Raw genomic sequence first — 55,786 nt, 5'->3', positions numbered from 1 at the left:
AGCGCGGCCGCGTGACGGCCGGCACGTTCGGTCGCGCCGTCGGGCAGGCGGCCTTCGGCGGCGATCGCGTCCACCAGTTCGGCGGTGTAGTCCATCGCCTCGAGCAGCGCGTCGGCGATCGTCGGGTCGTAGGCCAGGCTGCCGTGGCGCACGCGGTCGAGCAGGTCCTCGCCGGCGTGCACCACCGTCTCCAGCGGCTTGAAGTCGAACAGCCCGCAGTTGCCCTTCAGCGTGTGCACCTGGCGGAACAGGTCGTTGAGCAGCTCGGCGTCGCCGGGGTTGCGCTCGACGTCGAGCAGGCGCTGGCCGATCTGCTCGAGGCATTCACGCGCCTCGACGATGAACTGGTCCAGAAGTTCGCTGGCGTTCAGGCTCATGCCCTCGCTCCCTGGGGTTGCACGTGCGCCGTGGCCGCACGCGTGGCTGCGGCCAGGTCGCCCAGCAGCAGGGCGACCGTCAGCACGAGCTCGGTCGGTTTGGCCGGTTTGACGAGGTAGCAGTTGGCGCCGGCGTCGTGGGCCGCGGTGGCGTCCTGCGCCTGGGCCTCGGTGCTGACCATCAGCACCGGCGCCTGCGGCACCTGGCCCAGGCGGCGCAGCTCGCGCACGAAGCTGTAGCCGTCCATCTTGGGCATGTTGATGTCGACGACGTAGAGGTCGAAAGGCGCGTCGGCGGGCTGCGCGATGACCTTCTCGAGGGCCTCGACACCGTTGACGGCCTCCTCGACCCGCCAGCCCGCGTCGCCCAGCATCTTGCGGTGGTACATGCGCACGGTGGCGGCGTCGTCGACGACCAGGATCTGCGGCTTCATGCGGAGTCTCCGGCGAGGGGTTTCTGGTAGACCATCGCGTCCTTGAAGCGGCGCACGCCGAACAGCGAGGTGATGCGGCTCATCGACTCCGAGTGCCCCAGGCAGACGAAGCCGCCGGGCGCGAGCGCGTCGTACATCGCCTCGGCGGCGACGCGGCGCGACAGGTCGTCGAAGTAGATGAGCAGGTTGCGGCAGAAGACGACGTCGATGTCGCGGAAGCGCCGCGTGTCCGCCGGCTCCGACAGGTTGACGCGGCTGAAGTCGACCGCGGCGACGAGGTCTTCCGAGATCGCCCACTCGTACTCGCCGTGGCGCTTGAAGTACTTGTCGAGGTAGGGACGAGGCAGCTGCGACACCGAGCGCGGCGAGTAGACGCCGCGCTGCGCCGCGGCCAGCACCTGGGTGTCGATGTCCGAGCTCAGGATCTCGACCTCGTAGTCGTCGATCTGCGCCCAGCGTTCGAGCAGGTAGATCGCGATCGAGTACGGCTCCTCGCCGGTCGACGACGGGATCGACCAGATGCGGATGCGGCTGCCCGGCTTCTTGCGCCTGACGACCTCGGCGAGCATGTCGTTGACCAGGCAGTCGAACTGGTAGGCCTCGCGGAAGAAGTAGGTCTCGTTGACCGTCATCGCGTTGACCAGGTGCTGCAGCTCGCTGCCGCCGGCCTCGAAGCGCAGGCCGATGAAGTAGCTGCGGAAGTCCTCCGCGCCGGTGGCCGCGATGCGCTCGACCAGCCGCTTGTCGACGAAGTAGCGCTTGTTCTCGTCGAAGTGGATGCCGGTCTTGCGATAGAAGAAGTCGCGGAACTTCAGGAAGTCCGCATCGGTGATCTGCACGCGCGACGCGGCGGCGGTTCTCATGCGGCCTCGATGCGCTCGATCGCCATCTGCGCGGCGAAACCGACGAAGGGATCGGCGGCGAAGCGGGCCGCCGCGGCGCGCAGCGCCGGCACGTGCTGCGGCGAGCCGGCCTCGGCCAGCGCGTCGATCGCCGCGGCCACGACGTTGACCTGCGGGTCCTCGGCGAGCACCTGGGCCAGCCAGTCGGGCACCCGGGGGTGACGCAGCTCGGCCAGCAGGTTGACGGCGAAGATGCGCACGTCCGGGTCGGCGTCGTGCAGCAGCGCCTCGACGCGCGGCGAGACGGCCTGCGGCATCTCGGCCAGGGCCTCGATCGCCCCGTTGCGCAGGCCGGCGTCCTCGGTGCGCAGCAGCGGCAGCAACACGTCCACCGAAGCGGCGTCCGCCAGGGCCGTGAGGCTGGTGAACAGCGCGTAGCGCACGCCGGCATCGTCCTCGTGGCTCAGCGCCTCGCCCAGTGCCGGCACCGCCTGCGGGTGCACGGCGAGGTCGCGCGCGGCCCAGCGCCGGCGTTCGGCGTCGGCGCTGCGAAGCTGCGACAGCAGGCCCGGCAGGTCGCGCGGGAACTCGCGTTCCACCACCTCGCGCAGCGGCGCGGGGGCGTCGGTCCTTCTCAATCCCATCGTCGTCCTTTCAGCCTCGGGCGCGAGCCCACAGCAGCAGCTGGCGGCCGATCTCGGGGGCCGGCAGCACCAGCGAGGCACCCCCCTGGGCGATCAGTTCGGCCGGCATGCCGAAGACCACCGCGGTTTCTTCCGACTCGGCGACCGTGCGTCCGCCCTGCTGCTTCAGCCGCGTCATCGCCCGTGCACCGTCGTCGCCCATGCCGGTGAGCTGCACGCCGACCAGGCGTTCGGCGGGCACCAGCTTCATCGCGCTGTCCACGAGCACGTCCACCGACGGGTGCCACGGATGCGCCGGGCTTTCCGGCCGCGGCTGCACCGCCAGCCGGCCCAGCCGTTCGCAGACCACCATGTCGGCGCCGCCGCGGCCGATGTAGACGTGGCCACGCTCGATCGGCATCGTGGCGCCGCATTCACGCACCTGCAGCCGGCACAGGCTGTCCATGCGCCGGGCGAAGGTGCCGGTGAAGTTCTCGGGCATGTGCTGGGCGACCAGCACCGGCCAGGGGAAGTCGGCCGGCAGCGTCGGCAGGATGTCCTCCAGCGTGCGCGGGCCGCCGGTGGAGACGCCGACGATGACCAGGCCGTCGGGCGCGGCGGCGGCCGGGGCCGGCAGCGCCGGCGCGGCGCGCGGCCGCACGGCGGTCGCCGGGCGCGGCGAGGGCGACGGCGTGCGCGCCGGGCGCAGCCGCGAACGTGCCGCCGTGCGCACCTTGTCCAGCAGCTGCACGCGGATGTCCTCCAGGCTCAGCGAGATCGTGCCGCCGGGCTTGGTGATGAAGTCCAGCGCGCCCAGTGCCAGCGCCTCGAAGGTCGCCTGCGCGCCCTTCTCGGTCAGCGAGGACACCATGACCACCGGCGTCGGCCGCGCCTGCATCATCAGCGACAGCGAGGTCAGCCCGTCCATCTCGGGCATGTTGATGTCCAGCGTGACGACGTCGGGCTGCCAGTCGAGCAGGCGCTGCAGGCCCTCGGCGCCGTTGGGCGCCGTCTGGACCTCGTGGCCGGCTTCGGACAGCACGCCGGTCAGCAGCCGGCGCATCAGCGCCGAGTCGTCGACGACCAGCACCCGGCTCATGTTCGCGCTCCGCGCATCGCCATGCTCAGGCCGCCTTCGGCAGCGGAGCGGGGTCGCTGTCGAGCATGCGGCCGACGGCGGCCGACTCGGCGCGGCCCAGCAGCTGCTCGGGGTCGATCAGCATCACCAGGCGCTTGTCGCCGTCGAGCCGCGCGACCTGCGTGATCAGCCGGCCCTGCTCGTCGCTGAGCCGGGGCGCCGGCGCGATCGCTTGGCGGCCGATGCGCAGCACCTCGGCAACGCTGTCGACGATGAAGCCGGTGCGCTGGGCGCCCAGCGTGTAGACCATGATGCGCTGGCGGTCGTTGCGCTCCAGCGTCGCCATGCCCAGGCGCGTGCGCTGGTCGATGACCGGCAGCACCGTGCCGCGCAGGTTGATGACGCCCTCGACGAAGGCCGGTGTCTTGGGCACGCGCGTCAGCGCCTCGGGCACGCGCACGATCTCCTGCACGCTCATGATCGGCACGCCGAACTCCTCGGCGCCGAGGCGGAAGATGACGACCTGCACGTCGTCGTCGCTGCGGCTGGTGGTCTCGTCCATCGTCGTCTCGCGTTCGCTGTGCTCGCCGCGGGCGAAGTCCGCGGCGTCCTGGATGGCCTGCAGCCCGAGCAGCCGGTCGGTGGCGATGATCGACACCAGCCGCTTGCCGTCGTCGAGGCGGCAGATGCGCTCGAACTCCTGCAGCGCGCTGTCGCGCGCCAGCACGCCGGGCATCGCGTCGGCCTGGGTGCGCGGCACCGACAGCACCTCCTTCACCGTGTCGGTCACGAGGCCGACCTGGCCGCCGCCGGGCAGGGCGACGACGACGATGCGGTGGTGCTCGTCGAGTTCCTGCGCCGCCAGGCCGAACAGGCTGCGCAGGCTGACCAGCGGCAGCAGCCGCTGGCGCAGCGAGATCAGGCCCAGCACGTGGTGCGGCGTGTTGGGCACCGCGGTGATGCCGGCCGGCACCTGCACGATCTCCTGCACGTCGGCGATGTCGATCGCGTATTCCTGGCCGCAGACGGTGAAGCTGACCAGCCGCAGCTCGTCGGTGACAGCGCCGCCGTCGGGGGCCTCGGCCACGTCGGCGCTGGCTTCCGTGCCGTTGGTCGAGCCGCGCGCGGCCGACGGGCCGAACTGCTCGTCGACCATGCGCTGGAAGTCCAGCACCAGCAGCAGCTCGCGCCCGCCGTCGGCGGCCGGGCGATTGATGACGCCGGTCAGGTAGTCGGTCTGGACCACGCTCTGGATGGCGCGCACCGGCTCGACCGCGCCGGGGTCGACGCTGATCACGCTGGCGACACGGTCGACGACGAAACCCAGCGGCGTGCCGAGCTGGATGACGAGCGCGCGGGTCGCGTCGTCGCTCTCGCGTTCGCGGGTGCCGAACATGCGCCTCAGGTTCAGGATCGGCAGCACGCGGCCGCGCAGGTTGGCCAGGCCGTCCAGCGCCGCCGGCGCCAGCGGCAGCCGGGCGACCTCGGGCACGCGGATGATTTCCTGCACCGGGGCCATCGGCACCGCGAACATCTCGTCGGCCACCGCGAAGGTGACGAACTGGTTGTCCTGCGCCGCGCCGCCCGCGCCGTCTTCTTGGGTCGGGGTCGTGCTCACGGGCACACCTCCTCTCGGGGTTGGGGGTGTGCGCTCAGTTGCTCTGCAGTTCGTCGGCCAGCGAGGCGATCTCCTCGATCGCGGCGCTCAGCTCCTCGGCGCCCTGGGCCTGCTGCTTGGCCGCGGCCGCGGCCTGCTCGGAGGCTTTCTCGGCCTGCGCCGCCGCCGCCGAGACCTGGTCGACACCGACCTTGATCTGCGCCAGCGCCGCCGCGATCTCCTGCGAGGTCGCCAGCGCGTCGATGTTGCCCTGCTCGACGACGGCGATCTCGCCCTCCATCGCCAGCAGGTTGCCGGTCACCGAACGCGCCTTCTCGACCTCGGCCTGCGCCGAGCTCATGATCTCGCCGAGGTCGCGGCCGACCAGGCCGATCTGGTCCTGGATGCCCTTGACCAGGTCCTTGATGCGGTCGGCGTTCTCGGCCGAGTCGTGCGCCAGGTTGCGGATGTCGGTGGCGACGACGACGAAGCCCTTGCCGTACTCGCCGGCGCGCGCGGCCTCGATGCTGCCGTTGACGGCCAGCATGTTGGTCTGGATGCTGACCTGGGTGATCGCGTCGACGATCTTGTCGATGCGCCGGCTGACGAGCTCCAGCTCCTTGATCTGCAGCGCGCTGCTGCGCGTGGATTCGACGCCGGTGGAGATGGCCGACACCAGGCTGTCGATGTGCGACTTGTTCTCGCCCATCAGGCTGCGGATCGCGGTCGCGCGGTCGCGCCCGGCGCTGGCGCGCTGCTCGGCGAGCTGCGCGCCCATTTCGATCTGGTTGACGGCGGCGGCCGACTGCGCGGCGGCAGCGGCCTGCTGCTGCGCGCCGCGGCGGATCTGGTCGAGCGCGGTCATGATCTGCGCCGCCGAGCGGTTGATCTCCTGCACGGCGCTGGACAGCTCCTCGGCCGAAGACGCCACTTCCTCGGCGCTCTTGGCGATGTCGGTGCTGTTCTTCAGGTCGTCGGCAAGGTCGGACAGCGCCTGCGCGGTCTGCTCGCACTCGGCCAGCGCCGCGCTCTGCTCCTCGACGGTTTTGGCGGCCTCTTCGCTGGCCGAACTCTGCTCGGCGGCGGCGGCGGCGATCTGCTCGCTGCCCTTCATCGCCTCCTGCGAGGCGATGTTGGCCTGCGCCGCGGCGCCGGCGATCTCGGTGGCCCCGGCGACGATCTGCGCCGCGTCCTGGCGGATCTGGTCGATCTGCCGCAGGATGATCTCGCCCTTGGCGGCTTCGCCCTGGATGGTGTCGGCGGCGTCGTTGATGCCGCCGGCGATGGTCTTCACCTCGCCCTGGATCTGGGCGACGAGGTCCTGGATCTGCTTGGCGCTCTTCTCGCTGGTCTCGGCCAGCGTGCGCACCTCGTCGGCGACGACGGCGAAGCCCTTGCCGTGCTGGCCGGCACGTGCGGCCTCGATCGCGGCGTTGAGCGCCAGCAGGTTGGTCTGGTCGGCGATGCGCGCCACGGCCTTGACGATGTCGCCGATGCTCGCCGCCTGGCGCTCGAGCTCGGCCACCATCCTGACGCTCTCGCCCTGGCGCTTGGCGGCGATGCCGACGTTGGTGATCGTGGCCTGCACCTCCAGCGCGATCTGGCCGGCGCGCTGCTGCATGCCTTCGGCCTTGGTCTTGGCCGCGTCGGCGGCGCCGAGCTGGCGCGTGATCGCGCCGGCGACCTGCGTCACCGCGGCCAGCGATTCCTGCGCCGCGCCGGAGGCCTCCTCGGCGCCGGCGGCGATCTGGTCGGCGGCGCGCTTGAGTTCCTCGGCCGCCGAGGCGGCCTCGTTGATGCCGGCCGACAGCTGGGTGGTGGCGCTGGCGACGCGCTCGGAAGCCTGCTGCTGCTTGGCCAGCGTGCGGGCACGCTTGCGGTTGGCCTCGGCTTCGCGCGTCATGTTGCGCGTCAGGCCCTTGGCCGCGACGGGGGCAGGGGTGCTGCGCGCGATGGCAGCGGCTTCACGGTTCTTCACCACCAGGGACATGGTCGGTCTCTCCGGGCGACGGCGCTTCGGCTCGTCGGGTTGGCCCGTTCGGGCATTCCTCCCGTGGGGGAGGTGATCGGTTGACGTCGCGATGTCTGCGGGAACCGCCGGCTTCGTGGCATCAGGGATATCAACAGTGCCTGCCTATATCGGCATCAACTGGTAGAAATGATATTCCTTGGCCGTGTTAAAGCCTGACTCAAGCCGCTGAGTCGTTCACTAATGCACTCAAATTGAGAAAATTATGGGTGTGATGTGGGCGGCGTGCACCTTGCCGGTGCGAGCCGTCCGATCACCCCCGCAGCACGTCCAGCGCGCGGTCCAGGCCGCCGGAGGTGATGGCGATCATCGCCTCGGCGGCGACGGCGGGCTTCGGGTGGTAGGCGATCGACAGGCCGGCGGCGGCCATCATCGGCAGGTCGTTGGCGCCGTCGCCGACGGCGATCACCTGCGAGGGCTCGATGCCCATCAGCTCGGCCACCTCGAGCAGCACGCGGCGCTTCTCGGCGCCGTCGACGATGTCGCCCCAGGGCCGCTGCAGCAGCGTGCCGGTGAGCTTGCCGTGCGCGATGCCCAGCGTGTTGGCGCGCGCGAAGTCCAGCTTCAGGCGCTGGCGCACACGTTCGCTGAAGAACGTGAAGCCGCCGGAGACCAGCATCGTCTTCAGCCCCGCGGCCTGGCAGGCGGCGACGAAGGCCTCGACGCCGGGGTTGAGCTGCAGCCGCTGCTCGGCGACCTGGTGCAGCGCCGTCTCGGGCACGCCGGCCAGCAGCGCCATGCGCCGGCGCAGGCTTTCCTTGTAGTCGGCGATCTCGCCGCGCATCGCCGCCTCGGTGATCGCCGCGACCTCGTCGTAGCGCCCGGCGGCGCGGGCAATCTCGTCGACGCACTCGATGTTGATCAGCGTCGAGTCCATGTCGAAGGCCACCAGCCGGTAGTCGCAGAGGCGCAGCGGCGGCTGGAAGCCGCGGATGTGCAGGCCGGGGGCGTGTTCGATGGCGTCCATGGGGATCTCGGGTTCTCAGGCGGGGCGCGGCTGGCCGAGCGCACGCAGCACGTCGCGCACGTACTGGGCGCGGTCCTGGGCGCCGGCGATCTCGCGGTCGATGCGCAGCTTGTCGTTGCCGGCGAGCTTGATCGCGCGGTTCTTCTGCACCAGCTCGATGATGCGCAGCGGCTCGATCGGCGGGTTGGGGCGGAAGACGATGTTCATCACCTTCGGCCCGGCGTCGATCTTCTGCACGCCGTAGGGCCGCGCCAGCACGCGCAGGCGGTGGGTGTCGAACAGCGTCTGGCCCTGCGCCGGCAGCTTGCCGAAGCGGTCGGTGATCTCCTCGAGCAAGGTGTCGATCTGCTCGGCCTTCTCGGCCGTGGCCAGGCGCTTGTAGAGGTTGAGCCGGGTCTGCACGTCGCCGCAGTAGGCGTCGGGCAGCAGCGCCGGGGCGTGCAGGTTGATCTCGGTGGTCGCCGACAGCGGCGACAGCAGGTCGGGCTCCTTGCCGGCCTTCAGCGAGCGCACGGCTTCCGATAGCATGTCGTTGTAGAGCTGGAAGCCGACTTCCATCATGTTGCCGCTCTGGTTCTCGCCCAGCACCTCGCCGGCGCCGCGGATCTCCAGGTCGTGCATCGCGAGGTAGAAGCCGCTGCCCAGCTCCTCCATCTGCTGGATCGCCTCCAGCCGCTGCGCCGCCTGCTTGGTCAGCGCCTCGACGTCGGGCACCAGCAGGTAGGCGTAGGCCTGGTGGTGGCTGCGGCCGACACGCCCGCGCAGCTGGTGCAGCTGCGCCAGGCCGAACTTGTCGGCGCGGCTGATGACGATGGTGTTGGCCGTCGGCACGTCGATGCCGGTCTCGATGATCGTCGAGCACAGCAGGATGTTGTGGCGCTGGGCGACGAAGTCGCGCATCACGTGTTCCAGCTCGCGCTCGGGCATCTGGCCGTGGGCGACGCCGATGCGCGCCTCGGGCAGCAGCTCTTCGAGCTTCTGGCGCCGGGCCTGGATCGACTCGACGTCGTTGTGCAGGAAGTAGACCTGGCCGCCGCGCTTCAACTCGCGCAGCACGGCCTCGCGGATCGTCGAGTTGTTCTCGCTGCGCACGAAGGTCTTGATCGCCAGCCGGCGCTGCGGCGCGGTGGCGATGACCGACAGGTCGCGCAGGCCTTCGAGCGCCATGCCCAAGGTGCGCGGGATCGGCGTCGCGGTCAGCGTCAGCACGTCGACCTCGGCGCGCATCGCCTTGATCGCCTCCTTGTGGCGCACGCCGAAGCGGTGCTCCTCGTCGATGATCAACAGGCCCAGGCGCTTGTACCTGACGTCCTGGCTGAGCAGCTTGTGCGTGCCGACGACGATGTCCACCGTGCCGTCGGCCAGGCCTTCGAGCGCCGCCTTCACTTCCTTGGCCGAGCGGAAGCGCGACAGCTCGGCGATCTTCACCGGCCACTTGCCGAAGCGGTCGACGAGCGTCTGGTAGTGCTGCTCGGCCAGCAGCGTCGTCGGCGCCAGCAGCGCCACCTGCTTGCCGCCGATCACCGAGACGAAGGCCGCACGCAGCGCGACCTCGGTCTTGCCGAAGCCGACGTCGCCGCAGACCAGGCGGTCCATCGGCCGCGGGCTGACGAGGTCCTGGATGACGGCGTGGATCGCCGCGCGCTGGTCGGGCGTCTCCTCGAAACCGAAGCTGGCGGCGAAGGCCTCGTAGTCGGCCGGGCTGTAGCGGTGGGCGTAGCCCTCGCGCGCGGCGCGGCGGGCGTAGAGGTTCAGCAGCTCGGCGGCGGTGTCGCGCACCTGCTCGGCGGCCTTGCGCCGCGCCTTGTCCCACTGGCCCGAGCCCAGCTTGTGCAGCGGCGCCTCGTCGGCGCTGACGCCGGTGTAGCGGCTGATCAGGTGCAACTGCGCCACCGGCACGTACAGCGTCGCCTTGTCGGCGTACTCCAGGTGCAGGAACTCGCTGGGGCCTTCGCCGGTGTCGATGTTGACCAGGCCGCGGTAGCGGCCGATGCCGTGGTTCATGTGCACCACGGGGTCGCCGAGCTTGAGCTCCGACAGGTCCTTGATCAGCGCGTCGACGTTGCTCGTCTGCTCCTGCTTGCGCCGGCGGCGGGCCTGCGGCGCGGTGGCGAAGAGCTCGGTCTCGGTGACGAACTGCACCGACACGCCGGCACCGTCGGCCTGGGGCTCGTGCCAGTGGAAGCCCTGGGCCAGCGGCGCGGCGACGATCGCGAAACGCTCCTCGCCGGCCAGGAACTCGGCCAGGTCGGCGACCGAGGGCAGGGCGATGCGGTGGTCGCGCAGCAGCTCCAGCAGGCTCTCGCGCCGGCCTTCGCTCTCGGCGGCCAGCAGCACGCGGTGCGGGGTCGTCTTGAGATGGCGTTCCAGCCCGGCCAGCGGCTCCTGGGCGCCACGGTCGACAGCCAGGTCGGGCAGCGGCCGCGCCCAGTCGACAGGCTCCTGGCCGCGCAGCGCCAGCGTGGCGTGCGGCTGGGTGCGGGCGAAGAACTCGTCGGGGCGCAGGAAGATCGCTTCGGGCGGCAGCAGCGGCCGCTCGGGGTCGTGCTGCAGGAAACGGTGGCGTTCGCGCGTGTCGGTCCAGAAGCGCTCCAGCGCCTGGTCGACCTCGCCGTGCAGCGCCACCGCCGCGGTCTCGCCGAGGTAGTCGAAGATGCTCGCGATCTCGTCGAAGAACAGCGGCAGGTAGTACTCGATGCCGCCGGTGGCGATGCCTTGCGCGATGTCCTTGTAGATGCGCGAGCGTGTCGGGTCGCCGTCCAGCTTCTCGCGCCAGCGGGCGCGGAACGCGGTGCGCGCCGCCTCGTCCATCGGGAACTCGCGCCCGGGCAACAGCCGGACCTCGGGCACCGGGTAGAGGCTCCTCTGGCTGTCGGGGTCGAAAGTGCGGATCGAGTCGACCTCGTCGCCGAACAGGTCGACGCGGTAGGGCACCGGCGAGCCCATCGGGTACAGGTCGATCAGGCCGCCGCGCACGGCGTACTCGCCGGGCGACACGACCTGGCTGACGTGCTGGTAGCCGGCCAGCGTCAGCTGCGACTTCAGCTTGGCCTCGTCCAGCCGCGCCTTCTGCTTGAAGTGGAACGTGTACCCCGCCATGAACGACGGCGGCGCCAGCCGCACCAGCGCGGTGGTGGCCGGCATCAGCACGACGTCGACCTCCCCCTGCTGCACCCGCCACAGCGTCGCCAGGCGCTCGGAGATCAGGTCCTGGTGCGGGCTGAAGGTGTCGTAGGGCAGCGTCTCCCAGTCGGGGAAGACGGCGACACGCAGGCCGGGCTCGAAGAACCTCAGCTCTTCGGCGAGGCGGGTGGTGTCGGCGGGGTCGGCCGTGACGACGGCCAGCAGGCGCTGCTCGGCCTGGCGTGCCGCGCCCAGCCGGGCGAGCAGCAGCGCGTCGGCCGAACCGACCGGGCGCGGCAGCGTGTAGCGCTTGCCCGGGGCGATGTTCGGGATCTGCATGGGAGGCGCGATTCTAGAATCGCCGCATGACTGTGCCGCCGACCCGCTGTTTTGCCCTGGTCCCGTGCGCCGGTGTCGGCCTGCGGGCCGGCGCCGGCGGCCCCAAACAATATGCGCCGCTGGCCGGCCGGCCGGTGGTCGCGCACACGCTGGCGGCGCTGGCCGCGGTGCCGCGGCTGGCGGGTACGCTGGTCGTGCTGTCGCCCGAGGACACGCAGTTCGAGGCCGCCGTGCCCGGCTGGCAGGGCTGGATCGCGCGCCGCGGCGGCGCCACGCGAGCCGAGAGCGTCGCCAACGGCCTGCCGGTGCTGCGTGAACTGGGCGCCCGCGACGACGACTGGGTGCTGGTGCACGACGCCGCCCGCTGCCTGCTGCGGCCCGAATGGGTCGACCGCCTCATCGACGCCTGCCTGGCCGACCCGGTCGGCGGGCTGCTGGCGCTGCCGCTGGCCGACACGCTGAAAGCCGAGGAGGCCGGGCGTGTCGCCGACACCGTGCCGCGTGCCGGCAAATGGGCCGCGCAGACGCCGCAGATGTTCCGTATCGGCCTGCTGGCGCGGGCGCTGGCCGAAGCCGGTGATCAGGTCACCGACGAATCCAGCGCCGTCGAGGCGCTGGGCCTGGCGCCGCGCCTCGTGGCCGGCGATCTCGAAAACCTCAAGGTGACCTGGCCGGCCGATTTCGCGCTCGCCGCGCGCCTGCTGCAGACCCGATGAACCCTCTTGACCTCCGCATCGGCGAGGGCTGGGACACCCACCAGCTCGTCGCCGGCCGCCCGCTGATCTTGGGCGGCATCACGATCCCGCACAGCCACGGCCTGCTCGGCCACAGCGACGCCGACGCGCTGCTGCACGCGATCACCGACGCGCTGTTCGGCGCCGCGGCGCTGGGCGACATCGGCCGCCACTTCCCCGACACCGCGGCCGAGTTCAAGGGCGCCGACTCGGGCGTGCTGCTGGCCGAGTGCGCGCGCCGCGTGCGCGCTGCCGGCTGGGAGATCGTCAACGTCGACTCGACCATCGTCGCCCAGGCGCCGAAGATGGCGCCGCACATCGCCGCGATGCGCACGCGCATCGCCGAACTGCTGGCCATCGGCGTCGAGCGCGTCAACGTCAAGGCCAAGACGGCCGAGAAGCTCGGGCCGGTCGGCGAGGGCCGGTCGATCGAGACGCGAGCCGCCTGCCTGCTGTACCGCGCCGGTTGAGGCGGCCGCGGCGTTACGGCGCCCGGCGCAGCCGCAGGTGCGCCATCAGCCCGCCGTCAGCGGCGTTGGCCAGCTCCAGGCTGCCGCCCATGCGCTGCATCGCCTTGTCGACGATCGCCAGCCCCAGGCCGGCGCCGGTGGCGGCGGTGCGTGCGGTGTCGCCGCGGAAGAACGGTGTCGTCAGCTGCGACAGCTTCTCGGGCGGCACGCCGGGGCCGTTGTCGCGCACCGTCAGCACGACCCACGGCCCGGTGCGCGCGTAGGAGACCGTGACCTCGGCGACGCCGGTGTCGGTGCCGCGGCCGTAGCGGCGTGCGTTCTCGAACAGGTTGGAGAAGACGCGGCCGAGTTCGGTCTCGTCGGCCAGCACCTTCAGGTCGATCGCGACGCGCGAGTGGATGCGGATCTGCGCCGGGTCGCGGAAACCGGCGGCCTCGCGGTCGATCAGCTGCGAGACGTGCACCGGGCGCATCTCGGTGTCGCCCGGGCGCGCGTAGTCCATGAACTTGTCGATGATCGCGTCGAGCTGGTCGATGTCCAGCGCCATGTTGCGCTTGGCCTCGTCGTCGGAGACGCTCATCTCCGTCTCCAGCCGCAGCCGCGCCAGCGGCGTGCGCAGGTCGTGGCTGATGCCGGCGAGCATCACCGCGCGGTCTTCCTCGACGCGCGCGAGTTCGCGTGCCATGCGGTTGAAGCCGCGGTTGACCTCGCGGATCTCGCTGGTCAGCGTGTTCTCGTCCAGGCGCGAGTCGAGGTCGCCTTCGCGGATGCGGCTGGCCGCGAACGACAGCTGCTTCAGCGGCCGGTTGATCAGCCGCGCGATTGCCACCGAGCCGAGCAGCGTCGCCAGCAGCGCGATGCCGATCCAGACGAACCAGGTGCTGCGGGTCAGCGGGCTGGTGTGGTTGTCGTCGATCTGCAGCCAGTAGGCGTCGCCGTCGATCGAGAACCCGACCCACATGCCCGAGGTGGCGTTGACGCTGCGCGCGACGATCGCATCCTCGCCGAGCGTCGCGCGCAGCTCGCGTGCGACGCGGCGCGTGAAGCGGTCGACCTCGAAACCTTCCCAGCGGTCGCCCGGCTCGCGCGGCGTGACGCGCACCGCGCCCTGCTGCCCGAGCGACTTCACCAGCGCGACGCGGTTGATGCCGTCGGCCTGCTGCAGCGCCGCGCGCGACAGGTTCACGAGACCGGCGATCTGCTGCGCGGACTCGACCGCACGCGGCTCGAACTCGAGCGCGCGCAGCGTCTGCACCCAGGCGAAGACCCCGCCGGCCAGCAGCAGGGCCAGCAGGCAGAAGGTGCGCCAGAAGAGGCTCAGGGCGATCGTCTTACGTGCCATCGGCCGCGATGATGCCGTTCAGGATGCGGCCGGGGGGCGGCGTGATGCGTGCGGCGCCGTCGCGGCGCGCGCGCCTGTCGCGCCGGCGCGTCAGCTTGCGCCGTCCGGCACGAAGACGTAGCCGACGCCCCAGACGGTCTGGATGTAGCGCGGCTGCGCCGGGTCGGGCTCGAGCATCTTGCGCAGGCGCGAGATCTGCACGTCCAGGCTGCGGTCGAAGGGCTCGAACTCGCGGCCGCGCGCCAGCTGCGCCAGCTTGTCGCGCGACAGCGGCTGGCGCGGGTGGCGCACCAGCGCCTTCAGCATCGAGAACTCGCCTGTGGTCAGTGCGATCTGCTCGCCGTTCTTGGACAGGCGGCGCAGCGACAGGTCGAACTCGAACGGCCCGAAGTTGACGACCTGCGGCTCCTTCGACGGCGCACCCGGCGCTTCCGGGGCCGGGCGGCGGCGCAGCACCGCGTGGATGCGCGCCAGCAGCTCGCGCGGGTTGAAGGGCTTGGGCAGGTAGTCGTCGGCGCCGACTTCCAGGCCGACGATGCGGTCGACGTCCTCGACCTTGGCGGTGAGCATGATGATCGGCGTGATGTCGTTGGCCGCACGCAGGCGGCGGCAGATCGACAGGCCGTCCTCGCCCGGCAGCATCAGGTCGAGCACGATCAGGTCGACCGTGTCGCGCGTCAGCACGCGGTTCAGCGCCTTGGCGTCCTCGGCCAGCAGGACCTCGAAACCTTCCTGCGACAGGTAGCGACGCAGCAGGTCGCGGATGCGGGCATCATCGTCGACGACCACGATGCGGTCGGGACGGGTATTGGCGGGGGTGTTCATCACCGACTCCAAACTTGTAACAGCGGCATTGTGCGGGCCGATTTCCGGGCGTCCCGGCGTTTGCTGACCTGTTGTTACAAGTCTTGCGGCGTGTCCGCGGTGCCATCGTGCCCTCCGCTGCGTTTTGCCCAGGAGAACACGTGTGCAACCCTTGCCTCTGAAAGGAAACGTTGACATGCCCTTCGTCCGAAAGGCCTTCGTGCTGGCCGCTTTCGCCGCGGTTGCCGCGGCCCAGGCGCAGACCTTGCCGCCGCCGCAGAACGTCGTCGGCCTGTCGGCCAGTGCCACCGCCGAGGTGCCGCGCGACATGCTGTCGGTGACGTTCTCGACCTCGCGCGAAGGCCCTGACGCGCAGACCGTGCAGTCGCAGCTGAAGCAGGCGCTGGACGCCGCGCTGGCCGAAGCCCGCAAGGTGGCCAAGCCGGGCCAGATCGAGCTGCACACCGGCGGCTTCTCGCTGTACCCGCGTTATTCGAACAAGGGCGTGGCCAACGGCTGGCAGGGCAGCGCCGAGCTGGTGGCCGAAGGCCGCGACGTCGCCGGCATCGCCCAGCTCACCGGCCGGGTGCAGACGATGACGATCTCGCGCGTGGGCTACTCGCTGTCGCGCGAGGCGCGCGAGAAGGCCGAGGCCGAGCTGTCGGCCGAGGCGATCTCGCGGTTCCGCGCCAAGGCCGACACGATCAGCCGCCAGTTCGGCTTCGGCGGCTGGGGCATCCGCGAGGTCTCGGTGTCGGCGAGCGAACCGCCGTCGGGCGTGTTCCCGATGGCGATGAAGGCGCGTGCCGCGATGGCCGACGAGGCGCTGCCGGTCGAAGCCGGCAAGGCCAGCGTCACGGTCAGCGTCTCGGGTAGCGTGCAGATGTCGGCCAAGTAGCCGACGGGGCCCGGCGGGCGGCGCCTACTGCGCCGTCCAGCCGCCGTCCATGTTCCAGGCCGCGCCGAGCACGTTGTCGCCGGCCGGCGAGCACAGGAACAGCGCCAGCGCCGCCAGCTGCTCGGGCGTCGTGAAGCGCAGCGACGGCTCCTTCTCGGCCAGCAACTGACGCTCGGCCTCGTCGTTGGACAGCCCGTGCGCGGCGGCGCGGGCATCGATCTGCTTCTGCACCAGAGGCGTCAGCACCCAGCCCGGGCAGATCGCGTTGACGGTGACGCCGCTGCGTGCGCATTCCAGCGCCGCGGCGCGCGTCAGGCCGACGATGCCGTGTTTGGCGGCGACGTAGGCGCTCTTGCCGGCCGAGGCCACGAGCCCGTGCACCGAGGCGACGTTGATGACGCGCCCCCAGCCGCGGTGTTTCATGCCGGGCAGCGCGACACGCATCGTGTGGAAGGCCGAGCTGAGATTGATCGCGATGATCGCGTCCCAGCGTTCGGCCGGGAAATCCTCGACCAGCGCGACGTGCTGGATGCCGGCGTTGTTGACGACGATGTCGGGGCCGCCGAACTGGCGTTCGCACTGGTGCACCAGGTCCTCGATCTCGTCGGGCCGGCGCATGTCGGCGCCGTGGTGGGCGACCTCGCCGGAACCGGCGGCGCGCACCGCCTGCAGCGCGGCATCGACGTCGCCGAAGCCGTTGAGCATCAGCTTCGCGCCCTGCTGCGCCAGCGCCACCGCGATGCCGAGGCCGATGCCGCTCGTCGAGCCCGTGACCAGCGCCGTCTTTCCCTGGAGCATGTGCCGTCCCCTTGCCGGTTGCTACGATCGGACGATTATCGGGACCGTCTCCCGCGCCTTCCATCCTCGTCGCCCCCCATGACCCCCCGCCTGAACCACGTGCCCTGCCTCGACGCGCGGGGCCTGCACCGCATGGCGTACTGGGAGTGGGGCGACCCGCAGGCGCGCCATGCGGTGGTCTGCGTGCACGGGCTGTCGCGCCAGGGGCGCGACTTCGACACGCTGGCGCAGGATCTGGCGCCGCAGCTGCGTGTGGTCTGCCCCGACATCGTCGGCCGCGGCCGCAGCGACCGGCTCGCCGACGCGGCCGGCTACACGGTGCCGCAGTACGTCGCCGACGTCGTCACGCTGCTGGCGCGGCTGGACGTCGACACGGTCGACTGGGTCGGCACCTCGATGGGCGGGCTGATCGGCCTGGGCGTGGCCAGCCTGGCGGGCTCGCCGGTGCGCCGGCTGGTGCTCAACGACGTCGGCCCGGCAATCGAGCCGGCGGCGCTGGAGCGCATCAAGGGCTACCTGGGCCAGCCGGTGCGCTGGGCGAGTGTCGAGGACGCCGCCGAGGCGATCCGCCAGGTGTCGCTGGGTTTCGGCCCGCACACGCCTGAACAATGGCTGGCGCTGACCCGGCCGCAGCTCGTCGCCGACGGCGACGGCTGGATCCCGCATTACGACCCGGCGATCGCCGTGCCGTTCCGGGCGATGACGCCCGAGATCGCCGCCGCCGGTGAAGCCGCGCTGTGGGCCGCCTGGGACAGCCTGCGCTGCCCGACGCTGCTGCTGCGCGGCGCCGAATCCGATCTGTTGTCGCGCGCCACCGCCGAGGCGATGACGCGCCGCGGGCCGCGGGCGCGGCTGCACGAGTTCGCCGGTGTCGGCCACGCGCCGATGCTGGTCCAGCCGGAGCAGCGCACCGTCGTCCGCGATTTCCTGTTGTCCTGATGAGAACCGCCGAATCTTCCGAAGCGGCCGTCGACGCGGCCGCGATCGTCGAACTGGCGGCGCGTGAAACCGGTGCCGCCGAAGACGGCACCGCCGCGCTCGAACGCGCCCGCGCCTTCGCCGAGCCACTGCTGGCCGGCCACCTGCTCGACACCGGCGAGCCCGCGCTGCTGCACGCCGACGGTGTCGCCGCGATCCTGCAGGCCATCGGCGCAGCGCCGTCGATGCGTGCCGCCGCCTATCTGGTCTACGCCGGCGACTACCTCCAGCATCCCGAGGAGATGGTCGCCAAGGCCTTCGGCCAGTCCTATGCCAGCCTGGTGACACACACCCGGCGGCTGGTGCAGATCCAGCGTGCGACGCGTGCCGCCTCGGTGCTGGAGGCGCAGCGCCAGCAGCAGGCCGAGCAGGTGCGCAAGATGCTGCTGGCCTTCTCGCACGACCTGCGTGTCGTGCTGCTGCGCCTGGCCTCGCGGCTGCAGACGCTGCGCTGGTATGCCGCCGAGCGGGTGCCGTGCCCGCAGGAGCTGGCCGAGGAGACGCAGCAGATCTTCGCGCCGCTGGCCAACCGCCTGGGCATCTGGCAGATCAAGTGGGAGCTGGAGGATCTGGCGTTCCGCTTCCTGCAGCCCGAGGAGTACAAGCGCATCGCGCGCCTGCTCGACGAGAAGCGAGTCGAACGCGAGCAGCGCATCGAAGGCGCGCGCCGCCGCATGCGCGAACGCCTGGCCGAGGCCGGCATCCGCGCCGAGGTCCACGGCCGTCCCAAGCACCTGCACAGCATCTGGAAGAAGATGCGCGGCAAGGGGCTGCCGATCGAGCGTGTCTTCGACCTGAGCGCGCTGCGGGTCATCGTCGACGACGTCGCCGGCTGCTACGCCGCGCTGTCGCGTGTGCACGAGTGTTTCCGCGCCGTCGACGGCGAGTACGACGACTACATCGCCCGGCCCAAGCCCAACGGCTACCAGTCGCTGCACACCGTCGTGCTCGACGACGACGGCCGCGCGCTGGAAGTGCAGATCCGCACCCGCGCGATGCACGAGCACGCCGAGCACGGCGTCGCCGCGCACTGGATGTACAAGGAGGCCGGCGTGCGCGGCTACGCCGGCGTCAGCGCCGCGGGCGACTTCAACGAGCGCCTGGCCGAGGCGCGCAAGGCCGTGCTGCGCGAGCTGCTGGCCTGGGAGCGCGACTTCGCGACGACGCAGGACGCCACCGCCTCGGCGGTGTTCGACGACCGCATCTACGTCTTCACGCCGCAGGTCAACGTCATCGACCTGCCGGTCGGCGGCACGCCGGTGGACTTCGCCTACGCGCTGCACACCGACCTGGGCCACCGCTGCCGCGGCGCGCGGGTCGACGGCGCCATGGTGCCGCTGAACACGGCGCTGGTCTCGGGGCAGACGATCGAGATCGTCGCCGCCAAGGAAGGCGGGCCGTCGATGGACTGGCTCAACCCCGAGCTGGGCTACCTGAAGAGCCCGCGCGCCAAGGCCAAGGTGCGCGCCTGGTTCAACGCCCAGGCGCAGGGGCTGACGATCGCGCGCGGCCGCGAGCTCGTCGAGAAGCTGCTGCAGCGCGAAGGCAAGACCGCGGTCAAGCTCGAGACGCTGGCCGAGCAGCTGGGCTTCAAGACCGCCGACGCGCTGTTCGAGGTCGTCGGCAAGGACGAGTTCTCGCTGCGCAACATCGAGCAGATCCTGCGTCCGGCCGCGCCGGCGGTGGCCGAGGAGGACGAGGGCATCGCGCTGCGCCGCCCGCGCCACGAGGGCGGCAAGGGCAAGGGCGGGGTGCTGGTCGTCGGTGTCGACTCGCTGCTGACGACGCTGGCGCGCTGCTGCCGGCCGGCGCCGCCCGACACCATCGGCGGCTTCGTCACGCGCGCCAAGGGCGTGGCCATCCACCGCCGCGACTGCAGCAACTTCCGCCACATGGCGCAGAAGGACCCGGGGCGTGTCATCGAGGTCGAGTGGGGGCGCGAACGCGACGGCGTCTACCCGCTGGACGTCATCATCGAGGCCAGCGACCGCCAGGGCCTGCTGCGCGACATCTCCGAGGTCTTCGCCAAGGAGAAGATGAACGTCATCGGCGTGCACACGCAAAGCGTCAAGGACGCGCGTGGCGGCACCGCGTGGATGACCTTCACCATCGAGGTCGCCGACACCGCACGGCTCGCGCAGGTGCTCAAGCATCTGGTCGGCATCGCCGGCGTGCGCCACGCGCGGCGTCGCTGAACGCCGGCAAGGCGGCCTGAATTTGGTCCGGTAAAGCACTCAGGTATTTGCAATAACGCGGATCTCGTATATAGTCATAGGCTCTTCAGGCGCGTAGCTCAGCTGGTTAGAGCACCACCTTGACATGGTGGGGGTCGTTGGTTCGAGTCCAATCGCGCCTACCAAACGGACAGCCCGGTAGATCGGTGATCTACCGGGCTCTTTCGCTTTTGGCGGCCTGAAGCGGCTGTCGGTTCGATGCGAGCCGGCCGTCCACTCGTGAAACGGGCCGGCATGGCCGGCCCGTCGTCAGCGTGCTGCGGCCGGGTTCAACGGAACTGGTAACGCGCCGAGACGTAGAAGAAACGCCCGCGCGGGTCGGTGTAGCTCGGGTCGTAGCCCGAAATGAAGTAGTAGGCCTGGTTCGAGAACGGCGGCGGCGTGTCGAACACGTTCTGCACGCCGGCGCGCAACGTGAACGCCTTCGAGAACTCGTAGGCCCCCGACAGGTCCCACAGCGAGTAGGCCTTGACCCGGTTCTCGGCGACGACGCTGCCGTTCTCGGTGTCGATCGCCGAGTTCTGGTCGTCGTAGCTCGAGTAGTAGGTGTTGCCGACGCTGGCGCTCCACGCGCCGCGCTCCCAGTCGAGGCTCAGCCGGTGGCGCCAGCGCTGCACGACGCTGTCGGTGACGAAACGCCCGAGGTTGCTGATGTAGCCCAGCTCGGGGCTCGGCTGCTGCTTGGATTCGAGCATCCAGGTGCCCGACAGCCGGGCGCCGAACACGCCGACGGCGGTCTTCAGCCCCTTCATCTCGACGACGACGTCCAGCCCCGAGGCCTTCTGCCGGCCGCGGTTCTCCTTGCGCAGCTCGATGTAGCAGATCTCGGGGTCGTCCGGGTCGTAGTCGCAGTCGGCCAGGCCCTCGTCCTCGTTGTAGCGGTGCACGAGGTGCTCGAACTTGTCGAGGTTGCCGAGGATCACGTCGTCGCCGATCTCGCTGATCACGTCGCGCTTCTGGATGTTCCAGTAGTCCAGGCTCACGCTCCACAGCGGATGCGGGGTGAACACCGTGCCGAGCGAGAACTGGCGCGAACGCTCGGGCTTGAGGTCGGGGTTGCTGTAGCGGCGCGTCTCCCAGTTCCAGGCGCACTCGCTGTAGTCGTTGCCGACGGTGGCGCAGTACACCGGGTCGGGCAGCGTCGAGGTGCTGCTGTACTGCGTCGGACGGTGCAGGTCGGTCATCGACGGTGCGCGGAAGCCCGTGCCGAACGAGCCGCGCAGCAGCAGGTCCGGCGAGGCGAGGTAGCGCAGCCCGACCTTGGGGTTGGCGGTGTTGCCGACGCCTTCGTAATGGTCGAAGCGCGCGGCGAGCTGCAGCTCCAGCTTCTTCGTCACCGGCAGCGCCAGCTCGCCGTAGACGGCCGCGACGCGGCGCTGGTCGCTCGTCGCCGTGCCGCCTTCGGGTGCGTCGTCGTTGTTGATGTTGTCGCTCATCAGCAGCGCCGACGGGTTGAAGCTCGTCTTCTCGCGCCGGATCTCGCCACCCAGCGCCAGGCTCGCCGCGCCGCCGGGCAGGCGGCCCAGCGTGCGGCTGGCGTTGAAGTCCAGCGAGTCCATCGTGCCGCGCGCGCGCCGCACGACGTCGTTGATCTGGATGCTGTCAATGTAGGCCAGCGCCTCGGCGGTGTTGGGCGCAAAGGGGTTGATGAGGCCGCTGTCCAGGCCGTCGATCAGCTTGTCGTAGAGCAGGTAGCCGTGGGTGTCGCGGTCGGCGACTTCGCTGACGCTGTGGTTAAGGCCCCACTCGTAGTCCCAGTCGCCGACGCTGCCGCTCATGCCGACGACGTAACGCTGGCTGGTGCTGGTCAGCTCGCTGGCGCGGCGGCCGGCGTCGGTCAGGCGCAGGCGCAGGCGGATGTCCGGGTCGATCGCCTCGAGCCCGGTGAAGCCGGCGAGTTCCGGGACCTGGCTGTAGTCGATGTAGTAGTTGTTCAGGCGCGGCGACGAGCCGACGTACCAGGTCTTCGCGCGCGCCAGCGCGACTTCGGCGAACAGGTCGTGGCCGCCGCCGAGTTCGGTGACCGCGCGGCCCAGGAAGCTCAGCTTCTCGGACTTCGGGTACAGCTCGGTGTCGCGCATGTAGTCGTAGGTGCAGCCCTGAGCCCCGCCGACGCCGCCGGGCAGATGCAGGTTGGCTGGCGGGTTGCACCCCGGGGCCGAGAAGTTGATGCGGTGGCTGTTGATCAGTTCGCCGCCGACCAGCAGGCCCTGGTCGCGCAGGTACTCGAACTGCTCGTCGCTCAGGTCGAGGTTGGCCGGGGACGTGTAGCCCGACAGCAGATGCGGCAGCCGCTCGGCGATCTTCAGGTCCTGGATGAAGCCGCGCTGCGAGGTGCTGAGCGCGTCGGTGCGCTGCACGTCGAAGACGCCGAAGACGTTGAAGCCGTTCTCGGCCAGCGTGCCGTAGCCGGCCGTCACCGACGCGGTGCGCTTGCCGGCGCCGCCTTCCTGGGTGTCGCCGACGTAGACGTTGACCTCCGCGCCGGTGTAGTCCTTGCGGGTGACGAAGTTGATGACGCCGGAGATCGCGTCGGTGCCGTAGATCGCCGAGGCGCCGTCGAGCAGCACCTCGACACGCTCGATCGCCGCGGCCGGGATGCTGTTGAGGTCGACGCCGGCGTCGTCACCCGGCGACGCGAAGTTGGCCATGCGCCGGCCGTTGAGCAGCACCAGCGTCGACGACGTGCCGATGCCGCGCAGGTTGGCCGAGTTGAAGCCCTTCTGGTCGTAGCCGCCGGTGTTGATGCTGCCGCCGTCGCTCAGGCCGCCGCTGTTGCCGCTGAGGTTGCGCAGCACCTCGGCGGCGGTGGTCACGCCGGACTTGACGATCTCCTCGCGCGAGATCACCTGCACCGGCAGCGCGCCTTCGTCCTCGGTGCGCTTGATGCGCGAGCCGGTGACCTCGATGCGTTCGACCGGCCGCGAGGCCGCCGTGGCCGAGTCCTGGGCCGTCGCGGCCCGTGGCGCGGCGCCGAGCGCCAGCAGGGCCGCACAGGCGGCGGCGATGGGGGTGATGCGGCGCATCGGGTCGCGGCTCATCGATGTTCCTCGTGGCTGGCGGGCGGACCCTCGGGTCCAAAACCCCAAATTTTGTGGTGCGAATTCACAAACGGGAAACACGGCCCGACGGATGACAGCGCGGCGCAACTTCCATCCCGTCTGCCTCAATCCGGGCTGCGGCGGCGCCGCCACAATGGGCCGGCCGCACCGGCGCCGCGCCGTGCCCGACCCACTGGAGCTCCGATGGACATTCCGCATCCGTACCTGATGTTCCTCGGCGACGTGCATGACCAGCTCGCCGCCAAGACCGCCCACGGCATCGTCGACTGGCGTCGCGAGTGGTGCCTGGGCCAGACCCGTTTGCCCGGCTGCCAGGCCGATCTCGGCCTGCCCGAGATGACGATCGCCGAAGGCGTGGCCGCCGGCGCGAAGACGCTGATCGTCGGCGTCGCCAACGCCGGCGGCGTGCTGCCGGCGCACTGGGTGGCGACGATCGTCCAGGCCATCGAGGCCGGGCTCGACGTCGCCAGCGGGCTGCACGTGCGCCTGGCGCAGATCCCCGAGATCCGCGAGGCCGCGGCGCACAACGGCGTGCAGCTCTTCGACGTGCGCCACAACGACCAGACCTTCGCCACCGGCAAGGGCACCAAGCGCCCCGGGCTGCGCCTGCTGACCGTCGGCACCGACTGCTCGTTGGGGCAAGAAGTACACCGCGCTGGCGCTGGAACGTGCGATGCGCGCGCGTGGCCTGGACGCCGACTTCCGCGCCACCGGCCAGACCGGCGTCTTCATCTCCGGCCACGGCGTGGCCATCGACGCCGTCGTCGCCGACTTCGTCTCCGGCGCCGTCGAGTGGCTGGCGCCGGCCGCCGCGCCCGGCCAATGGGACCTGATCGAAGGGCAGGGCTCGCTGTTCCACCCGTCGTTCGCCGGCGTCTCGCTGGGCCTGCTGCACGGCGCCCAGCCTGACGCCTTCGTCGTCTGCCACGAGCCGACGCGGCGCACGATGCGCGGCGTGAAACACCCGCTGCCGACGATCGCCGAGGTCATCGAGCTCACCGTGCGCTGCGGCCGGCTGACCAACCCGGCGATCCGCCCGGTCGGCATCGCGATCAACACCCGGGCGCTGGACGACGCCGCCGCGCGCGAACTGCTCGCCGCGCTGGCGAGCGAACACGGCCTGCCGGCCACCGACCCGGTGCGTTACGGTGTCGACGGGCTCGTCGACCGGCTGCTCGCCGAGTTCCCGGAGAGCGGCCGTGTCTGAGGCCCGGCTCGACGTCGCCGTCGAACGCTGGCCGATCGCCGGTGGCTTCACGATCTCGCGCGGCACCAAGACCGAGGCCGTCGTCGTCGTTGCCAGCGTCACGCAGGGCGGCATCACCGGCCGCGGCGAGTGCGTGCCGTATGCGCGTTATGGCGAGACGGTCGACGGCGTTGCCGAAAGCGTGCGCGCCCAGGCCGGCTGGCTGGCCGCGGGCGGCCGCCGTGCTGATCTCGCCGCCGCGATGCCGGCCGGCGCGGCGCGCAACGCGCTCGACGCCGCGCTGTGGGCGCTGGAGGCGCGCACGGCCGGCCGCCCGGTGTGGGCGCTGGCCGGACTGCCCGAGCCGCGGCCGACCGTCACCGCCTACACGCTGAGCCTGGGTGACCCGGGCGCGATGGCCGCCGCCGCGGCGCGTGCGGCCTCGCGGCCGCTGCTGAAGGTCAAGCTCGGCGGCGACGGCGACGAGGAGCGCATCCGCGCCGTGCGCGCCGCGGCACCGGGCGCGACGCTGGTCGTCGACGCCAACGAGGCCTGGACCGAAACGAACCTGGACCGCCATCTCGCCGCCTGCGCCCAGGCCGGCGTCGCGCTGATCGAGCAGCCGCTGCCGGCCGCGGCCGACGCCGTGCTCGAAGGTTTCGCCTCGCCGGTGCCGCTGTGCGCCGACGAGAGCTTCCACGGCCGCGAGACGCTGGACACCGTCGCGCGACGCTACGCCTTCGTCAATGTCAAGCTCGACAAGACCGGTGGCCTCACCGAGGCGATCGAGGTGGCGAAGGCGGCACGCGAACGTGGTCTCGGGCTGATGGTCGGCTGCATGCTGGGCAGCTCGCTGGCCATGGCGCCGGCCTTCCTGCTCGCGCCCTGGGCGCGTTTCGTCGACCTCGACGGCCCGCTGCTGCTGGCGCGCGACCGCGTGCCCGGCTTCGCCTTCGATGGCAGCGTCATGCAGCCGGCGCCGGCGGGGCTCTGGGACTGAGGTGACAGCGGCTTTGCGCCGCTAGGGAAAACTCCGGCGCGGCCGGCGGCGCGCCGCGCCACAGTCGCTGGCCGCGGCGCGCGGTGCCGTCATCGGGACGCAGGCGCGCCGTGCACGCGGGCCACGAGCCTGCGCCCGACTGGAGCCTTCCCATGCTGGTCCGCAAGATCCACCACGTCGCCTACCGCTGCCGCGACGCCCGCGAAACCGTCGACTGGTACGAGCGCCACCTCGGCATGCGCTTCATCCTCGCCATCGCCGAGGACAAGGTGCCGTCGACCCAGGCGCCCGACCCCTACATGCACGTCTTCCTCGACGCCGGCGGCGGCAACGTGCTCGCCTTCTTCGAGCTGCCGACGCAGCCGGCGATGGACCGCGACCGCAACACGCCGGCCTGGGTGCAGCACCTGGCGCTGCAGGTCGACTCGGTCGACACGCTGCTGGCCACGAAAGCCCGGCTCGAAGCCGCCGGCATCGAGGTCGTCGGCCCGACCGACCACACGATCTTCCGCAGCATCTATTTCTTCGACCCCAACGGCCACCGGCTGGAACTGGCCGCCGACTGCGCGACGCCCGAGATGATGTCGCGGCTGGACGACGTCAAGCGCGAGATGCTCGACGAGTGGAGCCGTACCAAGAAGGCGCCCAAACACGCCGCCTGGATGCACGACGGCAGCCTGACGAAGGAGGGCGCATGAGGCCGGGCGTCGACGAGACCCACGACCCGGCGCTCGCGAGCTGGGTGGAGTCGGCCAACGCCGACGGCAGCGACTTCCCGCTGCAGAACCTGCCGTTCGCCGTCTTCCGCCGCGCCGGCAGCCGCCAGGCCTGGCGCGGCGGCGTCGCCATCGGCGACCAGGTGCTGGACCTGGCGGCGCTGCAGGCGGCGGGTGTCGCCGACGGCCGCGCCGCCGAGGCGCTGGCGCTGGCCGCCGGCGAGACGCTGAACCCGCTGATGGCCGCCGGCCGCGGCCACTGGCAGGCGCTGCGGCAGGGGCTGTCGCGCCTGCTGCGCGCCGGCGCCGTGGAACGCACACGCCTCGAGCCCGCGCTGGTGCCGCAGGCCGCGGCCGAGTTCACGCTGCCGGCGCGCATCGGCGACTACACCGACTTCTACACCTCGGTCCACCACGCCACGAACGTCGGCAAGCTCTTCCGCCCCGACCACCCGCTGCTGCCCAACTACAAGTGGGTGCCGATCGGCTACCACGGCCGCACGTCGAGCATCGTCGTCTCCGGCACCGGCATCCGCCGGCCCTGGGGGCAGCAGATGCGCCCCGACGCCGAGCAGCCCGAGCTGGCGCCGACGCGCCGGCTGGACTTCGAGCTCGAGCTCGGCCTGTTCGTCGGCCCCGGCAATGCACTTGGCGAGCCGGTGCCGGTCGGCGCCGCCGAGGACCAGGTCTTCGGCGTCTGCCTGCTCGACGACTGGTCGGCGCGCGACCTGCAGGCCTGGGAGTACCAGCCGCTGGGCCCGTTCCTGGCGAAGAACTTCGCGACGACGATCTCGCCCTGGGTCGTGACGCTGGAGGCGCTGGCGCCGTTCCGGGTCGGCGCCGCCCGCCGGCCGGCCGGCGACCCGCGGCCCTTGCCCTACCTGGACTCGCCGGCCGCGGCCGAGGTCGGCGCCGTCGACCTGCAGCTGTCGGTCGAGCTGCAGACCGCGGCGATGCGCGCGCGCGGCGAAGCCGGCGCGACGATCAGCCGCACCAGCTGGCGCCACGCCTACTGGACGATGGCCCAGCTCGTCGCCCACCACAGCATCAACGGCTGCAACCTGCGCCCCGGCGACCTGCTGGGCACCGGCACGCTGTCCGGCCCGACGCCGGCCGAGGCCGGCGCGCTGATCGAGCTGTCGGTCGGCGGCAAACGTCCGGTGGGCCTGCCCGGCGGCGAGCAGCGCGCCTTCCTCGAAGACGGCGACACGGTCGTGCTGCGCGGCTGGTGCGAGGCGCCCGGCCAGCGCCGCATCGGCCTCGGCGAGTGCCGCGGCACGGTGCTGCCGGCGCTGCGCTGACGGCTCGGCGGCGGTGGCCGGGTCCGGGCGCGGCGGCCTTCCTGCCCGACAATCCCGCCATGTCCCCGACGTCTGCCGCCGAGCGCGCCGCCGAGCTGCGCCGCATCCTCTCGCACCACGCCCACCGCTACTACGTGCTCGACGCGCCGGAGATCCCCGACGCCGAGTACGACCGCCTGTTCCAGGAACTGCAGGCGATCGAATCCGAACATCCCGATCTGCTGACGCCCGACTCGCCGACGCAGCGCATCATCGGCCAGGTGCTGCCCGGGCTGGTGCCGGTGCGCCATGCGGTGGCTATGCTGTCGATCCGCACCGAGACCGACACCACGGCCGCCGGTGCCGAGGCGTTCGACGCGCGTGTGCGCCGCGAGCTGGAACTGGGTGATGACGCGCCGCCGGTCGAATACGCCGCCGAGCTGAAGTTCGACGGCCTGGCGATCAACCTGCGCTACGTAGCCGGCCTGCTGGTGCAGGCCGCGACCCGCGGCGACGGCGAGACCGGCGAGGACGTCACGCACAACATCCGCACCATCGGCCAGATCCCGCTGCGCCTGTTCGGCACCGCGCCGCCGGTACTGGAGGTGCGCGGCGAGGTCTACATGCGGCGCGACGACTTCGAGCGCCTGAACGAACGCCAGCGCGAGAAGGGTGCCAAGACCTTCATCAACCCGCGCAACACCGCCGCCGGCGCGGTGCGCCAGCTCGACAGCCGCTCGCTGGCCGACAAGCGCCTGAGCTTCTACGCCTACGGTCTGGGCGAGGTGCAGGGCTGGGAGCAACCACCCACGCACGGCGGCACGCTGGACGCACTGGCCGCCTTCGGCCTGCCGGTCAACGGCGAGCGCGCCGTGGTGCAGGGCGCCGACGGCCTCGTCGCCTTCCACCGGCGCGTCGCGGCGGCGCGCGACGCGCTGCCCTTCGACATCGACGGCGTCGTCTACAAGGTCAACGACATCGCGCTGCAGAAGCGCCTGGGTTTCGTCACCCGCGAGCCGCGCTGGGCGGTGGCGCACAAGTACCCGGCGCAGGAGGAGGTGACGCGGCTCAACGCCATCGAGATCCAGGTCGGCCGCACCGGCAAGCTGACGCCGGTGGCCAAGCTGGAGCCGGTGTTCGTCGGCGGCACGACGGTCAGCAACGCGACGCTGCACAACCTGTTCGAGCTGCGCCGCAAGGGCGTGCGCGTCGGCGACGACGTCATCGTGCGCCGCGCCGGCGACGTGATTCCCGAAGTCGTCGGCCGCGTGCCGGGCGAACGTGCCGGCTACGTGCCCAACTTCCGCATGCCGCGCCAGTGCCCGGTCTGCGGCAGCGCCGTCGCCCGCGAGCGCGGCGGCATCGACCACCGCTGCAGCGGCGGCCTGTTCTGCGCCGCGCAGCGCAAGCAGGCGCTGCTGCACTTCGCCGGCCGGCGTGCGATGGACATCGAAGGCCTGGGCGACAAGCTCGTCGACCAGCTCGTCGACGGCGGCCTGATCCGCACGCTGCCCGAGCTGTACACGCTGGGCGTGGCCAAGCTCTCGGCGCTGGAGCGCATGGCCGAGAAGAGCGCCGCCAACCTCGTCGCCGCGCTGGACAGGAGCAAGCAGACGACGCTGGCGCGTTTCCTCTACGCGCTGGGCATCCGCCAGGTCGGCGAAGCGACCGCCAAGGACCTGGCACGCCACTTCGGCCGCCTGGACCGCGTGATGGACGCCAGCGTCGAGCAGCTGCTGGAGGTGCGCGACGTCGGCCCGATCGTCGCGCAGAGCATCCGCACCTTCTTCGAGCAGCCGCACAACCGCGAGGTCGTCGAGCAGCTGCGCGCCGCCGGCATCCGCTGGGACGAGCACGAGGGCGCGGCCATCGCCAACGCCGCGGCGCTGCCGCTGGCCGGCAAGACGCTGGTGCTGACCGGCACGCTGCCGACGCTGTCGCGCGAGCAGGCCAAGGAGATGATCGAGGCCGCGGGCGGCAAGGTCGCCGGCTCGGTATCGAAGAAGACGCACTACGTCGTCGCCGGCGAGGAAGCCGGCAGCAAGCTGGACAAGGCGCGCGAGCTGGGCATCGCGGTGCTGGACGAGGACGGGCTCAGGCGGCTGCTGCAGCCCACCGACGGCGCCGCGGCGGGCAGCTGAGGCTGGGGGGCTGGGGTCAGGTCTCTGAGGCTGGGGTCAGGTCTCGCAAGACCTGACCCCGTTCCGCCCGATCCGCCCGGGCTGCGGTCAGCTGAGGTTGGGGTCAGGTCTCGTGAGACCTGACCCCGATCCCCCTGACCCCGATCCCCCCCGATCCCCCGCGCCGGATAATGGTCGGCCTGCCACTGCCCCGTCCGCCGATGCCGGTCCGCGAAATCCTGAAGATGGGCGACGCCCGCCTGCTGCGCGTCGCCCAGCCGGTCGAGGCCTTCGACACGCCGGAGCTCGACGCGCTGGTGGCCGACATGATCGACACCATGGCCGCTGCCCAGGGCGCCGGCCTGGCCGCGCCGCAGGTCGGCGTCGACCTCCAGCTCGTCGTCTTCGGCTTCGAGCGCAACGAGCGCTACCCCGAGGCGCCGGCGGTGCCGATGACGGTGCTCTGCAACCCGGTCATCACGCCGCTGTCCGACGAGACCGTCGATGGCTGGGAAGGCTGCCTGTCGGTGCCGGGGCTGCGCGGCGTCGTGCCGCGGTTCGCGCGCATCCGCTACACCGGCTTCGACGCCCAGGGCCGGCCGATCGAACGCGAGGCCGAGGGCTTCCACGCCCGTGTCGTGCAGCACGAGTGCGACCACCTGATCGGCCGGCTGTACCCGACCCGCATGAACGACCTGACGAAACTCGGCTTCACCAGCGTGCTCTTCCCGGAGCTCGACCCGGCGGCCGACGACTGAAGGCCGGCCTGCGGCAGAAACACCGGTTTACATGGGTGCCGGTCGGCGTCACCCCCGCGCTGCGCGTTGGAGACACATGAACCGTGCTGAACGCCTCGTCCGCCGGCTGGCTGCCGGCCTCGTCACCGTCGCGGCGCTGGCCGTGCCGGCGCTGGGTTTCGCGCAGGACGACCCGCCCGGGCGCGTCGGCCGGGTCGCCGCCACCGACGGCCGCGTCTGGCTCTACGACGACGCCCAGGGCGCCTGGGTCGACGTCTCCACCAATCGCCCGCTGACCCGCGGCGACCGCATCTCCACCGACGGCGATGCCCGCGCCACGCTGCGCATCGGCTCGACGACGGTGCGCCTGGGCGGCAGCACCGAGCTGGAGGTGCAGCGCCTGGACGACCAGCGGGTCTCGCTGCGGCTGCACAGCGGCGCGGCGGCGCTGCGCGTGCGCTCCAGCGAGGTCGCCGACGAGACCGAACTCGTCACCGACGAGGCCACGCTGCACCCGCGCCGTGCCGGCTACTACCGCGCCGACCGCGTCGACGACGTCAGCTGGGCCACGGTCTGGCGCGGCGAGCTGAGGGTCGACCCGGCCGGCGCCGCGGCCTTCACCGTCGACGACGGCCGCCGCGTCGAACTCTGGAACGAACGTGGCCGGGCCCAGCGCCGCTGGGACGAGCCGCCCGACGACGAATTCGCCGACTGGGCCCGCCGCGAGGACCGCGCCGACGAACGCAGTGCCGCCTATCGCTACGTCTCGCCCGAGATGACCGGTGCCGAGGATCTGGACCGCTACGGCCGCTGGGACCGTCACCCCGAGTACGGCAACGTCTGGGTCCCGTCGGCGGTGCCGGCCGGCTGGGCGCCGTACCGCTACGGCCACTGGGCCTGGGTCGCGCCCTGGGGCTGGACCTGGGTCGACGACGCGCCCTGGGGCTTCGCGCCTTTCCACTACGGCCGCTGGATGTACTGGGGCAACCGCTGGGCCTGGTATCCGGGCGCCTATGTCGCACGCCCGGTCTACGCGCCGGCGCTGGTGGCCTGGGTCGGCGGCTCCAACTTCAGCCTCTCGATCAACCTCGGCGGGCCGCCGGTCGGCTGGGTGCCGCTGGCGCCGCGCGAGGTCTTCGTGCCGTACTACCGCGTCACGCCGGTCTACGTCGACCGCGTGAACCACCACCCGCACCTGCCGCGCCGCGTGCCGACCGGGCCGATCATGTACACCAACCAGGGTGTGCCCGGCGGTGTCACCGTCGTCTCGCGCGACGTGCTGGTGCGCCGCCAGCCGGTGGCCCGGGCGGTGGTCGACGTGCCTGTGGGCCGCCAGCCGCTGCGCACCGACACCCCGGCGGCGCTGCCGCAGGCGCCGGCCAGCGACGCCGTGCGCCGGCCGCCGCCGCCTTCGCCGCGCTGGAGCAGCGGTGACGACGGCCGCCGCGGCACGCTGCCGCCGGTGCGTCGCGACCCGCCACGCGAGCAGCGCGACGAGCGTGTGCCGTCGCCCTGGCCGGACACCGACCGCGGGGCGACCCGCCCGGGCTCCGGCTTCACCAGAACGCCGGTACCGCCGGCCGAGCGCGCCGACGAGCGCCGCGACGACCGGCGGGACGACCGCCGCGACGAGCGGCAGAACGATCGCACGACGACGCGTCCGCTGCCGGCGACGAACTTCGGCAGCCCGGAGCCCACGATGCCGCGGCGCGAGCCCACCGAGCGCACGGACCCGCCGGCCTCGACCGAGCGCCGCGGCACGACCTGGACCACGCGGCCGGCCGAGGAGCGTGCTCCGCGGCCGCCGCAGACCGTCGAGCGCCGTGCGCCCGACCAGGGCGTCGAACGCCCGGGCCGCGAGTTCACGCGCATGCCGGTCGAGCCGCGCGGCCGAGAGGCGGTGCAGGAGCGCCCACCGGAGCGCCCGCAGATGCAACCGCAGATGCAGCCGCAGATGCAGCCGCAGATGCAGCCGCAGATGCAGCCGCGCCAGCCCGAACGCCGTGACGACCGGGCCGAGGACCGGCGCGGCGGCGAGCGCCGCGGCGGCCCGCGCCAGGACGATCGCTGAATCGGCCCCGGCGCCGGGCTCAGGCGCGCGGGCAGCGTCCTGGTGGCCCGCGTTGGGGCGCCCAGGCGCCGCGGTGGATCAGCGCAGCAGCGGCTTGAGCACCGGCCAGACGTTGTCGAGCATCGTCGGCTGGGCCTGCGCGGTGGGGTGGATGCGGTCGGGCTGGAACAGCGTCTCGGCCTCGGGCACGTCGGCCACGCCGCGCAGCAGGAAGGGCACGAGCGCTGCGCCGGTCTCGCGCGCGACCTTGGCGAACGAGGCGGCGAAGTCCTCGGCGTAGCGGCGGCCGTAGTTCGGCGGCACCTCCATGCCGACGACGACGACCTTGGCGCCGGCCTCGCGCGCGCTGCGCGCCATCGCCGCCAGGTTGTCGCGTGTGTTGGCGATCGGCAGGCCGCGCAGCGCGTCGTTGCCGCCGAGCTCCAGGATCACCAGGTCCGGCTGGTGCTGCTTGAGCAGCGCCGGCAGCCGCGTGCGGCCGCCGGAGGTCGTCTCGCCGCTGATGCTGGCGTTGACGACTTTCCAGCCCGGCGCCTGGACGCCCAGACGCTTGTCGAGCAGCGACACCCAGCCGCTGCCGCGCGCCAGGCCGTACTCGGCCGACAGGCTGTCGCCGAGCACGAGCAGGGTGCGCGTGCCGGCTGCCGCTGCCGGGCCCGCGACCGCCGGGGAGACGGCGAGCGCGCTAGCATGCGCCAGCCACTGCCGGCGGGTCCACCGCATCCGAATGTCCGATCCGATCATCTCCGTCCAACGCATCTCGAAGCAGGTCGCCGATTCGACCGGCACGCTGACGATTCTCCACGACATCGATTTCGCGCTTTTCCCGAAGGAGACGGTGGCCATCGTCGGCGCCTCGGGTTCGGGCAAGAGCACGCTGCTGGCGATCCTGGCCGGGCTGGACACGCCGACCGCGGGCACGGTGACGCTGGCCGGCACCGACCTGTTCGCGCTCGACGAGGACGCACGTGCGGCGCTGCGCGCGCGCCAGGTCGGCTTCGTGTTCCAGAACTTCCAGCTGCTGGGCCACCTGACGGCGCTGGAGAACGTGATGCTGCCGCTGGAGCTGATGGGCCGACGCGACGCGCGTGCCGCGGCCACCGAGATGCTGCAGCGCGTGGGTCTTGCCGAACGCCTGGGCCACTACCCGAAGCTGCTGTCCGGCGGCGAGCAGCAGCGGGTCGCGCTGGCACGTGCCTTCGTCGTGCGTCCGGCGGTGCTGCTGGCCGACGAGCCCACCGGCAGCCTGGACTTCGCCACCGGCGCCAAGGTGTTGGAGCTGATGTTCGAGCTCAACCGCGAGGCCGGCACGACGCTGGTGCTCGTCACCCACGACCTGCAGATCGCCGCGCGCTGCGAACGCCAGCTGCGCATCGAGGCGGGGCGGGTGGCCGAGGCCACGACGGCCTGATCAAGCCGCAGCGTCGCCGCGCGGCGCGCTCGCTCCGATCAGTCGACTTCCGGCCGCGTCACGAGGCAAGGTCTTGAGGCTTCAGCGCTAGTCGATGGTCTGGCGGTAGCGCAGCATCGCCACGCCGCCGGCGGCCAGCGCGAAGGCGGCGATCGCCGCCGCCTCGGGCCACAGGTCGGTGAAGCCGCTGCCCTTGAGCATCACGGCGCGCACGATGCGCAGGAAGTGGGTCAGCGGCAGCACCTCGCCGATCGTCTGCGCCCAGCCCGGCATGCCGCGGAACGGGAACATGAAGCCCGACAGCAGGATGTTCGGCAGGAAATAGAACATCGTCATCTGCATGCTCTGCATCTGCGAGCGCGCGATCGTGCTGAAGGTGAAGCCCACCGACAGCGTCGCGACGATGAACAGCAGCACCATCGCCGACAGCAGCACGAAGCTGCCGGCCATCGGCACGTGGAACAGCACGCGCGCCGCGGCGAAGACCAGCAGCACCTGGCCGTAGCCGATGATCACGTAGGGCAGGATCTTGCCGGCCATCATCTCCACCGGACGCACCGGGGTGGCCAGCAGGTTCTCCAGCGTGCCGCGCTCGCGTTCGCGCGTCATCGCCATCGAGGTCATCATCACCAGCGTCATCGTCAGGATGACGCCCATCAGCCCCGGCACGACGTTGAACGCGGTGATGCCCTCGGGGTTGTAGCGCTTGTGCACACGCAGCTCGAACGGCGCCGCGCCGCCGGCCAGCGGCACCAGCGGGCCGGTCAGCTCGCTGCGCAATGCCAGCGACGGCAGCGCCGCCAGCGCGGCGACGGCCTGGCCGGTGGCCGCCGGGTCGCTGGCGTCGGCCAGCACGACGAGCGGCGGCGTCTCGCCGCGCAGCAGCCGGCGCGTGAAGTCGCCCGGGAAGACCAGTGCGAACTGGACCTCGCCGCGCGCGATCAGCGCCTCGGCGCCGGCTTCGCTCGGCGTGGCGACGATCTCGAAGTAGCCGGTGTTGCGCACCGCGGCGACGACGCTGCGCACGACCGGCGACTCGTCCAGCGCGACGACGGCCGTCGGCAGGTGCTTGGGGTCGCCGTTGATCGCGTAGCCGAACAGCACCAACTGCATCAGCGGCACGCCGATCAGCATCGCGAAGGTCAGCCGGTCGCGGCGCAGCTGGATCAGTTCCTTGCGCAGCACCGCGAGGATGCGGCCCCAGCTAAGCGAGAGGATCCTGGGCATGCTGGGTCAGCGAGATGAAGACGTCTTCGAGCCCGGTGGCGATCGGCTCGACGGTCCAGCGGCCGGGTGCGGCGCTGTCCAGCCAGGCGGCGAAGTCCTCGCCAGCGCGCGCGCTGACGTGCACCGCGCTGCCGAAGGGCACGGCCATCCAGCGTTCGTCGTGCGCCAGCAGCGCCACCGCGTCGGCCAGGTGTTCGCCGCGCAGCGTCCAGGTGCGCAGCCCCGCCGCGGCCACCACCTCGGCGGCGGTGCCGGCGGCCAGCAGCCGGCCGTAGCTGATGTAGGCCAGCCGGTGGCAGCGTTCGGCCTCGTCCATGTAGTGCGTCGACACCAGCACCGTCAGGCCTTCGGCGGCCAGGGTGTGGATCTGCTGCCAGAAGTCGCGCCGCGCCTTGGGGTCGACGCCGGCGGTCGGCTCGTCCAGCAGCAGCAGCTCGGGCTGGTGCAGCATGCAGGCGGCCAGCGCCAGGCGCTGCTTCCAGCCGCCCGACAGCGCGCCGGCGAGATGGGTGCGCCGGCCGGCCAGCCCGAGGCGCTCCAGCGCGCCGTCGACCGCCTGGCGGCGCTCCGGCATGCCGTAGACACGGGCGACGAAGTCCAGGTTCTCCTCGATCGACAGGTCTTCGTAGAGGCCGAAACGCTGCGTCATGTAGCCGACGCGGCGCTTGATGCGGCGCGCGTCGCGGCGCAGGTCCAGGCCCAGGCAGCGGCCTTCGCCGGCGTCGGGCTCGAGCAGGCCGCAGAGCATGCGGATCGTCGTCGTCTTGCCGCTGCCGTTGGGGCCGAGGAAGCCGCAGATCTCGCCGCGCCGCACCTGGATCGAGATCGTGTCGACGACGGTGCGCGTGCCGAAGCGTTTGCTCAGGCCACTCACGTCGATCGCGAACTCGGTGTTCATCGTGCGGCGTCCGGCAGCGAGACCTGCACCGGCTGGCCGGGCTTCAGCGCCGAGACACCATCGGGCCAGGCTTCGGCGCGGAAGACGAGCTTGCTGCGCGACTCGTTGCTGTAGATGACCGGCGGCGTGTATTCCGCTTCCGGCGAGACATGGCCGATGCGCGCCGTGAGGCCGGCGGGGCAGCCGTCGCAGGCCACCGCGACGCTGGCGCCGACCTTGGCGCGTGGCAGCAGCGCCTCGGGCACGAAGAACCGCAGCTTGACGGCGCCCGGCGGCAGCAGCACGACCACCGGCGAGCCCGCCGGCACCCACTCGCCGGGGCGGTACAGCGTGTCGTAGACCTGGGCGGCGACCGGGGCGCTGCGCGACTTCTGGTCCTCGTGCCAGCGCGCCAGCGCAGCGTCGGCACCAGCGCCGCGCGCGCTGGCGGCGGCCGCCGCCACGGCGTCGGCGCGTGCCGCTTCGTCGGCCAGGCGGCGCTCTGCTTCGAGCTCGTGCACGCGCGCGGCGTCGGCGTCGCGTGCGGCGACGAGTTCGTCCATGCGTGCCGCGGAGACGAAGCCCTGGTCCACGAGCGCACGCTGGCGCTTCAGCGCCGATTCGCTGGCCACCAGCGCGGCACGCGCCTGGGCGAGCTGGGCGTCGAGCGCGGCACGCTCCAACGGGCGTTTGCCTTTGCGCAGGTCCTCGGCCTGCGACTCGGCGGCCGCGCGCCGTGCGTCGGCGGCCTGGCGCGACAGCGCCTCGGCGTCGGCGTCCAGCGCGAACAGCGGCTGCCCGGCCTGCACCGCGTCGCCGCGGCGCACGTGCAGCGTGCGCAGCGTGCCGCCGGCCGAGGCGGCGACGTAGACCAGCTCGGCCTCGGCATAACCGGCCAAGGGCGCGTCACGCTCGGCACCGCAGCCGGCGAGCGACAGGACGGCGGCCCGCACGGCGGCGTGGCGGGGCAGGGCGTTCATCTCAGCGCTCCGGGTCGGGGGCCAGGCCACGCAGCGCCCAGTCCAGGCGCTCGGCGATGCGTTCGGGGGCCACGGCCAGCGGCGTCAGGCGCTCGACGAAAGCGGCCGGGGCGATCTCGCGTGCGCCCATCAGCCGCGTCACCAGCACCGGCAGCGCCAGCGAGGCGAGCAGGAACATCAGCTGGTGCAGCGGCTCGGCACGGCGCAGCCGGCCGGCGGCCTGCGCCTGGACGATCAGGCCCAGCAGCACCGCCGGATGGCGCTGCTCGATCGTCGCGACGAAACGCCGCACCGCGGGTTCGCCGGCCGCGGCGTCGGCCAGCAGCAGGGCGAGGAAGTCGCGGTGGCGCGCGACCCAGGCGACGAACTCCAGCAACGCCTCGCGCAGCGCCGGCAGCGGGTCGCCGGGGCGCCGCGCCAGGTCCTGCAGCTGGCCGAACATCGGCGCGTACCAGCGTTCGATCAACTCGGTGACGAAGGCGTCGCGCGTGCCGAAGTGATGCACGAAGCTGCCGAGGTTGGCGCCGGCCTCGGCCGCGACGGCGCGCACCGTCAGCGCCTTCAGCCCGCGCTCGCGCGCCAGCGCCAGTCCGGCCTGCAGCAGGCGTTCGCGGGCGCCGGGGTCGGCAGCGGGGCGGGAATTCATGCGGCGCGTTATACGCTTGTACAAGTCAAGCGGCAATCGGACGCCCGGAAACGAAAACGGCGGCCCGCAGGCCGCCGTCCGTTCAGGCGTCGCCGCCCGGCGTCACTTGATCGGCTTGAAGCGCACGCGCTTCGGCCGCGCGCCTTCCTCGCCCAGGCGCTTCTTCTTGTCCTCTTCGTACTCGTGGTAGTTGCCGGCGTAGAAGAACCACTGCGACTCGCCTTCGCAGGCCAGGATGTGCGTCGCGATGCGGTCCAGGAACCAGCGGTCGTGGCTGATGACCATCGCGCTGCCGGCGAACTCGAGCAGCGCCTCTTCCAGCGCACGCAGCGTTTCGACGTCCAGGTCGTTCGACGGTTCGTCGAGCATCAGCACGTTGCCGCCCTGGGCCAGCGTCTTGGCCAGGTGCAGGCGGCCGCGTTCGCCGCCGGACAGGTTGCCGACGAGCTTCTGCTGGTCGTTGCCCTTGAAGTTGAAGCGGCCCAGGTAGGCGCGGCTGGGCATCACGAACTGGCCGACGACGATGTTGTCCAGGCCGCCGGAGACGTCTTCCCACACGGTCTTGTCGCCGGCCAGGCTTTCGCGGCTCTGGTCGACGAAGGTCACCTTGGCGGTCTTGCCGATCACGACCTCGCCGCTGTCCGGCTTCTCCAGGCCCTGGATCATGCGGAACAGCGTCGACTTGCCGGCGCCGTTGGGGCCGATGATGCCGACGATGGCGCCCGGCGGGACCTTGAAGCTGAGGTTGTCGATCAGGCAGCGCTCACCGAAGCTCTTGGTGACGTTCTTGAACTCGATGACCTCGTTGCCCAGGCGCTCGGCGACCGGGATGAAGATCTCGTTGGTCTCGTTGCGGCGCTGGTAGTCGACGTCCGACAGCTCCTCGAAGCGGGCCAGACGCGCCTTGCTCTTGGCCTGGCGGCCCTTGGCGTTGGAGCGCACCCACTTGAGCTCCTCCTTCATCGCCTTGATGCGCGCGTCTTCCTTCTTCTGCTCGACTTCCAGGCGGCGTTCCTTCTGGTCCAGCCACTCGGAGTAGTTGCCCTTGTACGGGATGCCCATGCCGCGGTCGAGTTCGAGGATCCACTCGGCGGCGTTGTCCAGGAAGTAGCGATCGTGGGTGATCGCGACGACGGTGCCCGAGAAGCGCTGCAGGAACTGCTCCAGCCAGTCCACCGACTCGGCGTCCAGGTGGTTGGTGGGTTCGTCGAGCAGCAGCATGTCGGGCTTGGACAGCAGCAGCCGGCACAGCGCCACGCGGCGCTTCTCGCCGCCGGACAGCAGGCCGATCTGCGCGTCCCAGGGCGGCAGGCGCAGCGCGTCGGCGGCCAGTTCGAGCTGCAGGTCGGTGTTCTCGCTGCCGGCCGCGGCGATGATCGCCTCGAGCTCGGCCTGCTCGGCGGCCAGCTTGTCGAAGTCGGCGTCGGGCTCGGCGTACTCGGCGTAGACCTCGTCCAGGCGCTTCTTCGCGGCGAGCACGCCGCCGATGCCTTGTTCGACGGCTTCGCGCACGGTCTGGTCGGGGTTCAGCTCGGGTTCCTGCGGCAGGTATCCGATCTTCAGGCCGGGCATCGGGACGGCATCGCCCTCGATGTCCTTGTCCAGCCCGGCCATGATCTTCAGCAGCGTCGACTTGCCGCTGCCGTTGACGCCGAGCACGCCGATCTTCGCGCCAGGGAAGAAGGACAGCGAGATGTCCTTCAGGATCTGCCGCTTCGGCGGCACGATCTTGCCGACGCGGTTCATCGTGAATACGTACTGGGCCATGGAGTCCTGTTCGGTTCTTTCGGTATGGGTGGAGCACGGCCGCGTGGCGCGGCCAAACCGCTATTGTCGCCTTTCCGCGTGTCCTCACCCGCGCCGTTTCCCCGCCGCGGGTGGCGTCGGCCGAGGCCATGGTTTTGCCCGGTGGGGTTTCACCCAGCAGGTTTGATCTGCATCAGATAGAATTTTCGGCACCGATGCAGAGCCCAGTCGCTGCATCGTCGTCGAGCCCGACGCCGCCTCGCGGCCCCATGATCCGACGCCTGCGACTGGCGCCCCCGAGCGGGCGACAGGCCGACCGAATACCAAGTCCATGAATTTTTCCGATCTCGGCCTTGCCGAGCCGCTGCTGCGCGCCGTTCGCGAACAGGGCTACGACGTGCCGACCCCGATCCAGGCACAGGCGATCCCGGCGGTGCTGCAAGGCGGCGACCTGCTCGCCGGCGCGCAGACCGGCACCGGCAAGACCGCCGGTTTCACGCTGCCGATGCTGCAGCGTCTGTCCGCTTCCAAGCCGGTGCGCGACTCCCGCGGCCGCATCGCCGTGCGCGCGCTGGTGCTGACGCCGACACGTGAACTCGCCGCCCAGGTCGAGGAAAGCGTGCGTGCCTACGGCAAGTACCTGCCGCTGACCAGCATGGTGATGTTCGGCGGCGTCGGCATGCAGCCGCAGATCGACCGCCTCCGCAAAGGCGTCGACATCCTCGTCGCGACGCCCGGCCGGCTGCTGGACCACCACGGCCAGGGCACGCTGGACCTGTCGCAGGTGCAGATCCTGGTGCTCGACGAAGCCGACCGCATGCTCGACATGGGCTTCATCCACGACATCAAGAAGGTGCTCGCGGTGCTGCCCCAGAAGAAGCAGAGCCTGCTCTTCTCGGCGACCTTCAGCGACGAGATCAAGGCCCTGGCCGACCGCCTGCTGAACCAGCCGGCGCTGATCGAGGTCGCGCGGCGCAACGCCACCGCCGACACCATCGCGCAGAAGGTGCACCCGGTCGGGCGCGAGAAGAAGAAGGAGCTGCTGGCGCACCTGATCCGCCAGGGCGACTGGCACCAGGTGCTGGTCTTCACGCGCATGAAGCACGGCGCCAACCGCCTGGCCGAGTACCTGAACGAGCAGGGCATCACGGCGATGGCGATCCACGGCAACAAGAGCCAGGGCGCGCGCACCAAGGCGCTGGCCGAGTTCAAGGCCGGCACGCTGCAGGTGCTGGTGGCCACCGACATCGCCGCGCGCGGCATCGACATCGACCAGCTGCCGCACGTCGTCAACTACGAGCTGCCGAACGTGCCGGAAGACTACGTTCACCGCATCGGCCGCACCGGCCGTGCCGGCGCCAGCGGCGAGGCGGTCTCGCTGGTCTGCCTGGACGAGGAGATCTTCCTGCGCGACATCCAGCGCCTGATCAAGCGCGAGATCCCGGTGCAGGTGATCCCCGGCTTCGAGCCCCCGGCCGGCGAGCGCGCCGAGCCGATCGTGCTCGGCCGCATGACCATCGGCGTCGGCGGCACGCGCCGCAACGCCGGTGGTGGCATGCCCTCGCGCGGCGGCCGGCCGCAAGGCGCGTCGGGCGGTGGCAACGGGGGTGGTGGCCAGCGCCCGGCCGGCGCCGGGGGGCGCGGTGGTGCGTCGTCGCCGCGCGGCGGGTCCTCGCACGGCCACGGCGGCGGCCGCGCCTCGCAAGGCCCGCGCGGGCCGCGTCGCTGAGCGGCGGCCTCCCGAGACACCAATGAAAAAGGCCCCGCGAGGGGCCTTTTGCCTGTCTGCCGCCGGTTGCCCGGCGGCACCGTGTCACTCGCCGCCGAACTTGTAGTCGGTGCGGGCCTTCTTGCGCAGCTCTTCCTGGTACTGCTGCAGGCGGGCCTGCTCGATGCGCTGCTTGATCTGGTCCTTCACGTCGTCGAAGGCCGGGAACTGCGCCTCGCGCGTGTCGTCGAGGCGGATGATGTGCCAGCCGAACTGGCTCTTCACCGGCGTCTGCGTCATCTCGCCCTTCTTCAGCGCGGCCATGGCCTGGCTGAACTCGGGCACGTAGGCGTCGGGCTTGGCGAAGTCCAGGTCGCCGCCGTTCTCGCCGGAGCCCGGGTCCTTGGAGTGCTTCTTCGCCAGTTCCTCGAAGCTGCCACCGGACTTGATCTGGGCGATCAGCTTCTTGGCCTCGTCCTCGGTCTCCACCAGGATGTGGCGGGCACGGTACTCGGTGCCCGAGGCCGCGGCCTTGAACTTGTCGTACTCGGCCTGGGCGTCGGCGTCGGTCACCGGGTGCGTCTTGCGGTAGCTGTCGAACAGCTCGCGGATCAGGATGCTCTGGCGGGCGAGTTCCATCTGCGCCTTGTAGTCGGCCGAGGTGGCGATGCCCTTCTTCTCGGCTTCCTGGACGAAGATCTCGCGCAGCACGACCTGGTCACGGGCCTGCTGCTGCAGTTCCGGGCCGATCTGCTGGCCGGCACGCGCTGCCTGCTGCAGCAGCGTCTCGACACGGCTCTTGGGCACCGGCTTGCCGTTGACGACGGCGATGTTCTGCGCCTGTGCGGCCAGCGGCATCAGCAGTGCGGCGGCCGCGGTGGCGAGCGCCGTGCGCACGGCGAAGGTCTTCGAGCTCATGGATGGCACTTTCGGATGGGTCGCGGATCGCCCGAAGCGGCGGCGCGACGATGGAGTTGTTCGAGGGGTGTCAGTCCTGGCGGGGCGGCTGCGCGTCGATCGCGAGGGCATGCACACCCCGTTGGCCCAGAGGGCCGAGGGCATCATACACAAGGCGATGGCGCGCCAAGGGGGCCAGCCCGGCGAAGCGCGCGCTGCGGATGCGCACCTGGAAATGGCCGCCTTCGCGCGCGCCGGCGTGGCCGGCGTGGCGGGCGCTGTCGTCGACGACTTCGAGCTCGGTCGGCTCCAGAGCGGCGCGCAGCGCGGCTTCGATGTCGGCGGCGCGGCTCATTGTTTGCCCTCGTTCGGCGCCGCCGGCTCTTCGAGATAACGGCCGAGGTACAGGCCCTGGGCGATCGTGAAGGCGAACATCAGGCCGATGCCGCCGAAGAGCTTGAAGTTGACCCAGGCGTCGGTGCTGAAGCTGTAGGCCACCCAGATGTTGAGCAGGCCCATCGCGGCGAAGAACGCGACCCAGGCGAAGTTCAGCCGGTGCCAGACACGTTCGGGCAGCACCATCTGCTCGCCCAGCAGCAGCTTCAGCAGGTTCTTGCCGGCCAGCAGCGGCGCCAGCCACAGCGCGGTGCCCATCGTCCAGTACAGCACGCTGGGCTTCCACTTGATGAAGGTCTCGTTGTGGAACCAGATCGTCAGGCCGCCGAAGACGACGACCAGCACCAGGCTGATCCACAGCATCGCGTCGATGCGCTTGCCGCGCAGCTTGAGCACCAGCACCTGGGCCAGCGTCGCGAGGATCACGACGACGGTCGCCAGCAGCACCGGCGCCTCCTTCGGGCCGACGACGCCGCCGGAGACGAGCGCGCCGAAGTTGGCGGTGGCGAAGTCCGCCGCCCATTCCGGGCGGCCCTCGGCGAGCTTGAAGCAGGCGAAGAAAAGGACGATCGGCAGGAAGTCCAGCAACAGCTTCATGCGAGGCGACGGGAGCGGTTCATGGGGCGATTGTGCCGGCTGCGTCGGGTGGGTTGCGGCGAAGCCGTGACGGCGGCGGGCCGATACGGGCTGGGGTTCACGCGGCCTCGGGCTTGAAGTCGATGGCCGCCGAGTTGATGCAGTAGCGCTGGCCGGTCGGCGCCGGGCCGTCCTCGAAGACATGGCCCAGATGGGTGCCGCAGCGGCGGCAGCGCACCTCGACCCGCACCATGCCGTGGCTGGTGTCGCGCACCTCCTCGATGACGTCGGCCTCCAGCGGCTGCCAGTAGCTCGGCCAGCCGCAGCCGGCGTCGAACTTGGTCTCGCTGGAGAACAGCGGCGCGCCGCAGCCGATGCAGTCGTAGCGGCCGCGGCCGGTGTGATCCCAGTACTTGCCGGTGAAGGGGCGCTCGGTGGCGGCGTGGCGCGCGACCTGGTACTGCATCGGGTCGAGCTGGGCGCGCCATTCGGCGTCGCTCTTGCGGACCTCGTAGCGCGGGTCGTCGTGCGGATGGGCGGCAGGTGTCTTGTCGAACAGGCTCATGACGAACAGGAGATCTCCAGCTGGCGCGCCCAGTCGGGCGGGAAACCGGCGAGCGCCTCGTGTTCGGGCTGCTCGTCGAACGGATGCTGCAGCACGGCCAGCAGCCGCGAGACCTCGCCGAAGTCGCCGGCTTCGGCCTGGCGGATCGCGGTCTCGGCGAGGTGGTTGCGCAGCACGTACTTGGGGTTGCGGCGCTCCATCCGCAAGCGGCGCTCGGCGTCGAGGCTGGCTTCGGCACGCAGGCGTTCGGCATAACGCAGCGCCCAGGCGTCGAAGGCCTCCCGATCGAGGAACAGGTCGCGCAACGCGTCGTGGTTCACACCCGGCGTGCTGTCGAAACGCGCCAGGCGGCGGAAGGTGATCGTGTAGTCGGCGCCGTCGGCGGCCATGCGGCGCAGCAGGTCGTCGACCAGCGCGCCGTCTTCGGGGCGTTCGTCACGCAGGCCGAGCTTGGCGCGCATCGCCGTCTGCAGCGCGGCCAGGAACTCGCTCTTGTAAGGCTCCAGCGCGGCCACCGCGGCGTCGGGGTCGACTATCAGCGGCAGCAGCGCCTGGGCCAGCGCGTGCAGGTTCCAGAACGCGACGTTGGGCTGGCGCGCGTAGGCGTAGCGGCCCTGGTGGTCGGAGTGGTTGCAGACGTGGCCGGGGTCGAAGGCGTCGAGGAAGCCGAACGGCCCGTAGTCGATCGTCAGGCCCAGCAGCGACATGTTGTCGGTGTTCATCACGCCGTGGCAGAAGCCGACCGCCTGCCACTGCGCCACCAGCCGCGCCGTGCGCCGCGCGACTTCTTCCAGCAGCGCGGCGTAGCGGTTGGCGGCCTCGGCCTGGGCCGGGAAATAGCGTTCGATCGCGTCGTCGGCCAGCCGGCGCAGCGCCGCGTTGTCGGCCGCGGTGTGGGCGAAGTGCTCGAAGTGGCCGAAACGCAGGAAGCTGGGCGCGACACGCGTGACGACGGCGGCGGTCTCGACGCGCTCGCGCCGCACCGGCAGCGGCGAGCCGACCAGCGCCAGCGCGCGCGTCGTCGGAATGCCCAGCGCGTGCATCGCCTCGGAGCCCAGGTACTCGCGGATCGACGAGCGCAGCACGGCGCGGCCGTCGCCCATGCGCGAGTAGGGCGTGAGGCCGCTGCCCTTCAACTGCAGCTCCAGCGGCCCGAGCGGCGTGTCGGCCTCGCCCAGCAGCAGCGCGCGGCCGTCGCCCAGCTGCCCGGCCCAGACGCCGAACTGGTGCCCCGAATAGACGGTGGCCAGCGTGCCGCCGGCCGGCTGGGTATTGCCGGCCAGCAGCGCCAGCGCCTCGTCGTGCTGCAGCCAGTCCCACCAGCCGAGCTCCCGCGCGAAGACCTCGTTGCGCGCCACCCAGTGCGCCTCGGGCACCGGCTGCGGCGGCTGGGCGACGGCCAGCGGCGCGCCGGCGCGGCGCACGAAGCCGTCGTCGCGCCAGCGTGGGCCGTCGGGGAAGATCCGGTCGGGAGCGTTCATCGGGACCATTGTCGGAAGCGGGCGCGCGCCACGCCGGCGCAGGGGCTTCAGCGGCGCGGGCCGTTATCGTCACGCCTTCGTGATGGACGCCTCGCACTTCCTCGTCTCGCTGCTCAACGGGCTGTCCGTCGGGCTGCTGCTGTTCCTGCTGGCCTCGGGGCTGACGCTGATCTTCAGCCTGATGGGCGTGCTGAACTTCGCCCACGCCAGCTTCTACATGCTGGGCGCCTACGTCGGCGCCACCGTCGCCGCCGGCGCCGGCTTCTGGGTCGCGCTGCTGGTGGCGCCGCTGGTCGTCGGGCTGGCCGGCGCGGCCTTCGAGCGCTGGGTGCTGCGGCGCGTGCACGCGCAAGGCCACGTCGCCGAGCTGCTCGTCACCTTCGGGCTGGCCTACGTCATCGTCGAGGCGGTGCAGCTCGTCTGGGGCCGTCAGCCGCTGGCCTTCGAGCCGCCGGCAGCGCTGGCCGGGCCGCTGTTCACGCTGGTGCAGGCGCCGGCCGGGCTGGCGCTGGCCTGGGGCGCGGCGCCCGAAGCCTGCCGTGGCGACGCGGCGCTGGTCTGCACCCAGTTCCCGGCGCTGCGTGCCTTCGCGATGGCGCTGGCGCTGCTGCTGCTGGCCGTGCTGGCGCTGGCGCTGCGCACGACGCGGCTGGGCCTGGTGATCCGCGCCGCGCTGACGCACCCCCAGATGGCCCAGGCGCTGGGCCACGACGTGCCGCGGGTGTTCATGCTGGTCTTCGGCGCCGGCACCGCGCTGGCGGCGCTGGCCGGCGTCGTCGGCGGCGCGATGCGTGTCACCGAGCCGTCAATGGCGCAGGCCGTCGGGCCGGTCGTCTTCGCGCTGATCGTCATCGGCGGGCTGGGTTCGCTGGCCGGGGCCTTCGTCGCCTCGCTGCTGCTGGGCGTGCTGGACTCGTTCGCGGTGGCCAGCGACCGTTCGCTGGCCGACCTGGCCGCCGCGCTGCACTGGACGCCGGCGCCCGAGACCGCGGCGCTGGCGCTGTGGAGCGTCAAGCTGTCGCAGGTGGCGGCGATCCTGCCGTACCTGCTGCTCGTGCTGGTGCTGGTGCTGCGCCCGCGCGGACTGTTCGGCACGCGCGAAGGATGACGGGGCGCCGGGTCCGGGCCGCGCTCGTCTGGGGCGCCTACGCGCTGGTGCTGGCCGGCGCGCCGTGGCTGTTCGACAGCAGCCTGGCGCTGACGCTGCTGTCGCAGATCGGCATCGCCATCGTCGCCTGCCTGGCCTTCAACCTGCTGCTGGGGCAGGGCGGCATGCTGAGCTTCGGCCATGCGGTCTATTCGGGCCTGGGCGCCTACGCGGCGATCCACACGCTGCGCTGGATGGCCGCCGGCGAACTGGCGCTGCCGGTCAGCCTGGTGCCGCTGGTCGGCGGCCTGGGCGGGCTGGCCGGCGCGGCGACGCTGGGCTGGCTGACGACACGCACCGCCGGCACGCCGTTCGCGATGATCACGCTGGGCCTGGGCGAGCTGGTCGCCGCGGTGGCGCTGATGTTCCCGACGGTCTTCGGCGGCGAAGGCGGGCTGAGCGCCGACCGCGTGATCGGCGAGCCCGTCTGGGGCATCAGCTTCGGCCCGGCCTGGCAGGTTTACGCGCTGATCGCCGTCTACTGCTTTGTCTGCACCGCGGCGATGTACGGCTTCACGCGCACGCCGCTGGGGCGCATGCTGAACGCCGTGCGCGACAACCCGCTGCGCGCCGAGTTCGTCGGCTACAGCGCACGCCGCGTGCGCTACCGGGCCTTCCTCGTCTCGGGCTTCTTCATGGGCGTGGCCGGCGGGCTGGCGGCACTGCATTTCGAGATCGTCAGCGCCGAGGTGCTGGGCTCGCTGCGTTCGGGCGCCTACCTGCTGTTCACGGTGCTGGGCGGCAGCGGCTATTTCGCCGGGCCCATCATCGGCGCGGTGCTGATGGTGCTGTCCGGCGTGCTGCTGTCGGCGCTGACGCGCGCCTGGCTGCTGTACCTGGGGCTGGCCTTCATCGCCGTCGTGATGCTGGCGCCCGGCGGGCTGGCCGGTGCGCTGGCGGGCCTGACGCGCGCCGCCGCCGCGGGTGTCCTGCGCCGCCTGTGGGCCGGGCTGGCGGCCTTGATCGTGCTGGCCGTCGCGGCGCTGGCCGGTCTGGCGGTCATCGTCGAGCTGCTGTACCGGCGCCAGCTCGACGCCGCGTCGGGCCCGGCGCTGAACTTCATCGGCCTGCCGCTGAGCGCCGAGTCGGCCGACGCCTGGGTCGGCGCGGCGCTGCTGCTGGCCACCGCGGCGGCCTTGTTCGAACTGGCGCGGCGGCAGTTGGCGCCGCAGTGGGCGCAGGAGGAAGCGCGATGACGCCGGCCTTGGAATTGCGCGACGTGCAGCGGCGTTTCGGCCGCACCGAGGTCGTGCGCGGCGCCAGCCTGGCCGTGAAGCCGGGCGAGCGCGTCGCGCTGATCGGCCCCAACGGCGCCGGAAAGAGCACGCTGTTCAACCTGATCAGCGGCCAGCTCGCGCCCGACGCCGGCGAGATCCTGCTGAACGGCCAGGCGATCCACGGCCTGCCGCCGTACGAGATCGTGCGCCGCGGGCTGGCGCGCAGCTTCCAGACCAGCCAGCTGTTCACGCGCCTGTCGACGGCGGAGAACCTGCGCTGCGCGCTGCTGCACAGCGAGGGTGCCGGCTACGCCTTCTGGCGCCCGGCACGGCGCCGCGGCCTCGACGAACGCGCCGACGCGCTGCTGGCGATGCTGCGCCTGGAACACCGCCGCGACGTGCCGGCGGCGCAGCTCGCCTACGCCGAGCAGCGTGCGCTGGAGATCGGCCTGACGATCGCCGGCGGCGCCGGCGTCGTGCTGCTCGACGAGCCGACCGCCGGCATGAGCCGCGAGGAGACGGCCTGGTTCGTCGCGCTGATCCGCCGCGCGACCGAAGGCCGCACGCTGCTCGTCGTCGAACACGACATGAGCGTCGTCTTCGAACTCGCCGACCGCATCGCGGTGCTGGTCGACGGCGAGGTCGTCGCCTTCGACACGCCGGCGGCGGTGCGCGCCGACGCTCGCGTGCAGCAGGCCTATCTGGGCGCGCTGCCGGCGGCCGGGGAGGGCGGCGCATGCTGACGGTGCGCGGCCTCGAAGCCGGCTACGGCGCGCGCCCGGTGCTGCACGGCGTCGAGTTCGACGTCGCGCCCGGCGAAATCGTCGCGCTGCTGGGCCGCAACGGCTCGGGCCGGTCGACGACGGCCAAGGCGCTGATGGGCCTGCTGCCGGCACGTGGTTCGGTGCGCTGGAACGGTGTCGAACTGCTGGGACGGCCGGCGCACCAGATCGCCCGTGCCGGCCTGGGCTACGTGCCCGAGAGCCGCGACGTCTTCCCGACGCTCAGCGTCGCCGAGAACCTGCGCCTGGGCGAACGCCCACGCCCGGGCACCCGGCGCTGGACGACGGCCGAGCTGCTGGCCCGCTTCCCGCGCCTGGCCGAGCGCGCCCAGGCGCCGGCCGGCGTGCTGTCCGGCGGCGAGCAGCAGATGCTGACGCTGGCGCGCACGCTGGTCGGCGACCCCGCTCTGCTGATCGTCGACGAGCCCACCGAAGGCCTGGCGCCGCAGGTCGTCACCCAGGTGGCGGAGCTGCTGGCCGAAGCGCGCCGGCGCGGCGTCGGCGTGCTGCTGGTCGAGCAGAAGCTGGCGATCGCGCTGCAGCTCGCCGACCGCTGCCTGGTGATGGGCCGCGGCCGCATCGTCTTCGCCGGCACGCCAGGCGCGCTGGCGGCCGACGCCGGCGTGCGGCGGGAGTGGCTGGAGGTCTGAGGGCGGCGTCCTGCGTCCCGCGCCAGCCCTCGCGCGTGAAATCGCGGTCGGGCCTTCGGCTGGCGTGCGACGCCTTCCGGCGTCGCACGTCCCGCCTCAGTGATAGTCGCTTTCGCGCTGATGGCGAACGGCACCGACGTGCACACGCCGCTCGGCCCGGATCTCGAAATAGACGACGAAGCCGCTGGCGCCGAAGGGCACGATCAGCTCGCGCGCAAACGGACTGCTGGCCGCCTTGCGGCAGCTGAACGGGCTGACGGCGAGGAAGCGGCAAGCCTGGCGGATCGCGTCGATCGCCCGGGCGGGGATGTCGAGATCACCTGAGGGGCTGTTCAGTTCACGCGCGAGGGCGTGTTCGAACAGCGTCAGCAGATCCTCTTCGGCCTCGCGGCTGAAGACGACCTCGTAGTTCATTCGGCCGGCTTCTGACGGCGCTCGCGCGCCTTGCTCAGCCGGGCTTCGAGCCTGTCGAGAACCGTCTCCGCCGGCACCCAGTCGCCGTCGGCCTCGGAGCGCGCGACCGCGGCCAGGCCGCGGCGCACGAACTCGGCCTGGTCGCGGCGGCGCGCGACCTCGGTGCGCACCGCCTGCTCGACCAGCGACGCCAGGCTCTCGCCTTCTTCGAGCGCCTGCTCGATCTCCTCGCGGAACTGCGGCTCGATGCGCACCGGCGGGATGGTCGTGGACTTCATCGCGCCACTGTATCGCGTTTGCGATACTTTTGGCGTTCAGGCCGACGCCGGGCCCCGCACGCCCCCGGTGAGCTGGCGCGCGATCAGCGTGCGCAGCGGCGACGCGACGCTGGCCGCCTTCAGCACCGCGCCGCGCACCAGCTTGGCCGGCGGCGTGTCGTCGGTGAACAGGCGCACGATGGCGTTGGTGCCGAGGTAGATCGGCAGCGTGCGCATCCGGTGCTCGCGTTCATAGGCCGCCAGCACCGCGGCGTCGCCGAGGTCGCGGCGCTCGCGCGCGGCGCGCGCCAGTTCACGCGCCAGCACCTCGACGCCGTAGAGGCCGAAGTTGTAGCCGTGCGCGGTGACCGGGTGCATGCCGACCGCGGCGTCACCGACGAGCGCGAAACGCGGGCCGACGAAACGTGTCGCGTAGGCCGCGACCAGCGGGTAGGCGTGGCGCGGCGCGGCGACGTCCATGCGGCCCAGGCGGCGGTCGAAATGCTCCTCGACACGCAGCGCGAAGGCTTCCTCCGACAGCGCCATCCACTCCGGCGCCTGGTCGCTCTTCAGCGTCACGACGGCCGAACTCTGGCGCCCGGCCATCGGCAGGATGGCCAGCGTGTTGCCGTAGCGGAAGCACTCGTGCGCGGTGTTCTCGTGGTCTTCCTCGTGGCGCATGCGCACGACGATGCAGGTGCGGCCGAAGTCCAGCATGTGCGCGCCGATGCCGCCCAGGCGCCGCGTCGTCGAGAAGCGGCTGTCGGCGGCGACGACCAGCGGCGCGCGCCAGGCGCGGCCGTCGGCCAGGCGCACGGTCGCGGCCTGTTCGTCGCGCTGCAGCGCGGTGACCCGCGCGTCGCCGACGATCTCGACGCCCGGCGTGGCGGCGGCCGCGGCGTAGGCGGCTTCGCGCAGGCGGTGGTTGGGCACCAGGAAACCCAGCGCTTCGTGGCCGTCGGCCTGGCCGTCGAAGGGCAGCACCAGCGGCGACGCGCCGTTGCGCACCAGCGCGCGCTTCAAGGGCGCGATCTCGTCGGCCGGCAGCCGGTCCCATTGGCCCAGGCGCTCGAGGATGGCGCGCGCACGGTGCGTCAGCGCGATGTCGCGGCCGTCTTCCGGCGGCGCGACCAGCGACTCGGCGCTGTTCTGTTCGAGCACGGTGCAACGCAGGCCGGCCTGCGCGAGCGCCGCCGCCAGCGCCAGGCCCGCGGGGCCGGCGCCGACGATGGCGACGTCGGTGGTGTGGAAGTCGTTCACGGTCATTTGAGGGGCATCAAGGCCCCGAGTGGCCGGCGCACGATATCGGCGCGTCGTCGTCATGGGCTTGATGGATGTCATGCACGGGGCGGCGCCGGCCTTTGTCGCCGCAGGGACAGCGCGCCCCGAAACCCGACTCCTAGAATGAAACGATCGTTCGAAACCGAGCCCGACCGAGGCGTTTGCCCCTCGGAAACAGGCCCCCAGAAGGAGACATCATGGCCGTCCGTTACGACCTCCACGGCGAGGTCGCCGTGCTCACGCTGGACAACCCGCCGGTCAACGGCCTGGGGCTGGCGACGCGGCGCGAACTGAGCGCCGGCCTCGAACGTGCGCTGGCCGACCCGGCCGTCGTCGCGATCGTCGTCACCGGCGCCGGCAAGGTGTTCTCGGGCGGCGCCGACATCAAGGAGTTCGGCACCGACCGGGCGATCGCCGAGCCGAACCTGCATTCGCTGATCCGCCAGGTCGAGCTGGCGGGCAAGCCGGTGGTCGCCGCGATGCACGGCACCTGCATGGGCGGCGGGCTGGAGCTGTCGCTGGCCTGCCATTACCGCGTCGCCGCGCCGGCCACCCAGGTCGCGCTGCCCGAGGTCAAGCTCGGCCTGCTGCCCGGCGCCGGCGGCACGCAGCGCCTGCCGCGCGTGCTCGACGTCGAGACGGCGCTGAACATGATCGTCTCCGGCGAGCCGGTGGCCAGCGAGCTGCTGGCCTCGCTGCCGGGGCAGAAGCTCTTCGCCCAGATCGTCGAAGGCGAGCTGCTGGCCGGCGCGGTGGCCTTCGCCGCCGCCAAGGGCCACGAGCACGCTGGCGGCGCGCCGCTGCCGCGCGTGCGCGACCTGAAGGCGCGCCACGCCAACCCCGACGCCTTCTTCCAGTTCGCGCGCAACACCGTGAAGGCGATGGCCCGGCACTTCCCGGCGCCGGCCAAGTGCGTCGACGCCGTCGAGGCCGCGGTCAAACGCGACATCGACGCCGGCCTGGCCTACGAGCGCGAGCTCTTCATGGCGCTGATGTTCACGCCCGAGAGCCAGGCGCTGCGCCACGCCTTCTTCGCCGAACGCGCGGCCAGCAAGATCCCCGACGTGCCGGAGGACACGCCGCTGCGCCGCATCGCCAAGGTCGGCGTCGTCGGCGCCGGCACGATGGGCGGCGGCATCAGCATGAACTTCCTCAACGCCGGCCTGCCGGTGACGATCCTGGAGACGACGGCCGAGGCGCTGGAGCGGGGTGTCGCGACGATCCGCCGCAACTACGAGGCCCAGGTCAAGAAGGGCAAGCTGAAGGAAGACAAGTACCAGCAGCGGATGGCGCTGCTGACGACGACGCTGTCCTACGCCGACCTGGCCGACTGCGACCTCGTCATCGAGGCCGTCTACGAGGACCTGGGCGTCAAGCAGCAGGTCTTCGGTGCGCTCGACGAGGTGGTGAAGCCCGGCGCCATCCTCGCCAGCAACACCTCGACGCTGGATGTGAACCGCATCGCCGGCTTCACCAAGCGCCCGGCCGACGTGGTGGGAATGCACTTCTTCAGCCCGGCCAACGTGATGAAGCTGCTGGAGGTGGTGCGCGGCGAGAAGACGGCCAAGGACGTGCTCGCCACCGTGATGCAGCTCGCCAAGACGATCCGCAAGACGGCGGTGGTCTCGGGTGTCTGCGACGGCTTCATCGGCAACCGCATGATCGAGCAGTACAGCCGTCAGGCCGGTTTCCTGCTGGAAGAAGGCTGCACGCCGCAGCAGGTCGACAAGGCCGTCGAGGCCTTCGGCTTCGCGATGGGCCCGTTCCGCATGGGCGACCTGGCCGGCAACGACATCGGCTGGGCGATCCGCAAGCGCCGCTACGTCGAGCAGCCGCAGATGCGCTACAGCCGCACCGCCGACCTGCTCTGCGAGATGGGCCGCTACGGCCAGAAGACCGGCGCCGGCTGGTACGACTACGCGCCCGGCCAACGCGACGCGATTCCGTCGCCGGTGGTCGAGGAGATGGTGGCGAAGCACCGCGCCGGGCTCGGCATCACGGCGCGCACGATCTCCGACGACGAGATCGTGCACCGCCTGGTCTACGCGCTGGTCAACGAAGGCGCCAAGATCCTCGAGGACGGCATCGCCAGCAAGGCCAGCGACATCGACATGGTCTACCTCACCGGCTACGGCTTCCCGCTGTGGCGCGGCGGGCCGATGTGTTACGCCGACAGCCAGGGCCTCTTCAACGTCGTGCAGACGATGAAGGCCTTCGCGCGCAACCCGCTGGACGACGCCGGTTTCTGGGAGCCTGCGCCGCTGCTCGCCCGCCTGGCCGCCGAAGGCCGCCGCTTCACCGCCTGAAGCCCCGAACCCGAGGACCGACCATGAGCCAAGCCGTCATCGTCTCCACCGCACGCACGCCGCTGGCCAAGAGCTGGAAGGGTGCATTCAACATGACCCACGGCGCGACGCTGGGGGCTGCGGCCGTCGCCGCGGCCGTGCAGCGCGCCGGCATCGAACCCGCCGCCGTCGAGGACGTGCTGATGGGCTGCGCCAACCCCGAAGGCGCGACCGGCGCCAACATCGCGCGCCAGATCGCGCTGCGTGCCGGGCTGCCGGTCACGACCGCCGGCATGACGATCAACCGCTTCTGTTCCAGCGGCCTGCAGACCATCGCCAGCGCGGCCCAGCGCATCGTCGCCGGCGAAGGCGAGGTCTATGTCGCCGGCGGCGTCGAGAGCATTTCCTGCGTGCAGCAGGAGATGAACCAGCACATGCTGTTCGACCCGGCGCTGAAGAGGAGCAAGCCCGAGATCTACTGGACGATGCTGCAGACGGCCGAGAACGTCGCCCGGCGCTATGGCATCTCCAAGGAGCGCCAGGACCGCTACGGCGCGCAGAGCCAGCAGCGCGCCTGCGCGGCGCAGGAGCAGGGCCTGTTCGCCGACGAGATCGTGCCGGTGACGACGGTGGCCGGCGTCGCCGACAAGGTGCTGGGGCTGCGCAGCCGCGAAGTCACGGTCAGCGTCGACGAAGGCCTGCGCCCGGGCACGACTTACGAAGGCATCCAGGGCATCCGCCCGGCGATGCCCGGCGGCGTGATCACCGCCGGCAACGCCAGCCAGTTCAGCGACGGTGCCGGCGCCTGCGTCGTCGTGCACGAGCGTTACGCCGAGCAGAAGGGGCTGAAGCCGCTGGGGCGTTTCCTCGGATTCGCCGTCGCCGGCTGCGAGCCCGACGAGATGGGCATCGGCCCGGTGTTCGCGGTGCCCAAGGTCTTGCAGCTTCTGGGCCTGACGGTCGACGACATCGACCTCTGGGAACTCAACGAGGCTTTCGCGGTTCAGGTGCTGTACTGCGCCGACCGGCTGGGCATCCCGATGGAGCGGCTCAACGTCAACGGCGGCGCGATCGCGATCGGCCACCCCTACGGCGTCAGCGGCCAGCGCCTGACCGGCCACGCGCTGATCGAAGGCCGGCGCCGCGGTGCCAAACGGGTCTGCGTGACGATGTGCATCGGCGGCGGCATGGGCGCGGCCGGCGTGTTCGAGGTGCTGTGAGGCTCGCGGCTGACAAGCCGGCGCGAGAGCCGGCCGCCGGGGCGCGCCCTTGCGCTCATGTCCCCCGTCCCGGCTGCGCCGGGACTCCTCCTTTACTTCGCTCCAGGGCGCGCCCCACCGTCCGGCTCGGAGACGCCGCATGAGCCCTCAGGACTTGTCCGGGGCTCATTCCCGCCTGGCGGGACCGGCCGCCAGGCCGAAGGGTGCGCCAGTGAGCCCTCAGGACTTGTCCGGGGCTCTTTCCCGCCTGGCGGGACCGGCCGCAGGCCGAAGGGTGCCAAAGTGAGTTCGCTGCGCGAACACCTGGACGTCCTGCTGCACGACTGGCTGGACGTCGACACGCTGTTCAGCCGCGAACGCCACGCCGAGCACTCGCGCGAGACCGTCGGTGCGGTGCTCGACCTGGCCGAGCGCATCGCCGCCGAACGGTTCGCGCCGGCCAACCGCCGCGCCGATGTCGAGGAGCCGCGTTTCGACGGCGAACGCGTGCATCTGCCCGACAGCACGCACGCGGCGGTCGCCGCCTATGTCGAGTCGGGGCTGCTGGCGGCGTCGCAGGACGCCGAGTTCGGCGGTCTGCAGCTGCCGTGCGTCGCCGAGATGGCGGCCAACGCCTTCTTCAGCAAGGCCAGCGTCGCGATCGCCGGCTACGCGATGCTGACCACCGGCAACGCCAACCTGATCGCCGCGCACGGCACGCCGGCGCAGCGCGAGACCTTCGCACGCCGGCTGTTCGCCGGAGATTGGTTCGGCACGATGTGCCTGAGCGAGCCACAGGCCGGCTCGTCGCTGTCGGACGTCGCGACCCGCGCCGAGCCCGACGGCCCCGGCCACGAGGCCGATGCGCTGGGCCCGCGTTACCGGCTGCGAGGCCACAAGATGTGGATCTCCGGCGGCGAACACGAGCTGGCAGCCAACATCGTGCATCTGGTGCTGGCCAAGATCACAGACGAAACCGGCCGATTGCCGCCGGGCGTCAAGGGCCTGTCGCTGTTCATCTGCCCGAAGTTCCTGCCCGGGCCCGACGGCCGGCCGGGCCGGCGCAACGACGTCGCGCTGGCCGGGCTGAACCACAAGCTGGGTTACCGCGGCACGACGAACACGCTGCTGAACTTCGGCGAGCGCGACGGCGCCGTCGCCTGGCTCGTCGGCCGGCCCGGCGACGGCCTGCGCTGCATGTTCCACATGATGAACGAGGCGCGCATAGCCGTCGGCCTGGGCGCGGTGATGCTGGGCTGGGCGGGTTACGAAGCGAGCCTGGAGTACGCCCGCCAGCGCCCACAGGGCCGGCCGCTGGGCGCCAAGGACGCGGCGCAGCCGCAGGTGCCCATCCTGCGCCACGCCGACGTGCGCCGCATGCTGCTGGCGCAGAAGAGCTATGTCGAAGGCGGGCTGGCGCTGTCGCTGTACTGCGCCCGCCTCGTCGACGAGGCGCGCACCGGCGCGCCCGAGGCCGCGGCCGACGCGCGCCGGCTGCTGGAGCTGCTGACGCCGATCGCCAAGAGCTGGCCCAGCGAGTGGTGCCTGGAGGCCAACTCGCTGGCGATCCAGGTGCTGGGCGGCTGCGGCTACACACGCGACTTCCCGGTCGAGCAGCACTGGCGCGACAACCGCCTGAACATGATCCACGAGGGCACGCACGGCATCCAGGCGCTGGACCTGCTGGGCCGCAAGGTGCTGGCCGACGGCGGCGCGGCGCTGAAGCTGCTGGCGACCCGCATCGACGCCACGGCGCAGCGTGCCGGCCAGGTGGCCGGGCTGGCCGAAGCCGGCGTCGCGCTGGCCGGTGCCTTGCAGCGCCTGGGTGCGGCGACACGTTCGGCCTGGGCCACCGGGGACGCCGAGGCGGCGACGGCCAACGCGACGCCCTATCTGCAGGCCTTCGGCCACGTCGTCGTCGCCTGGCTGTGGCTGGATCTGGCCGTCGCGACCGGCGCCTCGCGCCCGGGCACACTGGCGGCCACACGCTACTTCTACGCCTACGAACTGCCCAAGATCGACGCCTGGCTGGCGCCGGTGGCGCGGCGCGAGGCGCTGGTGCGTGAACTGGACGACTCCTGTTTCTGACCGAGGACCGAACGATGGCTGTACGACACCTGGTGATGTGGACCCTGAAGGACAAGGCCGACGCGCCGCGCTTCAAGGCCGAACTCGATTCCTGCGCGGCGCTGGTGCCCGGCATGC

At 71.6% G+C, this 55,786-nt stretch carries 49 protein-coding genes, 1 tRNA gene and 1 pseudogene (2 of these 51 only partly in view); 24 read left to right on the top strand and 27 right to left on the bottom strand.

Annotated features, from left to right (window positions below; all coding sequences use genetic code 11):
- From LOC65_RS12260 to mfd, 9 genes are all read right to left on the bottom strand, one after another.
- Positions 1 to 377 carry the 5' end (the start) of a chemotaxis protein CheA gene (locus LOC65_RS12260; protein WP_230247663.1) on the bottom strand. The gene continues 1,936 nt to the left of window position 1, outside the view, so only the first 377 of its 2,313 coding nucleotides appear in the window; the start codon lies at positions 375 to 377; its stop codon lies off the left edge, out of view.
- Complete coding sequence (locus tag LOC65_RS12255) at positions 374 to 811, bottom strand: response regulator (RefSeq protein ID WP_009858265.1); 438 nt, start codon at positions 809 to 811, stop codon at positions 374 to 376. Before LOC65_RS12255 ends, LOC65_RS12260 begins: the two co-directional genes overlap by 4 nt.
- Positions 808 to 1,674 carry a protein-glutamate O-methyltransferase CheR gene (locus tag LOC65_RS12250; protein WP_009858266.1) on the bottom strand — a complete coding sequence of 289 codons (867 nt, stop codon included), beginning with the start codon at positions 1,672 to 1,674 and terminating at the stop codon, positions 808 to 810. The genes LOC65_RS12255 and LOC65_RS12250 overlap by 4 nt, the downstream gene beginning before the upstream one ends.
- Positions 1,671 to 2,297: a HEAT repeat domain-containing protein gene (locus LOC65_RS12245; protein WP_029718347.1), complete on the bottom strand. Its 627-nt coding sequence runs from the start codon at positions 2,295 to 2,297 to the stop codon at positions 1,671 to 1,673. The genes LOC65_RS12250 and LOC65_RS12245 overlap by 4 nt, the downstream gene beginning before the upstream one ends.
- A 10-nt stretch (positions 2,298 to 2,307) precedes the next feature.
- A complete protein-coding gene (gene cheB, locus LOC65_RS12240) occupies positions 2,308 to 3,375 on the bottom strand; it encodes a chemotaxis-specific protein-glutamate methyltransferase CheB (RefSeq protein WP_029718348.1) in 1,068 nt (355 codons plus the stop codon).
- Positions 3,376 to 3,400: 25 nt separating this feature from the next.
- On the bottom strand, positions 3,401 to 4,972 hold the full coding sequence (locus LOC65_RS19495) for a chemotaxis protein CheW (RefSeq protein WP_009855905.1): 1,572 nt from the start codon (positions 4,970 to 4,972) through the stop codon (positions 3,401 to 3,403).
- 34 nt (positions 4,973 to 5,006) lie between these two features.
- Positions 5,007 to 6,941 (bottom strand): methyl-accepting chemotaxis protein, encoded by a 1,935-nt coding sequence (locus tag LOC65_RS12230; RefSeq protein ID WP_230247662.1) that lies wholly within the window; start codon positions 6,939 to 6,941, stop codon positions 5,007 to 5,009.
- A gap of 292 nt (positions 6,942 to 7,233) precedes the next feature.
- Positions 7,234 to 7,947, bottom strand: coding sequence for a phosphoserine phosphatase SerB (gene serB / locus LOC65_RS12225; protein WP_009855903.1), 714 nt, complete (start codon positions 7,945 to 7,947; stop codon positions 7,234 to 7,236).
- A gap of 15 nt (positions 7,948 to 7,962) precedes the next feature.
- Complete coding sequence (mfd, locus tag LOC65_RS12220; protein ID WP_230247661.1) at positions 7,963 to 11,409, bottom strand: transcription-repair coupling factor; 3,447 nt, start codon at positions 11,407 to 11,409, stop codon at positions 7,963 to 7,965.
- 26 nt (positions 11,410 to 11,435) lie between these two features.
- Here mfd and ispD point away from each other — a divergent pair, with 26 nt between their 5' ends.
- Positions 11,436 to 12,125 carry a 2-C-methyl-D-erythritol 4-phosphate cytidylyltransferase gene (gene ispD, locus LOC65_RS12215; protein WP_009855901.1) on the top strand — a complete coding sequence of 230 codons (690 nt, stop codon included), beginning with the start codon at positions 11,436 to 11,438 and terminating at the stop codon, positions 12,123 to 12,125.
- Positions 12,122 to 12,613 (top strand): 2-C-methyl-D-erythritol 2,4-cyclodiphosphate synthase, encoded by a 492-nt coding sequence (gene ispF / locus LOC65_RS12210; protein ID WP_230247660.1) that lies wholly within the window; start codon positions 12,122 to 12,124, stop codon positions 12,611 to 12,613. The genes ispD and ispF overlap by 4 nt, the downstream gene beginning before the upstream one ends.
- 13 nt (positions 12,614 to 12,626) lie before the next feature.
- Here the strand turns inward: ispF and LOC65_RS12205 are convergent, their stop codons facing one another.
- Positions 12,627 to 13,955 carry a sensor histidine kinase gene (locus LOC65_RS12205; RefSeq protein WP_230247659.1) on the bottom strand — a complete coding sequence of 443 codons (1,329 nt, stop codon included), beginning with the start codon at positions 13,953 to 13,955 and terminating at the stop codon, positions 12,627 to 12,629.
- A gap of 90 nt (positions 13,956 to 14,045) precedes the next feature.
- On the bottom strand, positions 14,046 to 14,780 hold the full coding sequence (ompR, locus tag LOC65_RS12200) for a two-component system response regulator OmpR (protein ID WP_009855898.1): 735 nt from the start codon (positions 14,778 to 14,780) through the stop codon (positions 14,046 to 14,048).
- A 175-nt stretch (positions 14,781 to 14,955) separates the two neighbouring features.
- On the opposite strand from ompR, the gene LOC65_RS12195 reads away from it, so the two are divergent.
- Complete coding sequence (locus tag LOC65_RS12195) at positions 14,956 to 15,657, top strand: SIMPL domain-containing protein (protein WP_230247658.1); 702 nt, start codon at positions 14,956 to 14,958, stop codon at positions 15,655 to 15,657.
- 24 nt (positions 15,658 to 15,681) lie between these two features.
- Here the strand turns inward: LOC65_RS12195 and LOC65_RS12190 are convergent, their stop codons facing one another.
- Positions 15,682 to 16,455 (bottom strand): 3-hydroxybutyrate dehydrogenase, encoded by a 774-nt coding sequence (locus LOC65_RS12190; RefSeq protein WP_009855896.1) that lies wholly within the window; start codon positions 16,453 to 16,455, stop codon positions 15,682 to 15,684.
- 78 nt (positions 16,456 to 16,533) lie between these two features.
- Here LOC65_RS12190 and LOC65_RS12185 point away from each other — a divergent pair, with 78 nt between their 5' ends.
- The 3 genes from LOC65_RS12185 (at position 16,534) to LOC65_RS12175 (ending at position 19,792) form a co-directional block, all read left to right on the top strand.
- Entirely contained in the window at positions 16,534 to 17,394 is an 861-nt protein-coding gene (locus LOC65_RS12185) for an alpha/beta fold hydrolase (RefSeq protein WP_230247657.1), read from the top strand.
- On the top strand, positions 17,394 to 19,628 hold the full coding sequence (locus LOC65_RS12180) for a bifunctional (p)ppGpp synthetase/guanosine-3',5'-bis(diphosphate) 3'-pyrophosphohydrolase (protein ID WP_230247656.1): 2,235 nt from the start codon (positions 17,394 to 17,396) through the stop codon (positions 19,626 to 19,628). Before LOC65_RS12185 ends, LOC65_RS12180 begins: the two co-directional genes overlap by 1 nt.
- An 87-nt stretch (positions 19,629 to 19,715) precedes the next feature.
- Positions 19,716 to 19,792, top strand: a tRNA-Val gene (locus LOC65_RS12175).
- Positions 19,793 to 19,936: 144 nt separating this feature from the next.
- Here the strand turns inward: LOC65_RS12175 and LOC65_RS12170 are convergent.
- Entirely contained in the window at positions 19,937 to 22,708 is a 2,772-nt protein-coding gene (locus LOC65_RS12170) for a TonB-dependent receptor (RefSeq protein ID WP_230247655.1), read from the bottom strand.
- 204 nt (positions 22,709 to 22,912) lie between these two features.
- Between LOC65_RS12170 and LOC65_RS19490 the strand changes: the two are divergent.
- The 8 genes and pseudogenes from LOC65_RS19490 to LOC65_RS12130 form a co-directional block, all read left to right on the top strand.
- Positions 22,913 to 23,224: pseudogene (locus LOC65_RS19490) on the top strand (DUF1611 domain-containing protein); the annotation flags it as partial.
- A gap of 178 nt (positions 23,225 to 23,402) precedes the next feature.
- Positions 23,403 to 23,936, top strand: coding sequence for an NAD-dependent epimerase/dehydratase family protein (locus LOC65_RS12160; RefSeq protein ID WP_230247654.1), 534 nt, complete (start codon positions 23,403 to 23,405; stop codon positions 23,934 to 23,936).
- A complete protein-coding gene (dgcA, locus tag LOC65_RS19485; protein ID WP_029718349.1) occupies positions 23,929 to 24,915 on the top strand; it encodes an N-acetyl-D-Glu racemase DgcA in 987 nt (328 codons plus the stop codon). Before LOC65_RS12160 ends, dgcA begins: the two co-directional genes overlap by 8 nt.
- 152 nt (positions 24,916 to 25,067) lie before the next feature.
- Positions 25,068 to 25,613, top strand: coding sequence for a VOC family protein (locus LOC65_RS12150; RefSeq protein WP_230247653.1), 546 nt, complete (start codon positions 25,068 to 25,070; stop codon positions 25,611 to 25,613).
- Entirely contained in the window at positions 25,610 to 26,932 is a 1,323-nt protein-coding gene (fahA, locus tag LOC65_RS12145) for a fumarylacetoacetase (RefSeq protein ID WP_230247652.1), read from the top strand. Before LOC65_RS12150 ends, fahA begins: the two co-directional genes overlap by 4 nt.
- Positions 26,929 to 29,052 carry an NAD-dependent DNA ligase LigA gene (gene ligA, locus LOC65_RS12140; protein WP_405048255.1) on the top strand — a complete coding sequence of 708 codons (2,124 nt, stop codon included), beginning with the start codon at positions 26,929 to 26,931 and terminating at the stop codon, positions 29,050 to 29,052. The genes fahA and ligA overlap by 4 nt, the downstream gene beginning before the upstream one ends.
- Positions 29,053 to 29,252: 200 nt before the next feature.
- The gene (gene def / locus LOC65_RS12135; protein WP_230247650.1) at positions 29,253 to 29,789 is read left to right on the top strand and encodes a peptide deformylase; all 537 of its coding nucleotides are present in this window, start codon (positions 29,253 to 29,255) and stop codon (positions 29,787 to 29,789) included.
- 76 nt (positions 29,790 to 29,865) lie between these two features.
- Positions 29,866 to 31,839 (top strand): DUF6600 domain-containing protein, encoded by a 1,974-nt coding sequence (locus LOC65_RS12130; protein WP_230247649.1) that lies wholly within the window; start codon positions 29,866 to 29,868, stop codon positions 31,837 to 31,839.
- A gap of 78 nt (positions 31,840 to 31,917) precedes the next feature.
- Here LOC65_RS12130 and LOC65_RS12125 read toward each other — a convergent pair whose 3' ends face one another.
- On the bottom strand, positions 31,918 to 32,562 hold the full coding sequence (locus LOC65_RS12125) for an arylesterase (protein WP_230247648.1): 645 nt from the start codon (positions 32,560 to 32,562) through the stop codon (positions 31,918 to 31,920).
- Between the two features lie 4 nt (positions 32,563 to 32,566).
- Between LOC65_RS12125 and LOC65_RS12120 the strand changes: the two genes are divergently transcribed.
- Positions 32,567 to 33,250 (top strand): ABC transporter ATP-binding protein, encoded by a 684-nt coding sequence (locus tag LOC65_RS12120; protein ID WP_230247647.1) that lies wholly within the window; start codon positions 32,567 to 32,569, stop codon positions 33,248 to 33,250.
- Between the two features lie 87 nt (positions 33,251 to 33,337).
- Here LOC65_RS12120 and LOC65_RS12115 read toward each other — a convergent pair whose 3' ends face one another.
- From LOC65_RS12115 to ettA, 5 genes are all read right to left on the bottom strand, one after another.
- On the bottom strand, positions 33,338 to 34,477 hold the full coding sequence (locus LOC65_RS12115; RefSeq protein WP_230247646.1) for an ABC transporter permease: 1,140 nt from the start codon (positions 34,475 to 34,477) through the stop codon (positions 33,338 to 33,340).
- Complete coding sequence (locus LOC65_RS12110) at positions 34,455 to 35,375, bottom strand: ABC transporter ATP-binding protein (RefSeq protein WP_230247645.1); 921 nt, start codon at positions 35,373 to 35,375, stop codon at positions 34,455 to 34,457. Before LOC65_RS12110 ends, LOC65_RS12115 begins: the two co-directional genes overlap by 23 nt.
- Positions 35,372 to 36,334: an HlyD family efflux transporter periplasmic adaptor subunit gene (locus LOC65_RS19480; RefSeq protein WP_310736923.1), complete on the bottom strand. Its 963-nt coding sequence runs from the start codon at positions 36,332 to 36,334 to the stop codon at positions 35,372 to 35,374. The genes LOC65_RS12110 and LOC65_RS19480 overlap by 4 nt, the downstream gene beginning before the upstream one ends.
- Position 36,335: 1 nt before the next feature.
- Complete coding sequence (locus LOC65_RS12095; protein WP_230247644.1) at positions 36,336 to 36,980, bottom strand: TetR/AcrR family transcriptional regulator; 645 nt, start codon at positions 36,978 to 36,980, stop codon at positions 36,336 to 36,338.
- Between the two features lie 102 nt (positions 36,981 to 37,082).
- A complete protein-coding gene (ettA, locus tag LOC65_RS12090) occupies positions 37,083 to 38,747 on the bottom strand; it encodes an energy-dependent translational throttle protein EttA (protein WP_009857008.1) in 1,665 nt (554 codons plus the stop codon).
- A 310-nt stretch (positions 38,748 to 39,057) separates the two neighbouring features.
- Here ettA and LOC65_RS12085 point away from each other — a divergent pair, with 310 nt between their 5' ends.
- Positions 39,058 to 40,455, top strand: coding sequence for a DEAD/DEAH box helicase (locus tag LOC65_RS12085; protein ID WP_029718352.1), 1,398 nt, complete (start codon positions 39,058 to 39,060; stop codon positions 40,453 to 40,455).
- A gap of 84 nt (positions 40,456 to 40,539) precedes the next feature.
- Here LOC65_RS12085 and LOC65_RS12080 read toward each other — a convergent pair whose 3' ends face one another.
- From LOC65_RS12080 to LOC65_RS12060, 5 genes are all read right to left on the bottom strand, one after another.
- Entirely contained in the window at positions 40,540 to 41,352 is an 813-nt protein-coding gene (locus LOC65_RS12080) for a peptidylprolyl isomerase (protein ID WP_009857006.1), read from the bottom strand.
- Between the two features lie 70 nt (positions 41,353 to 41,422).
- Positions 41,423 to 41,686, bottom strand: a complete 264-nt coding sequence (locus LOC65_RS12075) for a BolA family transcriptional regulator (protein WP_009857005.1) — start codon at positions 41,684 to 41,686, stop codon at positions 41,423 to 41,425.
- Positions 41,683 to 42,324, bottom strand: coding sequence for a septation protein A (locus tag LOC65_RS12070; RefSeq protein ID WP_009857004.1), 642 nt, complete (start codon positions 42,322 to 42,324; stop codon positions 41,683 to 41,685). Before LOC65_RS12070 ends, LOC65_RS12075 begins: the two co-directional genes overlap by 4 nt.
- Positions 42,325 to 42,421: 97 nt before the next feature.
- A complete protein-coding gene (msrB, locus tag LOC65_RS12065) occupies positions 42,422 to 42,868 on the bottom strand; it encodes a peptide-methionine (R)-S-oxide reductase MsrB (RefSeq protein WP_230247643.1) in 447 nt (148 codons plus the stop codon).
- Positions 42,865 to 44,349 carry a YdiU family protein gene (locus LOC65_RS12060; protein ID WP_230247642.1) on the bottom strand — a complete coding sequence of 495 codons (1,485 nt, stop codon included), beginning with the start codon at positions 44,347 to 44,349 and terminating at the stop codon, positions 42,865 to 42,867. The genes msrB and LOC65_RS12060 overlap by 4 nt, the downstream gene beginning before the upstream one ends.
- 82 nt (positions 44,350 to 44,431) lie before the next feature.
- Between LOC65_RS12060 and LOC65_RS12055 the strand changes: the two genes are divergently transcribed.
- The 4 genes from LOC65_RS12055 to LOC65_RS12040 are packed head-to-tail and all read left to right on the top strand — an operon-like array spanning position 44,432 to position 48,145.
- Complete coding sequence (locus LOC65_RS12055; protein ID WP_230247641.1) at positions 44,432 to 45,457, top strand: branched-chain amino acid ABC transporter permease; 1,026 nt, start codon at positions 44,432 to 44,434, stop codon at positions 45,455 to 45,457.
- Complete coding sequence (locus LOC65_RS12050) at positions 45,454 to 46,692, top strand: branched-chain amino acid ABC transporter permease (protein WP_230247640.1); 1,239 nt, start codon at positions 45,454 to 45,456, stop codon at positions 46,690 to 46,692. The genes LOC65_RS12055 and LOC65_RS12050 overlap by 4 nt, the downstream gene beginning before the upstream one ends.
- Positions 46,689 to 47,456, top strand: coding sequence for an ABC transporter ATP-binding protein (locus tag LOC65_RS12045; RefSeq protein ID WP_230247639.1), 768 nt, complete (start codon positions 46,689 to 46,691; stop codon positions 47,454 to 47,456). The genes LOC65_RS12050 and LOC65_RS12045 overlap by 4 nt, the downstream gene beginning before the upstream one ends.
- Positions 47,450 to 48,145 carry an ABC transporter ATP-binding protein gene (locus tag LOC65_RS12040; RefSeq protein WP_230247638.1) on the top strand — a complete coding sequence of 232 codons (696 nt, stop codon included), beginning with the start codon at positions 47,450 to 47,452 and terminating at the stop codon, positions 48,143 to 48,145. The genes LOC65_RS12045 and LOC65_RS12040 overlap by 7 nt, the downstream gene beginning before the upstream one ends.
- 96 nt (positions 48,146 to 48,241) lie before the next feature.
- Here LOC65_RS12040 and LOC65_RS12035 read toward each other — a convergent pair whose 3' ends face one another.
- The 3 genes from LOC65_RS12035 to ubiM are packed head-to-tail and all read right to left on the bottom strand — an operon-like array spanning position 48,242 to position 50,082.
- Entirely contained in the window at positions 48,242 to 48,559 is a 318-nt protein-coding gene (locus LOC65_RS12035; protein WP_230247637.1) for a type II toxin-antitoxin system RelE/ParE family toxin, read from the bottom strand.
- Positions 48,556 to 48,837 carry a YlcI/YnfO family protein gene (locus LOC65_RS12030; protein ID WP_230247636.1) on the bottom strand — a complete coding sequence of 94 codons (282 nt, stop codon included), beginning with the start codon at positions 48,835 to 48,837 and terminating at the stop codon, positions 48,556 to 48,558. Before LOC65_RS12030 ends, LOC65_RS12035 begins: the two co-directional genes overlap by 4 nt.
- Before the next feature lie 36 nt (positions 48,838 to 48,873).
- Positions 48,874 to 50,082, bottom strand: coding sequence for a 5-demethoxyubiquinol-8 5-hydroxylase UbiM (ubiM, locus tag LOC65_RS12025; RefSeq protein ID WP_255718005.1), 1,209 nt, complete (start codon positions 50,080 to 50,082; stop codon positions 48,874 to 48,876).
- A 212-nt stretch (positions 50,083 to 50,294) separates the two neighbouring features.
- Here ubiM and LOC65_RS12020 point away from each other — a divergent pair, with 212 nt between their 5' ends.
- From LOC65_RS12020 to LOC65_RS12005, 4 genes are all read left to right on the top strand, one after another.
- On the top strand, positions 50,295 to 52,403 hold the full coding sequence (locus tag LOC65_RS12020; RefSeq protein ID WP_230247634.1) for a 3-hydroxyacyl-CoA dehydrogenase NAD-binding domain-containing protein: 2,109 nt from the start codon (positions 50,295 to 50,297) through the stop codon (positions 52,401 to 52,403).
- 23 nt (positions 52,404 to 52,426) lie between these two features.
- A complete protein-coding gene (locus LOC65_RS12015) occupies positions 52,427 to 53,602 on the top strand; it encodes an acetyl-CoA C-acyltransferase (protein WP_230247633.1) in 1,176 nt (391 codons plus the stop codon).
- A gap of 282 nt (positions 53,603 to 53,884) precedes the next feature.
- Positions 53,885 to 55,669, top strand: coding sequence for an acyl-CoA dehydrogenase (locus LOC65_RS12010; RefSeq protein ID WP_230247632.1), 1,785 nt, complete (start codon positions 53,885 to 53,887; stop codon positions 55,667 to 55,669).
- 14 nt (positions 55,670 to 55,683) lie between these two features.
- A protein-coding gene (locus LOC65_RS12005) for a Dabb family protein (protein ID WP_014428644.1) crosses the window boundary here: on the top strand, positions 55,684 to 55,786 show its beginning. The gene runs 188 nt beyond the window's last position; only the first 103 of its 291 coding nucleotides appear in the window; its start codon is at positions 55,684 to 55,686; its stop codon lies off the right edge, out of view.

This window comes from Rubrivivax sp. JA1055, from assembly GCF_020966565.1.
In the GTDB taxonomy this organism is placed as follows: Bacteria; Pseudomonadota; Gammaproteobacteria; order Burkholderiales; family Burkholderiaceae_C; genus Rubrivivax; species Rubrivivax benzoatilyticus.
The sequence above is the reverse complement of the archived record's forward strand: the minus strand, read 5'-3'. Positions and strand labels throughout refer to the sequence as shown.

Coding starts and splice junctions, on each gene's coding strand:
- serB (WP_009855903.1), bottom strand. CDS start 7,947: ATGGACGCCATCGAACACGCCCCCGGCCTGCACATCCGCGGCTTCCAG.
- LOC65_RS12085 (WP_029718352.1), top strand. CDS start 39,058: ATGAATTTTTCCGATCTCGGCCTTGCCGAGCCGCTGCTGCGCGCCGTT.
- LOC65_RS12180 (WP_230247656.1), top strand. CDS start 17,394: ATGAGAACCGCCGAATCTTCCGAAGCGGCCGTCGACGCGGCCGCGATC.
- LOC65_RS12125 (WP_230247648.1), bottom strand. CDS start 32,562: ATGCGGTGGACCCGCCGGCAGTGGCTGGCGCATGCTAGCGCGCTCGCC.
- LOC65_RS12055 (WP_230247641.1), top strand. CDS start 44,432: ATGGACGCCTCGCACTTCCTCGTCTCGCTGCTCAACGGGCTGTCCGTC.
- LOC65_RS12060 (WP_230247642.1), bottom strand. CDS start 44,349: ATGAACGCTCCCGACCGGATCTTCCCCGACGGCCCACGCTGGCGCGAC.
- ubiM (WP_255718005.1), bottom strand. CDS start 50,082: ATGACCGTGAACGACTTCCACACCACCGACGTCGCCATCGTCGGCGCC.
- LOC65_RS12170 (WP_230247655.1), bottom strand. CDS start 22,708: ATGAGCCGCGACCCGATGCGCCGCATCACCCCCATCGCCGCCGCCTGT.
- LOC65_RS12070 (WP_009857004.1), bottom strand. CDS start 42,324: ATGAAGCTGTTGCTGGACTTCCTGCCGATCGTCCTTTTCTTCGCCTGC.
- ettA (WP_009857008.1), bottom strand. CDS start 38,747: ATGGCCCAGTACGTATTCACGATGAACCGCGTCGGCAAGATCGTGCCG.
- LOC65_RS12020 (WP_230247634.1), top strand. CDS start 50,295: ATGGCCGTCCGTTACGACCTCCACGGCGAGGTCGCCGTGCTCACGCTG.
- LOC65_RS12195 (WP_230247658.1), top strand. CDS start 14,956: ATGCCCTTCGTCCGAAAGGCCTTCGTGCTGGCCGCTTTCGCCGCGGTT.
- def (WP_230247650.1), top strand. CDS start 29,253: ATGCCGGTCCGCGAAATCCTGAAGATGGGCGACGCCCGCCTGCTGCGC.
- LOC65_RS12075 (WP_009857005.1), bottom strand. CDS start 41,686: ATGAGCCGCGCCGCCGACATCGAAGCCGCGCTGCGCGCCGCTCTGGAG.
- LOC65_RS12205 (WP_230247659.1), bottom strand. CDS start 13,955: ATGGCACGTAAGACGATCGCCCTGAGCCTCTTCTGGCGCACCTTCTGC.
- LOC65_RS12120 (WP_230247647.1), top strand. CDS start 32,567: ATGTCCGATCCGATCATCTCCGTCCAACGCATCTCGAAGCAGGTCGCC.
- LOC65_RS12130 (WP_230247649.1), top strand. CDS start 29,866: ATGAACCGTGCTGAACGCCTCGTCCGCCGGCTGGCTGCCGGCCTCGTC.
- LOC65_RS12045 (WP_230247639.1), top strand. CDS start 46,689: ATGACGCCGGCCTTGGAATTGCGCGACGTGCAGCGGCGTTTCGGCCGC.
- LOC65_RS12255 (WP_009858265.1), bottom strand. CDS start 811: ATGAAGCCGCAGATCCTGGTCGTCGACGACGCCGCCACCGTGCGCATG.
- LOC65_RS12115 (WP_230247646.1), bottom strand. CDS start 34,477: ATGCCCAGGATCCTCTCGCTTAGCTGGGGCCGCATCCTCGCGGTGCTG.
- LOC65_RS12030 (WP_230247636.1), bottom strand. CDS start 48,837: ATGAAGTCCACGACCATCCCGCCGGTGCGCATCGAGCCGCAGTTCCGC.
- LOC65_RS12015 (WP_230247633.1), top strand. CDS start 52,427: ATGAGCCAAGCCGTCATCGTCTCCACCGCACGCACGCCGCTGGCCAAG.
- cheB (WP_029718348.1), bottom strand. CDS start 3,375: ATGAGCCGGGTGCTGGTCGTCGACGACTCGGCGCTGATGCGCCGGCTG.
- LOC65_RS19480 (WP_310736923.1), bottom strand. CDS start 36,334: ATGAACGCCCTGCCCCGCCACGCCGCCGTGCGGGCCGCCGTCCTGTCG.
- LOC65_RS12245 (WP_029718347.1), bottom strand. CDS start 2,297: ATGGGATTGAGAAGGACCGACGCCCCCGCGCCGCTGCGCGAGGTGGTG.
- LOC65_RS12230 (WP_230247662.1), bottom strand. CDS start 6,941: ATGTCCCTGGTGGTGAAGAACCGTGAAGCCGCTGCCATCGCGCGCAGC.
- LOC65_RS12185 (WP_230247657.1), top strand. CDS start 16,534: ATGACCCCCCGCCTGAACCACGTGCCCTGCCTCGACGCGCGGGGCCTG.
- LOC65_RS12150 (WP_230247653.1), top strand. CDS start 25,068: ATGCTGGTCCGCAAGATCCACCACGTCGCCTACCGCTGCCGCGACGCC.
- LOC65_RS12190 (WP_009855896.1), bottom strand. CDS start 16,455: ATGCTCCAGGGAAAGACGGCGCTGGTCACGGGCTCGACGAGCGGCATC.
- LOC65_RS12040 (WP_230247638.1), top strand. CDS start 47,450: ATGCTGACGGTGCGCGGCCTCGAAGCCGGCTACGGCGCGCGCCCGGTG.
- msrB (WP_230247643.1), bottom strand. CDS start 42,868: ATGAGCCTGTTCGACAAGACACCTGCCGCCCATCCGCACGACGACCCG.
- fahA (WP_230247652.1), top strand. CDS start 25,610: ATGAGGCCGGGCGTCGACGAGACCCACGACCCGGCGCTCGCGAGCTGG.
- ompR (WP_009855898.1), bottom strand. CDS start 14,780: ATGAACACCCCCGCCAATACCCGTCCCGACCGCATCGTGGTCGTCGAC.
- LOC65_RS12160 (WP_230247654.1), top strand. CDS start 23,403: ATGCGCGCGCGTGGCCTGGACGCCGACTTCCGCGCCACCGGCCAGACC.
- ispD (WP_009855901.1), top strand. CDS start 11,436: ATGACTGTGCCGCCGACCCGCTGTTTTGCCCTGGTCCCGTGCGCCGGT.
- LOC65_RS12050 (WP_230247640.1), top strand. CDS start 45,454: ATGACGGGGCGCCGGGTCCGGGCCGCGCTCGTCTGGGGCGCCTACGCG.
- ispF (WP_230247660.1), top strand. CDS start 12,122: ATGAACCCTCTTGACCTCCGCATCGGCGAGGGCTGGGACACCCACCAG.
- LOC65_RS12080 (WP_009857006.1), bottom strand. CDS start 41,352: ATGAGCTCGAAGACCTTCGCCGTGCGCACGGCGCTCGCCACCGCGGCC.
- LOC65_RS12250 (WP_009858266.1), bottom strand. CDS start 1,674: ATGAGAACCGCCGCCGCGTCGCGCGTGCAGATCACCGATGCGGACTTC.
- mfd (WP_230247661.1), bottom strand. CDS start 11,409: ATGCAGATCCCGAACATCGCCCCGGGCAAGCGCTACACGCTGCCGCGC.
- LOC65_RS12095 (WP_230247644.1), bottom strand. CDS start 36,980: ATGAATTCCCGCCCCGCTGCCGACCCCGGCGCCCGCGAACGCCTGCTG.
- LOC65_RS12035 (WP_230247637.1), bottom strand. CDS start 48,559: ATGAACTACGAGGTCGTCTTCAGCCGCGAGGCCGAAGAGGATCTGCTG.
- LOC65_RS12110 (WP_230247645.1), bottom strand. CDS start 35,375: ATGAACACCGAGTTCGCGATCGACGTGAGTGGCCTGAGCAAACGCTTC.